Consider the following 57,671-nt stretch of genomic DNA (forward strand, 5'->3'; position numbering starts at 1 on the left):
CCATCCATAGTGTACGCAAATTCCGCATCAAAACGTTCAACATCGAATTTGTGAGGGCCACGACCGATTTCTTCATCTGGAGTAAAACCGACACGAATACGACCATGTTTAATTTCTGGATGTTCGATTAAGTATTGGAGCGCCTCCATAATTTCGACGACACCTGCTTTATCATCAGCGCCGAGTAATGAAGTCCCATCTGTTGTCATTAATGTATGGCCTTTAACTTTAAGAATATCTGGAAAGACTTCAGGATTAATTTCACGGCCAGAAGTACCTAAAGTAATGACACCGCCGTCATATAGATCTATGATTTGTGGATTAACATTTGCAGCATTGAAATCTGGTGATGTATCCACATGCGCTAAAAATCCAATCGTAGGTGCATCTGTTTCGATATTCGCTTCTAATGTGGCGAATAGATAACCGTGATGATCTAAATCTGTTTCGAGGCCCATCGCTTTTAATTCACTCTCTAAAAGATGAAGCAAATCCCATTGACGCTCAGTAGAAGGGGTTGTCTCGCTACTTGGGTCAGATTGTGTATTGATTTTAACGTAACGTGAAAGTCTTTCGATAATTTGTTCTTTCAAACTGAACACTCCTTTTTGATTTACTTAGATACGGTTATTCATATGATAACCTTTACGATAATGCTTTCCTTTAAGTTTACCATAGGCATGTTTAAGTCGTGTATAGATGTAGTAGAAGATTTCTGCACATAGAATCCCGAATGCAATGGCACCTGAAGTTAATGTCACTTCTAAAAATTGATTAACAGCAGGCGTATAAGCATTTGTAACAAGTAAACGGGTTGCTTCATATGCAGCACCACCAGGGACTAACGGAATGATACCAGGCACAATAAAAATAATAACAGGGCGTTTATAATGACGGCTCATTGTATGGCTCATGATTGCAAGGATAAAACTCCCTAAAAAAGCAGCTAGGACAATCCCGTAATTCATATCTACTGTGAATTTATAGATTGACCATCCCATTGCACCTACAAAGCCTGATGCAACTAAAAGGCGTTTCGGCGCATTGAATATGATTGAAAATAGCATCGTCGAAACAAAGCTGATTAAAAACTGAGCAATGTAATAAAAAATATAAGTCAATGTCCTCGCACCTTTCTAAAAAATAAGTAATACAATCGCAACACCTGCACCAATTGCAAATGCAGTGAGGGCGGCTTCTACACCCCGTGACATGCCTGCTAAAAGCTCACCAGCCATTAAATCACGAATGGCATTTGTAATTAAAATACCTGGTACAAGCGGCATGACACCAGCAATTGTAATAATATCTTGGTTCGTCGCCCATCCATTTTTAGTGAAAAATGCGGCGACTGCAATGACAACTGTGGCACTAATGAATTCTGAGAAAAATTTAATTTGAATAAAGCGTTGGACTAAGTCGAATGTTAAAAATGCAGCGCCACCTGCCATAACAGCGTAAATAAAATCATGTCGAACACCGCCGAACATAAATAAAAAGAAACCACATGCGATCGATGCAGCTAAAAACTTAATGATAAATGAATATTGTAATGAAGCGTGTTCTAAATGAATGAGTTCAGCTTTTGCTTCGTCTAATGTTAACGCATTACGCGAAATTTTTCTTGAAATATTGTTAGCGAGTGCAATCTTTTCTAAGTCCGTCGTTCGTTCACGCACACGAACAAGACGTGTATTCGTTCGGTCGTTCAGTGAAAAAATAATCGCTGTTGATGTGACAAAGGCGTATGTATCTTCTAAACCAAAGCTCGCTGCAATGCGGCCCATTGTATCTTCTACACGATATGTTTCTGCACCACTTTCTAATAAAACCTTACCCGCAAGTAGGACGACATCAATGACTTTATTTTCATCAATAATCGTGAGTGCTTCTGCCATGGTTGTGTCTCCTTTCATCTCAATTAATAGTCAGTCTACATGGGAATAATACCACTTGCAATAGTTAATACTCAGTTTTTATGAAACTTTCAAAAGTGTGATTTGTGAATGAGTAAGGTATGAAAAGTAATTTAACTTTAGTGTTAGGCATTTGGTGTATTGACCCGACAAGACTAACAAAATGATGGGCGGAAAATTTTGGGAAATCTGAATGGATATATCTATCAATGAAGGCGTAAATAAAAAGTCACCTCTCTCATGGAAGAAAGGTGACTTCACACTATTATTTTGGGTTGATAATCGGACTAAACATAACTTGATTACGTCCTTCGTTTTTCGCGACATGTAACATATCATCAGCGTCTTTAAATAATTTTCGTTGTGATTTGTGGCTCTCGCTCGTCATGTAACCGACACCAATAGAGACGGAGAGTTTAATGACAATTTTGTCCGGTAAATGGAAATTTGATTTTTCCACTGCTTTACGAATACTTTCAGCAAGTTTAACGCACTCGTCTAAAGAACAATCACGTAATACGATCGAAAATTCTTCGCCGCCATTTCGGAAAATGTGTGTTGTTTTAGGTACGTAATTTTGTAAAAGGTGTGACATTTGTTTTAATACGGCGTCACCCGCATGATGTGTATAGGCATCGTTCACATCTTTAAAACCATCAATGTCAATTAATAGTAACGCTAAACTTTGTTGCTCATCTTCGGCAACGCGTGCCATCTCGTTTAAATGACGGTCAAATTCTTTAACATTACCTAATCCTGTCAAGTAATCGACAGTATCTTCATTCTCATATCGTTCAATCAGTGAGAAGAATCTGAGCAAGTCTACGTAAAATACGGCTGTCACTAATGTCGCAATTATTGAAATTGGAATTAAATAGAACACTTCTACGATATCAAATGACGGCATAATCATTGCGATAATCGCTAAAATCATAATACTTAAAATGTTTAAGATTTGGATTGCAACGACATGATTTTGCTTGAGAAATGGGCCTATTGTGCTTACAATAGCTGCAATGACTAGCAACGACACGGCGTAAGTTAATGTTGTCGATAACACAAAATAACCGACTAAAGCGATGATGACTGCTGCGAATACTGTGTAAATAGAATTTGTATATCGACCTAAAAAGAGTAAAGGAACAAAAGAAAGTTGAATCATATAGTTTTCGATTGGAATAGGTTGAAATGCAAGTAACAACCCGACGATGGTCATCAATACGGTAATATAACTTTTTGAGAATCTAAAGTCATGAGATTCAGCGTATTGAAGACGATGAAATAAATATATTCCAGCGATTGTTACTGAAATATTATAAATAATAGCTTCAATCATAATTAAGCGACTCCTTTTCTTTACCATTAGTTATTGTATGTGAAATGTTACAATTTGTCATTATTTTTTATAACATGCAAAGTTTTACGTGTTTGAAAATGTTTTTATAGGAACTTGACCCCTAAGGTGTGATAAGATATACGTGTATTTTAACCTTATCAACGCTTTTAATTAATGAAATATACATGCCTCATTCAATTTGATTGATGGGTTTAATGTACTTTTGATTTAATGTAAAATAAATATATTGGCAAGACTGACATAATAAAAAGGATTATTTTATGATTGTGTATTGTCTTGTATTTAACTGATGTGTTGAAGTCGTTTGAAAATGTGCTTTGCCATTGTTGAACGATGAATGAAGAAAAATTCCGTGTAATGTAGGTGAACTGATGTATACTTTAACACTCATTGGCGTCTCGATGATAGTCAGTTTAATAATTACACCAATAGTAATAGCCGTTTCTAAAAAACTAGATATTGTTGATAGACCCAATTTTCGTAAAATACATACTAAACCCATTTCGATGCTTGGGGGAACAGCAATATTATTATCTTTTTTAATAGGGATTTGGCTTGGACATCCGATTGAACGTGAAATCAAGCCACTATTACTTGGTGCAATTGTTATGTATTTTGTTGGATTAATAGATGATTTATACGATTTAAAACCGATACTTAAATTAATAGGTCAAATTGCAGCGGCTTTGGTTGTTGTGTCGTATGGCGTGACGATCGATTTTATTTCGATTCCGATTGGGCCAACCATTTATTTCGGATGGTTGAGTATCCCCATTACTATATTTTGGATTGTAGCCATTACAAATGCGATTAACTTGATTGATGGCTTAGACGGACTTGCAGCAGGCGTCTCTGTGATTGCGCTTGTAACGATTGCATTCATTGCAATTTTACAAGGCAATATTTTTATTATCATGATTTGTAGTGTTCTCATTGGTTCGCTTTTTGGATTTCTTGCTTTCAATTTCCATCCAGCTAAAATCTTTTTGGGAGATAGTGGCGCGTTATGTATCGGTTTTATAATCGGTTTCGTATCACTACTCGGTTTTAAAAATATTACGTTTATTTCCTTGTTCTTCCCAATTGTTATTTTAGCGGTACCATTTATTGATACACTCTTTGCGATGATTCGCCGTGTTAAAAAGGGTCAACATATTATGCAAGCTGATAAATCTCACTTACATCACAAATTATTAGAGCTCGGATATACACATAGACAAACGGTGTTTTTAATATATTCTATTGCGTTTATGTTTAGTGTCGTGAGTATCATTTTATACATTTCACAACCGTGGGGCGTCTTTTTAATGATTATCCTCATTGTGATCACGATCGAATTGATTGTTGAATTCACTGGCTTAATAGATGATGATTATCGCCCATTACTTGACCTTATCGCGAGACAGAAGCGTTTGAGAAGCAAAAAATAGTGATTAAAAAATGATATAATTTATCCCTCGTCGTAATGATGAGGGATAAATTTTTAACAATTGAAGGTGTTTCATTTAAAGTCATAACCCATGCACACGTCACGCGTATGTGACTTTGAGTACACAACATGTGAAATACTTAAGTATCAATATTGTTCAGAATCGCTCATCTCAACAACGTTAATCAATATCAAATGGCAAACGCATCACTGGGTCAGCTTCTAAAGTATATTTGCCTTGGGTATGTTGATTTGCAAATTGAATGAATGCCTCATATTCTTCTTCAAGGACATCAATATGATACGTCACTTGCTCGGTATATGCGGTATCGCGAAGCATAAAAGTGGTTGATTGGAGTTCATATTCAAATTTTCCAGTTAAATCATAAGCCATCGAAATGCGGACAGGAACCGCTGGACGTAATGCAACGCGACCCACATCTTGAATCACATCGCGTACCGCACCACCATATGCACGTATGAGACCCCCTGTACCTAGTTTAATCCCACCGAAATAGCGCGTAACGACTACAGCGACATCATGAACATCCAACTTTTTTAACATTTCTAACATTGGAACGCCCGCCGTACCACTTGGTTCACCATCGTCATGTGCTTTTTGAATGAGCATTGTATCTCCAATCGTATAAGCCGAACAGTTATGTGTTGCTTCTCGATGTTCCTTTTTCTTCGCTTCAATAAATGCTTTTGCTTCATCCTCATTGTGGACGGGTTTAATATGGGCAATGAAACGAGATTTACTAATGACGTTTTCTATGATATGTTCATCTTTAATTGTAATAACTGAATCTGTCATATGGGTCACCCTTTATTGTAATAATTGCTTCACTTATTATACTATATTTGACGTTAACTTAAAGATGTGAAAGTATACGACATGACTTTGCAAAATATAGTATGATAGAAGCATATGTGGAAGTAAAGATTGTCACAATGACGAAGAAAACTTGAAAAAATAGCATTCCATGATTAATTTTGTTATATAATAAACTGTCGAAATACATTCATATCAATAAAAAGTACCGACAATGATGAATGATTTTGCACATCTAAGTGATTAAAATTAAGTGTTTGCTTTATTAGGAGGAAGAAAAAATGAAAATAGCTGTCATGACTGATTCAACAAGCTATATCCCTCAACATATATTGGAAAAAAATAACATTCGTATTGTGCCGTTGAGTATTACGCTAGAAAATGGTGAGAACTATAAAGAGAATATTTCAATCTTTGCAGACGAATTTTATGACATATTAAAAACATCCAAATCTATCCCTACAACAAGTCAACCTGCCATTGGTGAAATGATCAGTGCTTATGAAGCGTATAGAGATGAAGGGTACACAGATGTGATTGTTGTCCATCTTTCAAGTGGCATTAGCGGCGCATATCAAACAGCAATGCAAGCTTCAACAATGGTAGAGGGCATTCGTGTTCATCCAGTTGATTCCAAAATTGCATGTTTACCTGAAGGGTCACTTGTGTTGCGTGCTTTAGACTTAATTGAACAAGGATTAGATGTCGAAGCGATTTTGGCAGATTTAGATGATATGGTTCAACATGTCGGGGCGTTTTTAGTTGTAGATGACTTGAAAAACTTGCATAAAAGCGGTCGTATTACAGGTGCCCAAGCTTGGATAGGAAATTTATTAAAGATGAAGCCTGTATTGACATTTGAGGATGGTTTGATTGTCCCATATGAAAAAGTCCGTACGAAAAAGAGAGCATTAAAGTTAATTGAAGATAAAGCGGTTGAAATATCGAATCAATTTGAACAGTCGACAATTATGGTAATTGGTGGCGATGAAAGAGAAGAATCTCAAGGCGTTTACAAGGACCTTAAAGAAAAGCATCCGAATAAAAATATCGTCTTTTCAGAACTTGGCCCCGTTATCACATCGCATTTAGGATTAGGTGGATTTGGTATCGGTGTCGTCAACCGTCATATCGAAGTTCCTGATTCGGTCAATGTTGAGCGCTAAAAATGAAATAGTTCTAAAGCAGCTTCCTAGATAGGGGGCTGTTTTTATTTTGAAGAAATGTTCGTTTAATTGTATAGCGTCGGTAAAATAATTTGCATTAAAAAAAGTAAAATACCGTGCTGATACGTGTATGTTATTGAAAGGAGCTTCAAAATGTATTTAAATGGTCAACTTATCACAGATGCGACGCCTTACGATAAAAGTCAAATCATGCAAATAGAAAAAGGCGTAACTCGTACGTCAACAGGATGGCGATGTACACGATGCGCAACAGAGCTTCACCACCATTTTTATCAATTTGTTAGTCATATCATGAATGAAAAGATAACTTACTGTCGGCATTGCATTCAAATGGGGCGGATGGACAGTGTGACAGATGTTTATACATTGAAAAGTATGACTTGTTGTTCAGACGCAGTTTATGAGTTGCCGTTTCAATTATCGGTGCAACAGCAATTTGCCTCTGATCATATTGTTCAAGCTGTGCTGAATCATGAATCATTATTACTTCATGCGGTGACAGGTGCTGGAAAGACTGAGATGATGTTTGAAGCCATTGCACAGGCACGTCGTCAAGGATACAATGTCGCGGTCGTTTCACCAAGACTAGATGTTGTCATTGAAGTGAGTACGCGTATTCAACAAACTTTTTTAAATGAAGCCATTGATATTTTACATCAAGCAAGTCAACAGCAGTATGAAGCACATTTTGTCATTTCAACGGTACACCAACTGTATCGTTTTAAACGGCATTTTCATGTGATTTTTATTGATGAAGTCGATGCTTTTCCACTTGCGATGGATCCCTCTTTAATGCAATCGATTGAAAATGCAGCGAGAACGAAAAAAGCGCTCATATATATGACGGCAACGCCACCGACACATTTAAAAGCACAATTTGATGATGCACATACGATTACATTGCCAGCAAGGTTTCATCAACGTCCTCTAGTCATTCCTACTTTTAAATATTTCAAACTCCGAGTGGATAAGGTGCAGTTTTATTTATTCACACGCATGAAAGCCCAACAAAAACAACAACGGATAACATTAATTTTTTTCAGTGATATACAAGAAATGAAACGCTTTTTTGAAACATATGTGACGTTAGTAGACCGTTTAGGATTTGTATACAGTGAAGATCCCGAACGGTTAAAGAAAGTAGAAGCTTTGCGAAACGGTGCATACGACATCATGTTAACGACAACAATATTGGAAAGAGGGTTCACGATGGCCTATTTAGATGTGTGGGTTGTTGATAGTCATCGCTATACTTCAACAGCTTTAATCCAAATTGCAGGACGCGTAGGGCGTAAAGCAATTTGTCCGGATGGAGAAGTGTTATTTTTACATGAAGGACGCACAAGGGCGATGTATGATGCACGACATCAAATTGTTGAAATGAATCATTTAGCGATGAAACGAGGGTGGGTGACATGAAACGATGTCTGTATTGCATGAATATGATGCACGAAGATATCTTAATGGCGAACCTATATACACGAACGCACATTTTATGTCCAAAGTGCCACGAATTAATCAATCATTGTCGTTTTGATGAGACAAATCGATGTGCCTATTGTAAAGGTAAATTAGACACTTCAGGTGTATGTCATAATTGTCGAAATTTTGATGATATGGGTGTGCAATTTGAGCGTATTGTCCCACTTTTTCATTACGATCATTTTGTGAAGACGTTGTTGCATCAGTATAAATTTTTAAACGACGTTGCACTTGCTGAAGTTTTTGCACATTACATACGTATCGGCTATGTGAAAGGTGAAATCATTGTACCGATACCGTCTAGTCAGAATCACGATTTACAACGTATGTTCAACCCTGTTCAAACGATACTCGATCATTTGAAAATACCTTATGTCGCTTGTTTGAAAATGAAACCTCGCTCAAAGCAATTTGCATTATCGCGTTCGGAACGTTATGCAGTTAATAATCCCATTTATTTCGATAGTGATATTTCTCTGGAAAACAAAACTATTCTCCTTATTGATGATATTTACACGACCGGTCACACTGCCCACTGTGCTGGAAATGTATTATTACAACAAAAAGTCAGAAAATTAAGTATGTTAACGTTTGCGAGATAGCGTAAACATGTTAAAATATAAGTAAGGAATATATTATAAAAAGAGGTTGAAAGGAGCGAGCACTATGATTAATTTTGAAATTCATGGAGACAACCTCACAATCACAGATGCTATTAGAAATTATATTGAGGAGAAAATTGGTAAGTTAGAACGCTATTTCACTAATGTGCCAAATGCAACAGCCCATGTGAAAGTGAAAACGTATCAAAATTCTGGTACTAAGATCGAAGTGACAATTCCATTGAAAAATGTAACGCTTCGTGCAGAGGAACGTCATGACGACTTATATGCAGGTATCGATTTAATTAATAATAAACTTGAACGTCAAGTTCGTAAGTATAAAACACGTGTCAATCGTAAAAATAGAGACCGTGGTTATGAAGAGGATGTATTTACTGAAGTTGAAGCGACTGAACCAGAAGTGGAACAAGAAGCAACAGCGTCTGACATCGAAATCATTCGTTCTAAAACATTCAGCTTAAAACCAATGGACTCAGAAGAAGCGGTATTACAAATGAACCTATTAGGACATGACTTCTTCGTGTTTAACGATCGTGAAACAGATGGTACAAGTATTGTTTATCGTCGTAAAGATGGTAAATATGGCTTGATTGAAACTGAATAATCTCTCTTACAAATAAAGAGATGACGTTCATTATGCGGAACAATGCAATAACTGAAAAATCTTGATTGAACGCGTGATGATGCGTACCAAAAATGTGGGGCAAGTGGATGAATCTAATCAGATGTATTAGATTTTAAGCTTGTCCCTTCTTTTATCATATGGCAATGTGCTTTCGTATGGATTGTTTAAAAGGCAGATACAAGTTTTTAAGTTGATTTCTGAGCTGAATGTCATTTAAGTAGAAAGTTGATTTGAATATGTAATAATGGCGAGAAATATCATATATTGTTATTTGACGGTATGAAGTATTATAATAAATTTGTTAAATGATACGTATATATATAAGTGGTTTGAGTATAAATTTATACCGAAAAATGATATGATGGATAGTTGTAAGCGGCACAGTTTTATGGCTAAAGGAGCGAACAAAATGGGTTTGATAACTAAAATGATTGACGGTAATAAACGAGAAGTCAAACGTTTAAGTAAGTTAGCAGATAAAGTCATCGCATTAGAAGAAGATATGGCGTTGCTAACTGATGAAGAAATGAGAGCGAAAACGAAAGCTTTTCAAGAAGAAGTTCAACAAATTGAAGATATTAAAAAGCAAAATCATAAATTAGATGAAATTTTACCAGAAGCCTTTGCGCTCGTACGTGAAGCTTCTAAGCGTGTGTTTAATATGACACCATATAAAGTACAAATCATGGGTGGGATTGCCATTCATAAAGGTGATATTGCAGAGATGAGAACCGGTGAAGGTAAAACACTTACTGCAACGATGCCAACCTATTTAAATGCATTAGCTGGTCGCGGTGTCCACGTTATTACGGTAAACGAATATTTATCTAGTGTTCAAAGTGAAGAAATGGCAGAACTGTATAATTTCTTAGGTTTGTCAGTCGGTTTGAACCTTAATAGTCTAAGTACAGTAGAAAAGCGTGAAGCTTATAGTCAAGATATCACATACAGCACAAACAATGAACTTGGTTTTGACTATTTACGAGATAACATGGTGAATTACAAAGAAGACCGTGTCATGCGTCCGCTACATTTTGCGATTATTGATGAGGTTGACTCGATATTAATCGATGAAGCGCGTACACCGTTGATCATTTCAGGTGAAGCGGAGAAATCTACATCATTATACACACAAGCGAACGTTTTTTCGAAAATGCTTAAAGCTGAAGAAGATTATAACTATGATGTACAAACGAAAAGTATTCAATTGACGGAACAAGGTGTCGATAAAGCAGAACGCATGTTTAAAATCGAAAACTTATATGATGTGAAACATGTCGACGTGATTCACCATATTAACCTTGCTTTACGTGCACATTACACGATGCAACGAGACGTAGATTATATGGTAACCGGTGGCGAAATTCTGATTGTTGACCAATTTACAGGTCGTACGATGCCAGGCCGTCGTTTTTCAGAAGGTTTACATCAAGCAATTGAGGCAAAAGAAAATGTACAAATTCAAAACGAATCTAAAACAATGGCTTCTATTACATTCCAAAACTATTTCAGAATGTACAACAAGTTAGCTGGGATGACGGGTACGGCTAAAACTGAGGAAGAAGAGTTCCGTAATATTTACAACATGACTGTAACTCAAATTCCGACAAACCGACCTATCCAGCGTATTGATCATTCGGACTTAATTTATGTGAGCCAAAAAGGTAAATTTGATGCGGTTGTCGAAGAAGTGATTGAAAAGCATCGTAAAGGTCAGCCTGTATTGTTGGGGACTGTCGCAGTAGAAACTTCAGAATATATCTCGAATTTATTGAAAAAACGCGGTATCCGACACAGTGTCCTTAACGCCAAAAACCACGAACGAGAAGCGGAAATTGTATCAGGTGCAGGTCAAAAGGGTGCTGTTACGATTGCAACGAACATGGCCGGACGTGGTACAGACATTAAACTAGGCGAAGGTGTTGAAGAACTAGGAGGTCTTGCGGTCATTGGTACTGAACGTCACGAATCACGCCGTATTGATGATCAGTTGCGTGGTCGTTCAGGTCGTCAAGGTGATAAAGGGGACAGTCGTTTCTATTTATCATTACAAGATGATTTGATGGTACGTTTCGGTTCAGAACGTATGCAGGCAATGATGAGTCGTTTAGGTATGGACGATTCTACACCGATTGAATCTAAAATGGTATCTCGTGCCGTAGAATCTGCACAAAAACGAGTAGAAGGTAACAACTTTGATGCACGTAAACGTATTTTGGAATATGATGAAGTCTTACGTAAACAACGTGAAATCATGTATGAAGAACGTAATCAAATTATAGATGAAGATCAAAGTACAGATTTAGTGATGCAAATGATGCATTCTACATTAGATCGCGCATTGCTCCATTACGTGAATGAAGATGAAGAAAAGATGGACTATGAGCCACTGATCCACTATGTTGAAGACGTCTTTTTACATGAAGGTGACTTGACTGAAAGCGAAATCAACGGCAAAGATAGAGAAGATATGTTTGAAGTCATTTGGGCGAAAATTGAAGCGGCATACAATCGTCAAAAAGATCAACTGGGTGACCGTATGCCAGAGTTTGAACGCATGATTTTATTACGCTCTATTGATAATCATTGGACATCACATATCGATACGATGGATCAACTCCGTCAAGGGATTCATTTGCGCTCGTATGGACAACAAAATCCATTGCGTGACTATCAAAATGAAGGACATCAATTGTTCGATATCATGATGCAAAGTATTGAAGAGGATGTCAGCAAATATATTCTGAAATCTGTCATCACAGTGGAAGAAGATGTTGAACGTGAGAAAACGAAAGAATTAGAAGGTAAGCACGTTTCAGCTGAAGATGGCAAAGAAAAAGTGAAGCCACAACCTATTGTAAAGGAACATGAGGTCGGACGTAATGAGCCATGTCCATGTGGAAGCGGCAAAAAATATAAAAATTGTCACGGCAAATAGCGTGGCAATAGCTGATTATTTAAAAGGAGCGATACATGATGGAATTGTCCGAACTTAAACGTAACATGGATAGTTTTAGTGTAAAATTAGAACAACTTAGGGGGTCTCTTTGACTTAGAAAATAAAGAGACGAACATCCAAGAATATGAAGAAATGATGGCGGATCCACAGTTTTGGGATAATCAAGATTGTGCACAAACGATTATCGATCAAAACAACGCTTTAAAATCTGTTGTGAACAGTTACTATGACGTGGCTGAAACACTTGAAGAGATGGTTGCAACGCATGAATTGCTACAAGAAGAATACGATGAGGAAATGAAAGACGATTTAGAACAAGAAGTCCTCGGTTTCCAAGCGAAAGTAGATCAATTCGAATTGCAACTCTTGTTGGATGGCGAGCATGATGCCAATAATGCCATTCTCGAATTACATCCGGGTGCAGGTGGTACGGAATCACAAGACTGGACAAATATGTTGTTACGTATGTATCAACGTTATAGTGAACAGCAAGGTTTTAAAGTAGAAATTGTCGATTATCAAGCAGGTGATGAAGCGGGTGTTAAAAGTGTGACAATGCTCGTTAAAGGTCACAATGCTTACGGTTACTTAAAAGCTGAAAAAGGTGTTCACCGTCTCGTACGTATTTCGCCGTTTGATTCTTCGGGTCGTCGTCATACGTCATTTGCATCATGCGATGTGATTCCTGAATTTAACAACGAAAAAATCGAAGTTGAAATTAACCCAGATGATATTACTGTGGATACTTTCCGTGCGTCGGGTGCAGGTGGTCAGCATATTAACAAAACTGAATCGGCTATCCGTATTACACACCATCCGACGGGTATTGTGGTGAATAACCAAAATGAACGTTCACAAATTAAAAATAGAGAAGCAGCGATGAAAATGTTGAAAGCGAAACTTTATCAACTTGAGTTAGAGCAAAAAGAGCAAGAGTTAGCTGCTATTCGTGGTGAACAAAAAGAAATTGGTTGGGGAAGTCAGATTCGTTCTTACGTGTTCCACCCATATTCTATGGTGAAAGACCACCGTACAAATGAGGAAACGGGTAACGTTAACGCTGTCATGGACGGTGAAATCGGTCCGTTTATCGAAGCATACTTAAGACATCAAATGAAATAATTTAACAAAGCAGGGGCTAGGGCATTTAATTGTTCGAGCCCCTGAAATATATCATTTATTAAATACAATGATGATCTGGGCGAGAAACAAGTGATATTTCATGAATAAATGTGTTAATATAATCAACAAATGGACATCAAATGTAAATATGACAGGAGGAGGTTGATTATGGGAATTCATCAATATTTTAAAAGGTTATCAGATTTAGAAAAGCTCATTCGATTACCTGGGAAATTTAAATACTTCGAGCATAATGTAGCCGCACACTCTTTCAAAGTTACAAAAATTGCCCAGTATTTAGGCACGGTTGAAGAATATCACGGTAAAACAGTGGATTGGAAAAGTTTATATGAAAAGGCACTTAATCACGACTTTGCCGAAGTGTTTACGGGAGATATTAAAACCCCTGTAAAGTATGCGAGTGGTGAATTAAAAAAACTATTTTCACAAGTGGAAGAGGAAATGGTGGATACATTTATTAAAGAAGAAATACCAGAACAGTATCAAGATATATACCGCCGTCGCTTACAAGAAGGAAAAGATGACTCGTTAGAAGGACAGATTCTATCAGTTGCAGACAAAATTGATTTATTGTATGAAACATTTGGTGAAATACAAAAACGTAATCCTGAACCTCTATTTTTTGAAATCTATGAAATGAGTCTTGAAACGATTATGCAATTTGATCATTTGGCTTCTGTACAGGATTTTATTGAAAATATTATTCCAGAAATGTTAACTGAAAGATTTATACCACGTACTGAATTGAAAGAAATGACGATGCAAATCCTAAATAAAAGAAAGATGTGATAGGGGTGATTTGGTATATAGTGGCCGCTTTTTTCCCTTGTGTCCTAGTGGTTATTTTCAGCGCAATAACGAGAAGTAAATGGATGGGGACGCTCATCACATTAGTCGTCATTGGTGCTTCGGTTTATAAAGGTTTTTTTCATAATGAATGGATTATTTTCCTTGACGTTGTATCATTGTTAGCAGGGTATATTATTGTAGAAGAATTAAAAATTCATCGTATCGAACACGATAAAGAAGGCGGCATGTAATCTTTGCCCACACGCCTTCACATTTATAGCGGCAACAGGAGTGAATCTGACACAGTTTAGATGTTATCAGAAGCACTCCTCTTTGTGTTGGATTGCGAACAAATGTTTGTATTTTGTGCTTGTGTTCTGTTAAAATATGAGTACTAGGTAGATAGGAGGCGGACAGTGAATGGAGCATCATGACTTTAAAATTGCTTCAAATTTCGAACCACAAGGGGATCAACCCAAAGCAATCAAAGCATTGGTCAAAGGAATAGAAGAAGGGAAGCGTCATCAAACATTACTCGGTGCAACAGGAACGGGTAAAACATTTACGATGAGTAATGTCATTAAAGAAGTGGGCAAACCGACACTCATTATTGCACATAACAAAACGTTAGCAGGACAACTGTATAGTGAGTTCAAAACCTTCTTTCCTGAAAATAGGGTGGAATATTTTGTAAGTTACTACGATTATTACCAACCAGAAGCGTATGTTCCGTCTACTGATACGTTTATTGAAAAAGATGCATCGATTAATGATGAAATTGACCAACTCCGACATTCAGCAACGAGTGCGCTGTTTGAACGAGATGATGTTATTATTATCGCTAGTGTCAGCTGTATTTACGGTTTAGGTAATCCAGACGAATATCGTGACTTAGTTGTGAGCATTCGTGTAGGTATGGAAATGGACAGAAGCGAGTTACTGCGAAAACTCGTTGATGTACAATATACACGCAATGACATTGACTTTAGACGCGGAACATTTCGAGTACGCGGCGATGTTGTTGAGATTTTCCCAGCTTCACGTGAGGAGTTATGTATTCGTGTGGAATTTTTCGGTGATGAAGTGGACCGTATTAGTGAAATTAACTATTTAACTGGGGAAGTATTAAAAGAACGCGAACATTTTGCACTGTTCCCGGCTTCTCACTTCGTAACGCGTGAAGAAAAAATGAAGATTGCAATCGAGCGTATTGAAAAAGAATTGGAAGAACAACTTGAATATTTAAGAAGTGAAAATAAATTACTCGAAGCGCAACGTTTAGAACAAAGAACGAATTATGATTTAGAGATGATGCGTGAAATGGGCTTTACGTCAGGTATTGAAAACTATTCTGTCCACCTCACATTACGTCCCCCCGGCTCTACACCGTATACTTTGTTAGATTATTTTGGTGATGATTGGCTCATTATGATAGATGAGTCACATGTCACGTTACCACAAATTCGTGGGATGTATAATGGAGACCAAGCACGTAAGAAAGTATTAGTTGAGCATGGATTCCGTCTTCCGAGTGCATTAGACAACAGACCTTTGAAGTTTGAAGAGTTCGAACAAAAAGCAAATCAACTTGTCTACGTATCAGCGACACCAGGACCATACGAAATCGAGCATACAGACGAAATGGTTGAACAAATTATTCGTCCAACTGGCTTGTTAGATCCGGAAATCGAAGTCCGCCCTACGAAAAATCAGATCGACGACTTGCTCAGTGAGATTCAAGAACGAACAGAACAAGGCGAGCGCGTATTGATCACAACATTAACGAAAAAAATGAGTGAGGATTTAACGACCTATTTGAAAGAAGCGGGTGTGAAGGTCAATTACTTACATTCTGAAATTAAAACGTTAGAACGGATTGAAATTATTCGAGATTTACGGATGGGAACGTTTGATGTACTCATCGGTATTAACTTGCTTAGAGAGGGACTGGATATTCCAGAAGTTTCATTAGTGGTGATTCTGGATGCAGATAAAGAAGGCTTCCTACGTTCTGAACGTTCATTAATCCAAACGATGGGTCGCGCAGCACGTAATGATAAAGGTCATGTCATTATGTATGCGGATCGAATAACTGATTCAATGAAAGTCGCGATGGATGAAACTGAACGACGTCGTGAAATTCAAATGGCATACAATGAAAAACATGGCATTGTACCTAAAACAATTAACAAAGAAATTCATGATGTCATTAGTGCAACGGTTGAAACGGATGAAACAAATGAAGATCAGCGTAAAGAAGTACCGAAGAAAATGACGAAAAAAGAACGTGAAAAAACGATTGAAAATGTTGAAAAAGAAATGAAAGAAGCAGCAAAAGCGCTAGATTTCGAAAGAGCAACCGAATTAAGAGATTTATTATTTGAACTAAAATCAAAAGGGTGAATTGGATGAAAGAACCGTCAATCGTAGTGAAAGGGGCACGTGCCCACAATTTAAAAAATGTAGATATCGAATTGCCAAAAAATCAGTTGATTGTGATGACGGGACTGTCGGGTTCGGGTAAGTCTTCGTTAGCATTTGATACGATTTATGCTGAAGGACAACGGCGATATGTGGAATCTTTAAGCGCATATGCACGTCAGTTTTTAGGGCAAATGGATAAACCTGACGTCGATACTATTGAAGGTTTGTCTCCAGCGATATCGATTGATCAAAAGACAACGAGTAAAAATCCGCGTTCAACGGTGGCCACTGTAACAGAGATTTATGATTACATTCGTCTCCTTTATGCGCGAATCGGCAAACCATATTGTCCAAATCACGATATCGAGATCGAATCCCAAACGGTACAGCAAATGGTCGACCGTATTATGGAATTAGAAGAACGTACGAAAATTCAACTGTTAGCACCTGTTGTAAACCATCGAAAAGGCACGCATGAAAAATTATTGACGGACATCAGTAAAAAAGGTTATGTCCGTGTACGTGTGGATGGCGAGATTATGGATGTGACACAAGTACCAGAACTCGATAAAAACAAGAATCATACGATTGAAATTGTCGTGGACCGTTTAGTTGTGAAACCGGGTATTGAAACACGTTTAGCAGATTCTATCGAGACTGTACTTGAATTGGCAGATGGTCGACTCGTGGTGGATATTATTGATGGAGATAAACTAGAGTTTTCAGAAAAGCACGCGTGTCCCATTTGTGGCTTTTCAATTGGTGAACTAGAGCCGAGAATGTTCAGTTTTAACAGTCCGTTTGGTGCATGCCCAACGTGTGATGGTTTAGGTCAAAAGTTAACTGTAGACTTAGATTTAGTCGTTCCAGATAAGGACAAAACACTGAATGAAGGTGCGATATTACCGTGGGAGCCGACAAGTTCAGACTTCTATCCATCAATGTTAAAACGTGTTTGTGAAGTGTACAAAATCAATATGGACAAGCCATTTAAAAAGTTGACTGAACGTCAAAGAAATATCATTTTATTTGGTTCAGGTGATAAAGAAATTGAATTTACATTTAAGTCGAAATTCGGTCAAGAGCGTAAACGTACAATGCCGTTTGAAGGGGTTGTTCCCAATATTGAGCGTCGTTACCATGAGTCGCCTTCAGAATATGTACGTGAAATGATGCAAAAATATATGGGAGAACAGGTGTGTGAAACGTGTCATGGCCAACGTTTAAGTCGTGAAGCATTGTCAGTTTATGTGGCAGGCAAAAACGTCGGTGAAGTGGTCGAACAATCTATTAGTGAAGCATTGACATATTACGAAAATATCGAACTATCTGACCAGGATGCACAAATTGCCCGTTTAATCTTAAAAGAAATTACGTCACGATTAGCATTTTTAAATAATGTTGGGCTTGATTATTTAACACTTAACCGGGCATCTGGCACATTGTCAGGTGGTGAGGCGCAACGTATTCGACTGGCGACACAAATTGGTTCACGTTTATCAGGCGTCTTGTATGTCCTAGATGAGCCTTCTATTGGCTTACATCAACGCGATAACGACCGTTTGATTCACACATTACAAGAAATGCGTGATTTGGGGAACACATTAATCGTTGTAGAGCATGATGAAGACACGATGGTTGCGGCAGATTATCTGGTCGATATTGGTCCGGGTGCTGGTGAGCATGGTGGTGAAGTCGTAGCGAGTGGTACGCCAAAACAAGTGATGCGTAATAAAAAGTCACTGACAGGGCAATATTTGAGTGGTAAAAAATTCATCCCAGTCCCTGAACATCGACGTCCAGTGACTGATCGTAAAATTTCAGTTAAAGGTGCACGAAGTAATAACCTTAAAAATGTTGATGTGGATTTTCCACTTTCTGTAATGAATGTGGTGACAGGGGTGTCCGGATCTGGAAAGAGCTCACTCGTAAACGAAGTCCTATACAAATCACTTGCTAAGGCGATTAATAAGTCGAAAGTAAAACCTGGGGAGCACGACGAAATAACAGGCATGGATCAAATCGACAAAATTATTGATATTGATCAGTCACCGATTGGCCGTACACCGCGTTCTAACCCGGCAACCTATACAGGCGTATTTGATGATATTCGAGATGTCTTTGCCTCAACGAATGAAGCTAAGGTGCGTGGTTATCAAAAAGGACGCTTTAGCTTTAACGTTAAAGGTGGTCGTTGTGAAGCGTGTAAAGGTGATGGTATTATAAAAATAGAGATGCACTTTCTACCTGATGTCTATGTGCCTTGTGAAGTGTGCCATGGCAAACGTTACAATCGTGAGACGTTAGAAGTGACGTATAAAGGGAAAAATATTGCTGACGTATTAGCAATGACTGTTGAAGATGCAACTCAATTTTTTGAAAATATTCCTAAAATCAAGCGCAAACTACAAACTTTAGTTGATGTGGGATTAGGCTATGTAACACTGGGTCAACCTGCAACAACGCTGTCAGGTGGGGAAGCGCAACGTGTCAAACTCGCCTCAGAATTACACAAACGTGCAACAGGGCGCTCAATTTATATCCTCGACGAACCAACAACAGGATTACATGTGGATGATATTAGTCGCTTATTGAAGGTGCTTAACCGACTCGTTGAAAATGGTGATACAGTTGTCATCATTGAACATAATTTAGATGTCATCAAAACGGCAGATAACTTAATTGATTTAGGTCCTGAAGGTGGTGACGGTGGCGGTACGATTCTTGCGACGGGAACACCTGAAGCAATTGCCGCTATCCCAGAATCTTATACGGGTCGTTATCTTAAAACAGTATTAGCGCGCGATAAGGAACGAATGGAGGGCTAACTCATGGAAGAAGCTAAAGTCAAAGTACTTGAATTACTGAAAGATGGCAAGATTTCTGTAGACGAAGCAACGACATTATTGGACGCGATGACAAATGAAGAAAAAGTAGGCCATGCAGCAAAAGAAGATAAAAGTGAACGTTCTGAAAAGACGGCACGCGATTTTGAAGAAACGGTAGAAGGTTTCGTGAATAGCGCATTGGATAGTGTAGCGAGTCTTTTGAAACAAGGTCAAAAGTTTATTAATGTGAATCGTGATAAAGTGAAAGAGATGAGTGAAAGTGAACGTCAAGCGGCTTTGAAAAAAGTGGAAGAGACGTTGAATGAAGTAAGAGCAAAAATGAAGAAAGATTAATGTGTAGAGGAAGTGTGCTGTGAATGGTACACTTCCTTTTGTTTTTAGGACATGTGACTAACATAGAGTGGGTTGTCGTAATACATAGATTGCCTAACCGTGCTGCGCGTTCCAAGGGGCTGAACCTTCAACTAAATTCAGCTATATTGTAATTGAAGGAAGCTGAATTGGATTTTGGGAGCAGTACAGAAATCTTATGAGTAACAAAGATTTCGTCGTACTGCCCCCGCAATGCTGACTAGACTTCTCAAAAGCATGAGCATTGAGAAGTCAGACAGCTACTGCGATAAACAGTAGCCACTATCAGAGTTAAAAGACGACATTTTGTTTTTAACTCTATCCCTCAGGAGTCTTGCACGGCTTTGTCAATCAAGGTGGAGTGGCTTCACCTGTAATATGAGTCATGCAGAAAAATGAGCGTACCATTCACTATACGCTGTCTTTCGCGCATGCTTTCCTAATTGAATGAGAAGGTATAAAAGTTGACGACTTGTCTCAACTAGCCAATGCAAGATTGAGCTGAACATGGTTGAAGCGTTGGCGGGCTTTCGACTGCGTCTGATCGCTCAGGCGTCTCGAACGATTCATGAAAACAAAAATGACTACCTTAGCTTACGTGCTATTCGTACATGAAAAATGTGAGCTTAATTCTATGTAACCCACTGTTAACCATGTTTCGACTTAGTTTTTAAGAAGGGCATTTAAAGAGAACCTTGTATGATATTTTATTTGTGTTTCATACTAAAGTTGAGTATCTCTTGCGGCTTTTAAGTGGTATACTTTTAATCCTAAAATGATTTGATGTGTATTGCAATCATGCATGCACCATCTGATGTGAACAAGCAATTGTAGTCTTGATTTAGCCATTACACAATAAGGTTGATGATGTGGAACATTGAAAATTATGAGACGTGTTGAAATGTGTTTCAATTGTTGGGATTCATGTATAATGAAACAAGTAATGTGAATTCAAAAACGATGAATAATTAAAGTATGATTAAAATAAACAGTAAAACTGAGGTGATTAAATGCTAACGACGCAAGATTTAGTTAAGCGATTTAATATGAATGTGGTCGCTGGTGAGGCGGGGTTAAATCGTCCGATACATAATACAGATATTTCAAGACCTGGTTTGGAGATGGCAGGATATTTTTCACACTATGCTTCTAATCGTATTCAACTTTTGGGTACAACGGAGCTATCTTTCTATAATTTATTGCCAGATGCTGAACGTCAAGGGCGTATGCGTAAACTCTGTCGTCCTGAAACACCAGCAATTATTATTACACGTGGGCATGATGCGCCAGATGAGTTGTTGGATGCAGCACGGGAGCTTGACACACCGTTAATCTATGTTGAAGAAGCAACGACACGTGTCATGGGACGTTTAACGACGTATCTTGAGCATGAACTGGCTAATTCGACTTCGTTACACGGCGTCCTTGTCGATGTATATGGTGTCGGTGTGTTGATTACAGGTGATTCCGGGATTGGTAAAAGCGAAACAGCTTTGGAGCTTGTGAAACGTGGGCATCGTCTTGTTGCAGATGATAATGTAGAGATTAAAGAGATCACGAAAGATCAGCTGATTGGTAAGGCACCTAAAATCATTGAACATTTATTAGAAATTAGAGGTTTAGGTATCATTAATGTGATGACACTATTTGGTGCGGGTTCGATTTTAACGCAAAAACGTATAGGCTTAAACATTAACTTGGAAACTTGGCATCAAGATAAGCTGTATGATCGTGTCGGTTTAAATCAAGAAACGCTTAAAATTTTAGATACCGAAATTACGAAAAAAACGATTCCTGTACGTCCAGGGCGAAATGTGGCTGTCATCATTGAAGTCGCGGCCATGAACTATCGCTTGAATATTATGGGAATTAACACAGCAGAAGAGTTTAATGAACGTTTGAATGCTGAAATCTTAAAAAACGGTCAACAAAATAAAGGAGATACAGAGTCATGATAGGATACATTGATCCAGTCGCTTTTTCCTTGGGCGGCTTAGAAGTGAAATGGTACGGTATTATCATAGCTAGCGCGATATTGATTGGGTATTGGATAGCACAAAAAAGTGCACAGTCAATCGGATTTCGTGAAGATGATTTGGTCAATATTTTATTAATTTGCGTATTTGTTGCGATACTTAGTGCGCGTTTATACTTTGTGCTTTTCCAACTGGATTACTATATTCAAAATCCGATAGAAATTCCGATGATTTGGCATGGCGGTATTGCGATACACGGAGGCCTTATCGGTGCGTTTGCAATGGGGATTTACTACTGTTATCGCAAAAACTGGCATCCCTTTCAATTAGGTGATATTGTGGCGCCAAGTATTATTTTAGCGCAAGGTATTGGGCGTTGGGGTAATTTTATGAACCACGAAGCGCACGGCGGTCCAGTCAGTCGTTCGTTTTTGGAATCACTCCACTTACCGGAGTTTATTATCGACAATATGCGTATTAACGGCATCTATTACCAACCCACATTTTTATATGAATCGATTTGGGATGTGATTGGTTTTGTTATTTTAATCTCTATCCGTCGTCACTTGAAAATTGGCGAAACATTTTTCATCTATATCATTTGGTATTCAATCGGTCGTTTTTACATAGAAGGATTACGTACAGATAGTTTAATGTTAACGGAGACGATTCGCATCGCACAAGCAGTCTCAATCGTATGTATCATTATTGGAGTCTTCTTCATTGTATGGCGTCGACTTAAAAAAGATGTGCCATATTATCGTGAAGTGGGCGTGCTCAATTGGCCGTTTGACAAGAAAGGAAAACGTTAAATTGAAGCGACGACTCAAAGTTTATCCAACAGGCCGATACAATGCATTGCATGATTTGTATCGTTATATCCGTTTTGTAAAACTCTTTAAAAATACGTTAATCATTGAGATAACGAGATATGTCCCACATGTCGGAGCGAAACGATGGATGTACCGACATTTATTGAAAATGACAGTAGGTGAAAAGACAGCATTTGCTTTTAAAGCGATGCCTGATATATTATACCCAGAAAAAATAAAAATTGGTCGTAACGTGATCATCGGTTATAATACGATTTTATTAACACATGAATTTTTAACTGAATCGCTAAGGGTCGGTGAAGTTGAAATTGGAGACCATACGATGATTGGTGCCAATGTGACCGTATTGCCAGGTGTGAAAATTGGTAGCCATGTTCAAGTGGGTGCAGGGAGTGTTGTTTCTAAGGATATTCCTGATCATACACTCGCATATGGCAATCCGATACAGCTACACTCAAAACGATAGAAAAGAGAGGTGACAATGGATGACACAAAAGCGAAATATTATACAATTCAGCGATGATGTGGCTCTTTATGAACGTCTGGCCAACCAAAAAATGCAACAACAAGATTATGTGAAAGCACAACGCTATTTAGAAAAAGTGTTAGCGTTGTCACCAGATTGTTTTGAGGCGAAACAACAACTTGCGACATGTTTTATCAAGTTAAATGCACCGAAACGTGCTGAAGCTATCTATTATGAAGAAATTAGTAAAGGGAATGAATTGGAAGCATCTTATTATGAATTAAGTCAGCTGAATATTGATTTGAATGAGCCAAACAAAGCGTATCTGTTCGGTTTAAGTTATGCCTTTTTAGCAGATGACGAAGCATACCGAGAAGAGTTAGAAGACATGTTTGAAGTGGCTTTTAATGGAGAACATCCACTTGAAGAAGAAAGCCAACTGTTTGTCTCGCAAATCGTTTTTCAATATTTATTCGGTCAAGGGCGTTTGTTAGAAGCGCGTGAATATTTATTGAGACAGGATGAAGCAATCCAAGACAATCGAATCATCCGTAATCTACTTGCGATGTGTTATCTTTATTTGAATGAAAACAAAATCGCTCAAGAGATGTTTGAACGTTTGTTGAAAGAGGATCCTTCCGATGTGCATGCGCTATGTCATTACACGTTGTTACTCTATAATATGAATCAACAAGCTCGATTCCAAAATTATGTGAAAATATTAAATAAAATTCGCCCGATGAATGACGAGGAGTCTTTTAAGCTTGGAATTGTGCTCAGCTATTTAAAGCAGTATCCAGCCTCTCAACAGTTGTTAGTCCCACTTCATCGCAAAGGAAAGTTTCAGACGTTTCAGCTGTTTCATGCGCTCTCATTCAATTATTATTACCTAGGAAATATCGAACAAAGCCGTCACTTTTGGCAAGTGTTAACACAATTTTCAAAGGCAAATCGTGGTTTTCCACCATGGGTCATTGAGGAAAGTGCGCAATATTTTAATCAACATGTAGAGCCCTTATTGTTGAGTGACGACCAACATGAACGTTTGTACGGACTCTTTTTGTTAAATCAACTTAACGGTAAAGAAATTTTGATGACGAAAGAAGTTTGGACCATTTTAGAATCAATGGGAGATTATGAAAAATTGTATCTCTCTTATCTTATTCAAAATCTTCAACTCACGAAACTGCATTTTATTCATCGTGGCATGGAGGTACTTTATCGTCTACCAGAGACAAAGCCTTATGGGTCTCTTTTCTTAAGTTGGATGAGTTATGCAGAAAGTCTTTTAGCCGAACGCGTTGACCATGAACAAGTGGAAGCCTATGTTGCTGCAGTGGCATATCTTTTTTTCAATCAAAAAGAGGATCAAGACATGACGCGATCAAAAATAGGCGAACTTTTTGATGTCACAACGGATGCATTTGAACAAGCACTACAGCACCTGTTGAGCATTTAAATTTGAGTCCATGAATTAAATGTTGTAAAATGCGTATGATGAAATTAAAGGAGGAACAGATCATGTCAGAACAAGTAAGATATGATGTTGCGATTATTGGTGCAGGACCAGCAGGCATGACAGCTGCTGTTTATGCCTCACGTGCGAATTTAAATACAGTAATGATTGAACGCGGTATGCCTGGTGGACAAATGGCGAACACTGAAGAAGTCGAAAACTTCCCAGGTTTCGAAATGATTTCAGGACCTGACCTTTCAAATAAGATGTTTGATCACGCTAAAAAATTCGGCGCTGAGTACAAATATGGCGATATTAAAGGCATCGAAGATAAAGGCGATTATAAAGTCATTGATTTAGGTTCTAGCACAGTTGAAGCGACAGCTGTCATTATTGCGACAGGTGCAGAATACAAAAAAGTTGGCGTACCTGGAGAAGAACAGCTCGGAGGTCGCGGTGTCAGCTATTGTGCTGTATGTGATGGTGCTTTCTTTAAAAATAAAAATATCTATGTTATCGGTGGTGGCGATTCAGCAGTAGAAGAAGGGACATTCTTAACTAAATTCGCTAGCAAAGTGACAATCGTACACCGTCGCGATCAATTAAGAGCACAAAAAATCTTGCAAGATCGCGCCTTTAAAAACGATAAAATTGATTTTATTTGGAACCATACACTTAAATCTGTCAATGAAAAAGACGGTAAAGTCGGTTCATTAACACTTGTTTCGACGGTGGATGGTACGGAACAAACTGTTGAAGCAGACGGGTTGTTCGTCTATGTAGGTATGAAGCCTCTGACACAACCATTTGAAAACTTAGGTATTACGAATGAAGCAGGATACATTGTGGCAAACGATGATATGAGTACTGCCATTAAAGGTATCTTTGTAGCAGGAGACGTTCGTGAAAAAGGTTTACGTCAAATCGTTACAGCAACAAGTGACGGTAGTATCGCGGCGCAAAGTGCACAAGAATATATCGAAAGTTTACACGACTAATTTTTAATATAAGTCATTCAATCAACAGGAGCTGGAACACATTTCCAGTTCCTTTTTTATAGCATTTAAAAGCGTAACTGTACTGGTCACAAAATCGGCTGTCGCCCCAATAAGGCAAACAGTTTAATGAAACGCGAGTGTGTTGAAAGGCCAGTCCTTTGTAAACGTGAAGCCATGATGACAATTAAAAGCTACAAATCATAGGGACTGTATGCTTAACAAAATACTGTAGCAATAGCATCAAAAAATTTTTGTCCCAACGCCATTCCTCTATAACTTTAGACTGATTTCATGTAAACTAATAGAGAATATGATTGGATGGTGGTTAATAATGCAACATGAAGAAAATAATGAAATCGTAAAAAGTGAACTCCTTGTTGTCACAGGTCTCTCTGGTGCGGGGAAATCGTTAGTCATTCAAAGTTTAGAAGACTTAGGCTATTTTTGTGTCGACAATTTACCGCCGATTTTGCTTCCGAAATTTGTAGAATTGATGGAACAAGGTAACCCATCGATGCAAAAAGTTGCGATAGGCATTGACTTGAGAGGACGCGAGTTTTTCCAATATTTAGTACGTGAAATTGATGCGGTTCAAAGCCGTAAAGATGTGATTGTTGATGTGCTATTCGTTGATGCGGATACGGAAAAACTCATTTCACGCTACAAAGAAACACGACGTAAGCATCCTTTACAAGAACATACGGAGTTACCACTCGTTAAAGCCATCAATGAGGAGCGTAAATTATTATCTGAAGTAAGAAGCCTAGCTAATTACACTTTAGATACCACAACCTTATCACCTAAAGCTTTGAGAAAACGTGTGTATGAATATTTCAATAAAGAAAATAAAGCAACATTTACAATTAATGTCTCTAGTTTTGGGTTTAAACATGGGATTCAAATTGATGCCGACTTAGTTTTTGATGTACGCTTTTTACCGAATCCATACTATGTAGCTGAATTGCGTCCGCTTACTGGCATGGATGAAGAGGTTTATAAGTATGTCATGAAGTGGAAAGAAACAAATACATTTTATGAAAAATTATTGGACTTGTTGTTATTTATGATTCCGGGTTATAAAAAAGAAGGTAAATCCCAACTCGTAATCGCAATTGGATGTACTGGTGGTCAACACCGCTCAGTTGCACTAGCACAACGTTTAGCTGAGGAATTAAAGCAAATTTATGATTATAATATATATGTACATCATCGTGATGCGCATATAGAAAGTGGCGAGTAAAATGAAACAACTTAAATTAGTACTGATTGGTGGAGGTACTGGTTTATCCGTTTTGGCAAGAGGATTAAAAACTTTTCCGATAGATATTACAGCAATTGTGACAGTAGCAGATGACGGTGGCAGCACAGGGAAAATAAGAGATGAGATGGATATTCCGGCACCAGGAGACGTACGTAACGTATTGGCTGCTTTGAGTGATGTAGAACCAACGCTTGAGCAACTGTTTCAATATCGATTTGAAAAAGATCAAATTAGCGGGCACTCACTAGGAAACCTTTTGATTGCGGCTTTAACGAATATTACACATGATTTCGGTCATGCTGTGAAAGAATTAAGCAAAATTTTAAATATTAAAGGTCGTGTCATTCCCTCGACGATTTCAAGTGTTTCCTTAAATGCAGAGATGGAAGATGGCGAAATTGTCACAGGGGAGTCTAATATTCCAAGAAAGCAAAAGAAGATTAAGCGCGTGTTTTTAGAACCTGCTGATGTACAGCCGATGGACGAGGCGATTGATGCATTGCGTGAAGCGGATCTAATTGTGTTAGGGCCGGGCTCTTTATACACGAGTGTCATTTCAAACTTATGTGTGAAAGGTATTGCCGATGCGATCGTAGAAAGTCACGCAAAAAAATTATATGTTTCTAACATTATGACACAACCGGGCGAAACAGATCACTACACAGTCATGGATCATATCGATGCCATTCACCAACAATTGGGTGATCCTGTGATAGATTTTGTGATTGCGAATCAACTCGAATTTTCACCTCAGATTATTGAAAAGTATGAATCGAAGGGCGCAAAGCCTGTGTATTATGATAAGGATGAATTGAATCAACTTGGTGTGCAACTCGTGACAGGACAGCATCTTGTAGAAGTTTCAGAGCATGATTATGTGCGACATCGTACAGAAGTATTGGCAGAAATGATTTATGAAATTGCCTTACAAGAAATTAGCACAATTCAGTTTGACCCAGATCAATTCAAATCCTAACCGTAGCCATTTTGAACCATAGCAAATAGAAAGGGAAAGATTCAATATGAGCTTTGCATCTGAAATGAAAAATGAACTGACACGAATTGAAGTTGACCATGAGAACGCTAAAGCAGAACTGAGTGCGCTGATTCGGATGAACGGCGCCTTGAGCTTGTCTAATCAACAATTTGTGATTAATATCCAAACGGAAAACGCAACGACGGCACGACGTATTTATTCGCTTATTAAGTTTGTATTTAAAGTCGAAGTTGAAATATTAGTGCGCAAAAAAATGAAGTTGAAGAAAAATAATATCTATATTTGTCGAATCAAAATGAAGGCGAAAGAAATTTTAGATGAACTCGGTATTTTGAAAAATGGGATGTTCAGTCATGAAATTGATCCAGAAATGGTGAAAGATGACGAAATGAGACGAAGCTATTTACGTGGTGCGTTTTTAGCGGGTGGCTCCGTGAACAATCCGGAAACGTCGTCGTACCATTTAGAAATTTTCTCGCTTTACGAAGGGCATTCAGCAGGCTTGACGCAATTGATGAATACGTATGAGTTAAATGCGAAAAGTTTGGAACGCAAAAAGGGATGGATTACATATCTCAAAGAAGCTGAACGTATTGCCGAATTTTTAAGTTTAATTGGTGGGTATCAAGCGCTATTAAAGTTTGAAGATGTGAGAATTGTGAGAGATATGCGTAACTCGGTGAATCGTCTCGTCAATTGTGAGACAGCGAACTTGAATAAGACAGTGAGTGCAGCGATGAAACAAGTGGAAAGCATTCAATTGATTGATCAAGAAATTGGCATTGATAACTTGCCAGATCGCTTAAGAGAAGTAGCGAGATTGCGTATTGAGCATCAAGATGTCTCGTTAAAAGAACTCGGTGAAATGGTCAGTACAGGTACAATTTCCAAATCAGGTATTAACCATCGTTTGAGAAAATTGAACGAAATGGCTGATAAAATTAGAAGTGGGGAACGATTTGAAGTTTAAAAGTAGCCCTATTTAAAATAAGCATCTTAGACCTCTAAAAAGGTTTAAAGATGCTTATTTTAATGCGGAAATTGATGATTTGTTAAACGAATGGAATTTTATTGACCAGGGGATATAAAAAGATTATTATAAATCTACTTTATATCTTCAGAAAGATGAGGATACAGTTTGAAAATTAAGATTGTAGGATATCATGGTACGACTCAAGAATCAGCCAATTCAATAATCAAGGAATCCTCGTTCAAAAAATCAACTAAAAGCAATGAATGGTTAGGTCATGGTGTTTATTTCTATGAATTACTTGAAAAAGCTCAATGGTGGTGTAAAGGTAAAGTCAATCCAACCATTATTGAAACGCTCATATTAGTAGATGAAGACAAATTAATAAATTTAGATAGACCATCAGAGGAAGATAAATTAGGGGAATTCATTAGCGTTATGGATAAAGAAGGACGCTTTGTTTTCGATAAAGATAAAGCAAAACGAAGATGTCAAATCATGAATATGTACATGTTATATGTTGAAGCTCAAGTTATCACCGCAACACTTATTTCGACTAATAAAAAATTTAAAGATATGTTTATGGACATGGGCTATGTAAGAACAGTGAAACAAATTTGTGTATTTGATACAAATTGTATAGTGTATAATGAATTAAGAATTGTTGAGTAAGGAGGAATCTTCCATGTTTGATATCAATAAAATTAAAAGAATTGCTAAAGAAATAGGTGTTGAAGTTAATCCTTTAGATGCAACGGGAAAAAGCGGCTTATATTTTAGAAATGAAAGTGGACAATTGCAAAAATGGGATGCCATAGCTGAATTTGGTTTAAATAAAATGACTGCTCAACGCTCAAATCAATCCAACAATTTTTTTGATAAAGATTTCTATATTACCAAAAACAGTGATCTTGTTAAAACGCCTTATAACAATAAAGCGCGTTACTATTTAACACAGATAAAATCTCATAAAGCAACCATTATAACGGAGGCAGCATAATGGCGGGAATTAGTTTTATTAATTATGTAGTAGATGCTATGTATTACAAAACAAATCCTCATTTCGATGCTGAAAATAATAAGGAAATTTTTATTAATGAGGAAATATTTGCTGATATTGATATAGATAACGAAAAGAATGTGGCAATTGTCACACTAAAAGCTGAACTTGTTGAAACAAATGAGGTTCCTTTTTCTTTTGAAGCGAGTATAGTTGGATATTTTGAATTCAATTTAGAAGAGTCAGACGGCAATAGTTTTAAGGACTTTTTGGAAACAAATGCAATTGCAATATTATTTCCTTATTTGAGGTCTATTGTAAGTGAACTCACTGGCAAGTCGAATAGGTTTCCTAGCTATAATATGCCAGTAAGAAATATTGCTCATGAACTTTCTAGTAAAGGAAATATTAGTATTAAAGAAAATTAATTATATTCACAATTATTTTATTGCTATCATAGAGTACGCAAAATTTACAATGCTTTGAGAAAACCTTTGTAGCCTAAATTCACACGACTGTATCTATATTGATGCGATCGTGTGAATGTTGATCTTAAGGAGTATTAGCTCGTAAAAGTTATAATCAAATTGAAAGTTTAAGTGACAATTTAATTAGGAATAAAATGTTAGAATCCCTTAAGAGTCCCTAAAAATTAGTTTGATATGGTATGTTATTGATAAGCAAAATAAAAAGAACCCCGCCGTTATAGGATTCTTAATTTTAAAAAGTGTGTTATGGAGTGGTATGAACCCCCTCGAGAGGAATCGAACCTCTATCGTAAGAACCGGAATCTTATGTGTTATCCATTACACTACGAGGGGTTAATTGCGTAAGTCTATTCACCATTGTACCGTTCGGGCATGCAAGGGTCAACTCCTAACGCAAATTCGATTGTGAGTGCGTTGTTTTTGACCATTTTTGACTTTTGCGTTAGAATAAACATAAATTAAACAATTTAGGAGGAATCACCCAATGAATTTAATTCCTACAGTTATTGAAACGACAAACCGCGGTGAACGCGCATACGATATTTATTCACGTTTATTGAAAGACCGTATCATTATGTTAGGTTCAGCGATTGATGATAACGTGGCAAACTCAATCGTATCACAATTGTTATTCTTACAAGCACAAGACGCGGAGAAAGATATTTATTTATATATCAATTCACCTGGTGGTAGTGTAACAGCTGGTTTTGCAATTTATGATACGATTCAACACATTAAACCAGATGTACAAACAATCTGTATCGGTATGGCAGCATCAATGGGATCATTCTTATTAGCTGCTGGTGCTAAAGGGAAACGTTTCGCATTACCAAACGCAGAAGTGATGATTCACCAACCACTTGGCGGTGCGCAAGGTCAAGCGACTGAAATTGAAATCGCAGCGAAACACATTTTAAGAACACGTGAAAGATTAAACAAAATTTTATCAGAACGTACAGGTCAACCAATTGAAAAAATCGAACAAGATACAGACCGTGACAACTTCTTAACTGCGGAACAAGCAAAAGAATATGGTTTAATCGATGAAGTGATGGAACCAGAAAAAGCATAATAAAGTTGTGTGGAAAATGAGGGGTGAGACAATCGTTTCATCCCTTTTTTCGTATATTGGGAGAGATTGAAAAGATGTATTTAGGGGGAATCACGATGAATTCACATATCAGATTAGCAACGTTTGATGATTTAGAGGCAATTATGGAAATTTATAATCATGCCATATTGCATACGACAGCAGTTTATACATACGAACCCACGCATATAGAAGAGCGGCGTCAATGGCTGGCACAAAAGCAACGTGAGGGCTATCCGGTTTTTGTGTATGAAAGTGAAGGGGAAGTGTTAGGCTTTGCGACTTATGGTCCTTTTAGAAGTTGGCCCGCTTATCAATATACCATTGAACATTCCATCTATGTCAGTCCTAGCGCAAGGAGACAGGGTGTTGCTTCTCAGTTATTAAGTATAGTGATTGAAGATGCTAAGGTGAGTGGCTATCAAACGATTGTAGCTGGAATTGATGCGAGTAATGAAGGAAGTATAAAACTGCATGAAAAAATGGACTTTAAACATATGGGAACGTTAGAAAAAGTCGGTTATAAATTTGAACGCTGGTTAAATTTGGCGTTTTATCAAAAACAGTTAAAGTCATAAGAAAATTGAAAGTCACGCTTTTAAAAGTGACTGTAGACCACTAAAAAGATGACTCCGAGTATAAAAGTTGTAGCATCAACAACTGCTCGAGTCATCCATAGTGGTTTTTACTTTGAATATAAATCTTTTAAAGCTGATGAAAGTGTCGGATATTCAAATTGAAAGCCTAAGTCTACTATTTTTTGTGGCAACATGTATTGTGTATCGAGTACGAGTGTTGACATTTTACCGAGTACAAATCGTAGAAACCATGCAGGGACCCAAGTGTAATGCGGTCGGTGCATAACGTTACCCAAAACTTTTCCGAATTGCTGTTGGGTTTCGGGCGCCGGTGCTGATAAGTTAAATGGTCCTGAAGCTTCAGGAGATTGGATGAGAAATTGAATTGCATGGACTAAGTCTGACACGTGAATCCAAGAATACCATTGACGTCCGTTGCCGATGCGTCCACCTACAAAGAAACGATAGGGCAGTGACATCATTGGAAGTGCGCCGCCATTACGAGATAGGATCAGTCCAAAGCGCCCGCAAATGACCCGCGTACCAAGTTGTTGGAATCGTGTAGCTTGTCTTTCCCATTGATACACGATTTCTGACAATAAATCGTGCGGTGTGGTCTGATACGTTTCAGTGTATACAGTGTTTTCTGATGGTGGATAATACCCCATAGCACTTGCATTAAACAGTACATCAGGTTTTTGTTCGCGTTGTTCAAAAAAATCAAATAATGCCCGTGTCGCTTGAATGCGGCTTGTCATCATCAGCTGTTGATGTTTCGGTGTCCAACGTTGATTTAACGTCGCGCCTGCCAAATTAATGACAATATCAATGTGTGGAACTTCTGCTTCCCAACCGTCATTATTCCAATTAATATAATGCACATTTTCCTGTTGTGATGTTTTATCGCTTCTTGTCAGGATATGGATGATGTTTTCATTAGAGCGTGTGAGCTGTTCAACTAATGCACTTCCGACCATGCCAGTTCCACCTGTGATTAAATAATGTTTCATGGTACGCACCCCTTTAACAAATATGTGTTCATAGTATTGTCAATAAATGGTCATCAATTCTTCACTTACAACGTCTTGTATCTGTTTATTTTTTCACAAAGTACGTTATAATAGAGATACCTTCGATAATTAATACATCTCTTAATTAAATTCAGTATACCCCTTAAATATATACGACGAAGGTATTTTTGACTCCCTTTAGTAGAGATCTGGATGATGCAGCATTCAGATCTCTTTATTGATTTTAGGAAGTCATTATTGTCTCCGTATTCTACATCAAAATTGTTCCTGAAAATGCCTCGCGAAATAAAATTATTTATTTTTACGTTGACGGTCATTCATTTTTTGATTAATGAATTTACCAATCACACGATAAACAACCAAACGAATGAGCATGTTTACAATTCTTTTCATTTCAAGTCTCCTTTACATTTGCCGTAGTACATACATTCCTTTATTTTTTTAAATTAAACTTATAGTGGGTCAACCTTTAAAAAGAAAGCAAAATAAAAAGCTGTCCCTGATAATGATTTTAAGATTTATAAATGGGTAAAATAAGAGAAGAGCGTGTGAAGTTGAAAAGCACTATATCATCTTTAAAAGGATGTTGTTGAACGCAATGACTGAAAGAGAGACGAATCGATGTTAAGATGATATGATAGTGTCATTTACTTTCATTGAAATTACAGTATACTAATAGCTAGCACATTTTAGTAATTGCAATAAAGCATGTGCGTTATGTTTTGAATTTACAATGAAATATGATTGAATCAAATACATTGTTATTAATTTATAAAGAGAGGGAATCCAATGTCATCACCAAAACAAAATGAGCAAGGCACCCATGATATGAAACCTAATAAAAAAAAGAGACGGCTAGTGGGCTTTTTAAGTACCATCGTCATTTTACTGTTACTTGGGGGATTAGTCTTTGCCATTTTTTCGTTTGTCGATCAATCGCATAGAGGGAATGAACGTTTACAAGAAAAGTCAATTGAAGAGCAAAAAGAAAAGCGTGAAGCAGAAATAAAGAAAGAAAAAGAGCGAAAAGCACGTGAAGAACGAGAAAAAGAACAAAGTATAGAAGCGGCACAAGCCGAACAACAGCGGTCTATAGAAGCGGCACGACAAGCTGAAATAGAAGCCGAACGTCAAGCACAACTCCAAATGCAACGTCAACAGCAACAACAGAGAGAAAAAGCAGCAGAAGCTCGAAAATCAAAGTCGAAAACGGAAGAAGAGAAAGACGACAGCGATAGTGAAGCGACGAAAGAGGAACCAAAAACAAAAGAAGAACGTACAACAGAAGAGGCATCAACTGAAGAACCGAAAACAACACAACCCCAACCTTCAACTGAGCAACGTTCAACTCAAGAAGCACAAACAAGTCAATCACAGACTAACGAACGCTCAACGACTGAAAGAAGTGTCGCACCTACGCAAAGCTCAGAATCGCCATCAAAAGAGAGTGACAGCAACGCATCGTAAGTTGTTAGGGTAATCAACAAAATAAATAATGCAAAAAAGGGCAGTTGAGACATATAGATTATCTCAGTAGCCCTTTTTTAATGGTCCAATGCAGATTTAGAAAATGAGGTTAAGAAGTAAAGTTAAGAGAATCGATATGATCAATGAGAAAAGACATCCAGGCAAACATCCTACTGGTGTACAGCCTATTGTGCGCACATATGTACGTTGAAATGGTGCATTCTCATTTTGAAACGTTTCGTCTTGGCGACGATGGATATCATCAGGATGTCGATAACGTGGGTCAGATGGATCAATCACTTCAGGTTGGTCAGATTGTTTAGACATGGTTTTCACCTCTTTCATTCAATGTAAATTATCTTGACTGTGATTGCAATGATTAGCGTAACGATGTTTATTTTTAGTGGAAAATGTGAATAGTAACCTCAAAGTAGTCATTAAATTGTGTATTGGTGGTCGTTAATTGTCCAGCGCTTTTGAAAATCGGGATGCTTTTTGACTTGCATTTGTTGTGCACTAATAGTATGATGAGTTTGTAAACATGATAACTTTTTATTGTATTAGGGACTAAAAATGTCACGGCATGGCTTGAATATGGCCATCTTGTCACTATTAAGGAGGCCTTTATCATGGAACGTATGATTCATGTTCAACAAAAAATTGTGCCTGACTTGATAGACAAAATGCGTCGACGTTTTTCTATTCTAACAACGATTCAAAAATATCAACCAGTTGGGCGACGGACTTTAAGTGAGTTGCTAAACTTAACTGAGCGTGTGTTGCGTTCAGAGACAGATTTATTGAAACAACAAGAATTGATATCTGTTAAATCGACGGGTATGACATTGACTTCTCAAGGTTTAGACGTCGTTTCGCAACTGAGTGAATATTTCGATCAGTACACGGACTACCATCGCCTTGCGCAATCCATCAAATCAACATATGGATTAGATGAAGTTCATGTGATTCCTGGTGATAGTGATAAAGATTCAAACGTTAAAGTAGAATTAGGACGTATTGCTGGACAGCTTCTTGAAAAGCAACTGTATGACCATGCGATTGTGTCAGTCACAGGTGGCTCTACTATGGCATCAGTAAGTGACGCAATGTCACCTTTACCGTTCCAAGTACTCTTTGTGCCGGCACGTGGTGGTCTCGGTCAAAATGTCATCTTTCAAGCGAACACAATTTGTTCTCGTATGGCTCAAAGGACAGGCGGCAGTTACACAACGTTATATGTGCCTGAACAAGTGAGTGAATTGACTTATCAAAATTTAATGAAAGAACCTTCAGTGATTCAGACGCTTGATAAAATTCGTGAATCTCAATTTACAATACATGGCATAGGTGATGCGCTGAAAATGGCGAAGAGAAGACAATCGCCACCAGAAGTCATAGAAAAACTTCAACATCATTCTGCTGTGGGTGAAGCGTTTGGTTATTATTTTGATCAACAAGGCCAAATTATTCACAGGGTTAAAACGATTGGCATTCAACTAGAAGAAGCGCAATCAAAAGCACATATTTTTGCTGTAGCTGGTGGAAAATCTAAAGGGCTAGCGGTTCAAGCTTATCTTAAGATGGCGACACCTAATACGGTGTTGATCACAGATGAAGCTGCGGCGAAAGTAATCTCAAGGGAAAAAGTTTGTTGAAAATAAAAAGTGAGTGAATGGTTTAAGTACTGAATTGATCCACTTTTTAAATATCATTTAAAGGAGGCCATTAACATGGCAGTAAAAGTAGCAATTAACGGATTTGGTAGAATTGGTCGTTTAGCATTTAGAAGAATTCAAGATGTGGAAAATATCGAAGTTGTAGCAGTAAACGATTTAACAGACGACGATATGCTTGCACACTTATTAAAATATGATTCAACTCAAGGTCGTTTTACTGAAGAAGTAGAAGTAATTGACGGCGGTTTCCGTGTAAATGGTAAAGAAGTAAAATCATTCTCTGAACCAGAACCTAAAAACTTACCATGGGGCGACTTAGACATCGACGTAGTATTAGAATGTACTGGTTTCTTCACTGACAAAGATAAAGCTGAAGCACACATCGAAGCGGGTGCTAAAAAAGTATTAATTTCTGCACCAGCTAAAGGTGACCTTAAAACAATCGTATACAACGTTAACCACGAACTTTTAGATGGTAGCGAAACAGTTGTATCTGGTGCTTCTTGTACAACTAACTCATTAGCACCTGTTGCTAAAACTTTACAAGACAACTTCGGTATCGTTGAAGGTTTAATGACAACAATTCACGCATACACTGGTGACCAAAACACATTAGACGCACCTCACAGAAAAGGTGACAAACGTCGTGCGCGTGCAGCTGCTGAAAACATCATTCCTAACTCAACTGGTGCTGCTAAAGCAATCGGTTTAGTTATTCCTGAAATCGATGGTAAATTAGACGGTGGTGCACAACGTGTTCCTGTAGCAACTGGTTCATTAACTGAATTAACAGTTGTATTAGAAAAAGAAGTTTCTGTTGAAGAAGTTAATAAAGTGATGAAAGAAGCAACTAACGAATCATTCGGTTACACTGAAGACGAAATCGTTTCTTCTGACGTTATCGGTATGACTTTCGGTGCTTTATTCGACGCAACTCAAACACGTGTGATGACTGTTGGCGACCGTCAATTAGTTAAAGTTGCATCTTGGTACGACAATGAAATGTCATACACTGCTCAATTAGTTCGTACTTTAGAATATTTAGCAAGTCAATCTAAATAATATAAATTAAAATAGCTTTGTAAGTACTTCAATATGTGCTTCTAACTATTTTGTAGCTGATAGTAGGCGGGGGAGCACAAACGCTTCTCCGCTTATTTTAAAATTGAGAGTGATCATGAGGAGGATGCTTTATGGCAAAAAAGGATGTCACAAATGTTGAATTAAAGGATAAGGTTGTATTAGTACGTGCGGATTTCAATGTTCCTATGAAAGACGGAGAGATCACAAATGACAATCGTATCGTTCAAGCATTGCCAACTTTAAAATACATCATCGAGCAAGGTGGGAAAGTCGTTGTATTCTCACATTTAGGCAAAGTGAAAGAAGAAAGTGACAAAGAAAAGCTTTCATTAGCACCTGTAGCCAAACGTTTATCAGAAAAATTAGGTCAAGATGTCCAATTTATTCCTGAAACACGTGGCGAAAAATTAGAATCTGCTATCAAAGCATTAAATTCAGGCGACGTACTCATGTTTGAAAATACGCGCTTTGAAGATGTAGATGGTAAAAAAGAATCTAAAAACGACAGCGAATTAGGTCGCTACTGGGCATCACTGGGCGATATTTTCGTTAATGATGCATTCGGTACAGCACACCGTGAACACGCATCAAACGTTGGTATTTCAACACATTTAGAAACAGTTGCTGGATTTTTAATGGAAAAAGAAATTAAATTTATCGGCGGTGTTGTTGAAAATCCTAATAAACCTGTTGTTGCCATTCTTGGTGGTGCAAAGGTTTCTGATAAGATCGGTGTCATCGAAAACTTATTAAATATTGCTGACAAAGTACTCATCGGTGGCGGTATGGCTTACACGTTCTTAAAAGCACAAGGCAAAGAGATTGGACTGTCATTACTTGAAGCAGATAAAATTGACTTTGCGAAAGACTTGTTAGAACGCGCGAGTGACCAAATCGTCTTACCAGTTGATGCGAAAGTGGCAAAAGAATTCTCAAACGAAGCACAAATTACAACAGTATCAATCGACGACATTCCTGAAGATCAAGAAGCGATGGATATCGGTCCAGAAACAGTCGCACTCTTCAAAGAACAATTAAAAGGTGCGCACACAGTGGTATGGAACGGTCCAATGGGTGTATTTGAATTCAGTAATTTTGCACAAGGTACAATTGGTGTTTGTGAGGCAATTGCTGAATTGCAAGATGCGACAACTATTATCGGTGGTGGCGATTCTGCAGCAGCAGCAATGCAACTCGGCTTTGAAGATGACTTCACGCACATTTCTACAGGTGGCGGTGCGTCATTAGAATACTTAGAAGGTAAAGAATTACCAGGCATTAAAGCCATTGCAAATCAATAATGCTATAAAATAGATCGAATTGAACAATAGAGGGAGTGTTTATAGTGAGAAAACCAATCATCGCAGGTAACTGGAAAATGAACAAAACTGTACAAGAAGCGAAAGATTTTGTACAAGCGTTACCAGCATTACCAGATACAAATGAAGTAGAGGCAGTAATCTGTGCGCCTACAATTCAACTTGATGCATTAATTTCATTAACAAAAGAAAATGTTGCACCAGGCCTTAAAATCGGTGCGCAAAACACTTATTTTGAAGACAGTGGTGCCTTCACAGGAGAAACATCTCCAGTTGCTTTAGAAGCTTTAGGCGTAAGCTACGTTGTTATTGGTCACTCTGAACGTCGTGATTTATTCCACGAAACAGATGAAGATATCAATAAAAAAGCACACGCTGTATTCAACCACAACATGACACCAATCATTTGTGTGGGTGAATCAGATGAAGAACGTGAAAGTGGCAAAGCAAATGAAATCGTTGAAGCACAAGTAGAAAAAGCACTTAAAGGTTTATCAGATGAACAAATTAAACAAGTTGTCATCGCATACGAACCGATTTGGGCAATTGGTACAGGCAAATCTTCAACAGCGAAAGATGCCAACGAAATGTGTGCAGCGGTACGTCAAAAAATCGCTCAATTGACAAGTGATGAAGTGGCACAAGCAACACGTATCCAATACGGTGGTAGTGTGAAACCAAATAACATTAAAGAATACATGGCTGAAACGGACATTGATGGCGCATTAGTTGGTGGCGCATCACTTAAAGTGGAAGACTTTACACAATTGTTAGAAGGTGCAAAATAATTATGGCAAAAAAACCTACAGCGCTTATCATTCTTGATGGTTTTGCGAATCGCGAAGAAGTACACGGGAATGCTGTAAAACAAGCGTATAAACCCAATTTTGATCGCTACTATGAGAAGTATCCTACGACTCAAATTGAAGCAAGTGGTTTAGATGTGGGACTTCCAGAAGGCCAAATGGGTAACTCGGAAGTAGGCCATATGAACATTGGTGCTGGACGTATCGTATACCAAAGCTTAACGCGTATCAATAAGTCTATTGAAGATGGCGATTTTTACGAAAATGACGTCTTAAACAAAGCGATGGACCATGCATTAAACAACAATAGTGCATTACACGTTTTTGGTTTGCTTTCTGATGGTGGCGTACACAGTCATTACAAACATTTATTTGCGTTATTAGAATTAGCGAATCGTAAAAACTTAACGAAAGTATATGTGCATGCATTTTTAGATGGTCGTGACGTGGATCAAAAATCAGCTTTAAAATATATCGACGAAACAGAAGCGAAATTTAAAGCATTAGGTGTGGGTCAATTTGCATCAGTATCGGGCCGTTACTATGCGATGGACCGTGATAAACGTTGGGATCGTGAACAAAAAGCATACGATGCGATTCGCGGATTCAGTGATGTGACATATGCATCAGCACGTGAAGGTGTTCAAGCCAATTACGACAACAATTTGACAGACGAATTTGTTGAACCATTTGTAGTTGAAAATCAAAACAATGGTGTGAACGACGGCGATGCAGTGATTTTCTACAATTTCAGACCAGACCGTGCAGGCCAATTGTCTGAAATCTTTACAAGTAAAGCTTTTGATGGTTTTGCAGTTGAACGCGTGAATGACTTGTTCTATGCGACATTCACAAAATATAATGATCAAGTAGACGCAGCAGTTGTATTTGAAAAAGTAGACTTAAAAAACACAATTGGTGAAGTGGCACAAGACAACGGTTTAGTTCAATTACGTATTGCTGAGACTGAAAAATATCCACACGTGACATATTTCATGAACGGTGGACAAAATGAAGAGTTCAAAGGTGAACGTCGTATTTTGATTAATTCACCTAAAGTAGCAACGTATGACTTAAAACCTGAAATGAGTGCTTACGAAGTCCGTGATGCATTGCTTGCAGAGTTGGACAAAGGCGAGTTAGACTTGGTCATCCTTAACTTTGCCAACCCTGACATGGTAGGACATAGTGGGATGTTAGAGCCAACAATCAAAGCGATTGAGGCAGTGGATGAATGTTTAGGTGACGTCGTTGATAAAATCTTAGACATGGACGGTTATGCTATTATTACAGCGGACCATGGTAACTCAGATGAAGTATTAACTGATGACGATCAACCGATGACAACACATACAACAAACCCAGTGCCAGTCATTGTGACAAAAGAAGGTATCACATTACGTGAAACGGGTCGTCTAGGCGATTTGGCACCAACATTATTGGACTTATTAAACCTTAAACAACCTGAAGATATGACAGGTGAATCATTAATTCAACATTAAATGATTTGAGAAACACAGATGAATCGCTATAATAGCATTAAGTAGTCAAATAAAAAACGGAATAAAGTATGTTCAAATTCTATTGAATGTATATTTATAAATTGATTGAAAAAGGAGATTTAACATTATGCCAATTATTACTGATGTATACGCTCGCGAAGTATTAGACTCACGCGGTAACCCTACAGTTGAGGTGGAAGTATTAACAGAAAGTGGTGCGTTCGGTCGCGCATTAGTGCCATCAGGTGCATCAACTGGTGAACACGAGGCAGTAGAATTACGTGACGGCGATGCGGATCGTTACTTAGGTAAAGGTGTAGAAAAAGCGGTTGAAAACGTAAATGAAATTATTGCACCAGAATTAATCGAAGGCGAGTTCTCAGTATTAGAACAAGTTTCAATCGATAAAATGATGATTCAATTAGATGGTACTGCAAACAAAGGTAAATTAGGTGCCAATGCTATTTTAGGCGTTTCTATTGCAGTTGCACGTGCAGCAGCAGACTTCTTAGGTCAACCTTTATACAAATATTTAGGTGGATTCAATGCAACAGTATTACCAACACCAATGATGAACATTGTTAACGGTGGTTCTCACTCAGACGCACCAATCGCATTCCAAGAGTTCATGATTTTACCAGTAGGTGCTGAGTCATTCAAAGAAGCTTTACGTTGGGGTGCTGAAGTATTCCACGCATTAGCTAAAATCTTGAAAAAACGTGGCTTAGTCACTGCAGTAGGTGATGAAGGTGGATTCGCGCCTAAATTCGAAGGTACTGAAGACGGCGTAGAAACTATTCTCGAAGCGATCAAAGCAGCTGGTTTAGAGCCAGGTAAAGACGTATTCTTAGGTTTTGACTGTGCATCTTCTGAGTTCTATGAAAACGGTGTATATGACTACACTAAATTCGAAGGTGAAAATGCAGCGAAATTGACTGCTGAAGAGCAAGTAGACTACTTAGAACAACTTGTTAACAAATACCCAATCATCACAATTGAAGATGGTATGGACGAAAATGACTGGGAAGGTTGGAAGTTATTAACTGAACGTATCGGTGACCGTGTTCAATTAGTAGGTGACGACTTATTCGTAACAAACACTGAAATCTTATCTAAAGGTATCGAACAAGGTATCGGTAACTCAATCTTAATCAAAGTGAACCAAATCGGTACTTTAACAGAAACATTTGAAGCAATCGAAATGGCACAAAAAGCAGGTTACACTGCAGTTGTATCACACCGTTCAGGTGAAACAGAAGATACAACAATTGCTGACATCGCAGTTGCGACAAATGCTGGACAAATTAAAACAGGTTCATTATCACGTACAGACCGTATTGCGAAATACAACCAATTGTTACGTATTGAAGATGACCTTTACGAAACAGCTAAATATGAAGGCTTAAAATCATTCTACAACTTAAGCAAATAAGTAGATGAGGTCATAGTGAGGGCCTGGGACATTAAGATGTCCCAGGCCCTTTTTCCTTTTTATGGACATATATCGATGAATGATGATATAACAACTAAAATGCGGGTGACTGGGACGTCATCATTGGATGTTATAGGATTGTCTCCATTTCATAAACTTGCTCTCAGTGACTGCATTTGATGTAAGATTGCCCAGAAGGCTGAGACTCCCGAGGGATGAAGTTGAAAACAAGATAACGTCACTTGACTTTGATAGTGGCTACTGTTTATCGCAGTAGCTGTCTGACTTCTCAATGTTTTACTTTTGAGAAGTCTAGTCAGCCTTGCGGGGGCAGTACGACGAAATCTTTGTTCCACATGAGATTTCTGTACTGCTCCCGAAAATCCAATTCGGCTTCCAACTCATGTGCACTTCAATAAAGCCGAATTTAGTTGAAGGGCCAGCCCCTGGGAACGCGAAGCCATAAGGGCAATCCAATACTACAAATCATAGGGAAAGTTAGTTAAACTAATTACTGCTTCCATAGCATCAAAAATGATGATGTCCATCCTTTTTAATGTTTAGTATTGATTTTCTTTCATCGTTTTAAACTGTTATAATAGTCATAAATGATGAAGAAGGAGCAAAGCAATGCCACAATTACAAGACACGGAGTTACGTGCCCAACATACAGGAAAGTTAATTGCCTATCTGTCGTTTTTATTCGCCGTTTGTTTAGTAATCCATCAAGTCTTAATCGTGGATGGTCAAGTGGTGACTTATATGCTTGAACATTCGGGAAATAAAGCGACTGAAAATAGTATCAATGCGATCAACAACAGTCTGCGCTATATCGGCATTCTATACATACTTGCGAATGCAGCGGGCGTCGTGGCGTTAAAAAATCAACACCCGTATTTATGGTGGTTTATGTTAGCAGTATTCGTTTCGCAAATGTTCAACGCATTACTGAACCCACCCGTCCTTTACTCAGCAATATTTCATGTGAAAGGATTCTTCGGTTTAATCCCATACGCGGTAGTGATTATTGGATCACTTGTACTGACAGTGATGATGATTCGGGTGAGTATCAAACGCAAGTCCACGTTTAATCGATAAAGCTTGTTGTGAATCGTGTGAATATATGATAAAATAGCTTTCGTATATGATGAATGGAGGACAGTCTGATGCATAGTTTTTTTGTAGTATTACTCATTATTGACTGTATCGCGCTCATCACTGTTGTTTTATTGCAAGAAGGTAAAAGCAACGGTTTATCAGGTGCCATTAGTGGTGGTGCTGAACAATTATTTGGTAAACAAAAACAACGTGGTGTAGATTTATTTTTGCATAGATTGACAATTGTACTTTCGATTATTTTCTTTGTATTAATGTTAGGTATCAGTTACTTCAATATGTAGAGTCCGGCCGTTGAAAAGTCGGACTTTTTTGTTTGTGTACGCCGTATCAAACCGATAGAATAGAAAGTATGAGTTATTGAAAGGACGAGAGTTTACCGATGAAGATTCAATTACCGAAACCTTTCTTTTTTGAGGAAGGCAAACGCGCAGTATTATTATTACATGGATTTACTGGCAACAGTTCAGATGTGAGACAATTAGGGCGTTTTTTACAGAAGAAAGGATATACGTCATATGCACCTCATTATGAAGGGCATGCCGCACCACCTGAAGAGATTTTACAGTCGAGTCCCCACGTATGGTATAAAGATGTGCTCGATGGTTATGAATTTTTAGTGGAACAAGGCTATGACGAAATTGCCGTTGCGGGTCTATCATTAGGTGGCGTTTTTGCATTAAAACTAAGCTTAAATCGTACTGTAAAGGGTATTATAACGATGTGTTCACCTATGTACATTAAAACTGAAGGGACAATGTATGAAGGTGTGTTAGAGTATGCCCGTCAATTTAAAAAATATGAAGGTAAGGATGACGAAACGATTGAACGTGAGATGGCAGCGTTTCATCCGACTGACACGTTGAAAGAGTTGCAAGGAACAATTCAAGAAGTGCGTGACAGTGTGGATGAAGTCATTGATCCGATTTTAGTCATTCAAGCTGAACATGATGAAATGATCAATCCAGATTCTGCTAATGTCATATATGATGAAGTGATGTCAGATGAAAAACGAATTTCTTGGTACAAAGAGTCGGGTCATGTCATTACTATCGATAAAGAAAAAGAAGCAGTATTTGAAGATGTTTATCAATTTTTAGAGTCATTAGATTGGTCTGAATAAATAGGCATTAGAACGTCTATAGTAACTATTTTATAAAAAGAAAGGAGGAGCAAAATGAATTTAAAAGAAGAGATTACAAAAATTATCAAAAGTGCAGACTATGAACCGATGTCTGTTTCTGACTTCCAAGATGCATTAGGACTCAGTAGTGCGGATTCATTTCGTGACCTTATCAAGATTTTGGTAGAGTTAGAACAAACAGGAATGGTGACGCGTACGAAACAAGACCGTTATCAAAAGCAGCAACAACAGAAGACAAATTCAGGTTTAGTGAGAGGGACGTTAAGCCAAAATAAAAAGGGATTTGCCTTTTTACGCCCAGAAAATGAAGAAATGGAAGATATCTTTATCCCACCAACGAAAATTAACCGTGCGATGGATGGCGATGTGGTATTAGTCGAAGTGAAAAAGTCTCGTGGTGATTTTCGTAAAGGGAAATTTGAAGGTGAAGTAAAAGCAATCGAATCCCACTCCATTAAACAAGTGGTCGGTACTTATTCTGAAGCGCGTCACTTCGGTTTCGTTGTGCCGGATGATAAACGCATTATGCAAGATATCTTCGTCCCTAAAGGTCAAGAATTGGGTGCTGTTGATGGACATAAAGTATTGGTACAGATTACGCAATACTCAGATGGTACAAACAGTCCAGAGGGTCAAGTTTCAGCGATTTTAGGTCATAAAAATGATCCGGGTGTTGATATTTTATCCATCATCTACCAACACGGCATTGAAATTGAATTTCCAGATGATGTATTGAAAGAAGCAGAAGACGTGCCTGAAACGATTCAACCCGATGAACTTAAAGGGCGTCGTGACTTAAGAGATGAACTGACAATTACCATCGATGGTGCAGATGCGAAAGATTTAGATGATGCCATCGCCGTGAAAAAGTTAGACAATGGCAACACGGAATTAACGGTCAGTATTGCGGACGTGAGCTATTATGTCACAGAAGGGTCAGCGCTAGACCGTGAAGCATATGACCGAGCAACAAGTGTCTATTTAGTTGACCGTGTTATTCCAATGATTCCACATCGACTCAGTAATGGCATCTGTTCGTTAAATCCTGAAGTGGACCGATTAGCGATGAGCTGTCGCATGGAAATTAATGCACAAGGTCAAGTCGTGAAACATGAGATTTTTGAAAGTGTCATTCATTCTAACGCACGTATGACATATGACGCTGTGAATCGTATCATTACGGACCAAGATGCTGAGACAAGAGCACAATATCCAGAAATCGTGCCAATGTTAGATTTAGCACAAACGTTGTCACAGCAATTGATTGCGATGCGTAAAAAACGTGGTGAAATTGACTTTGACATTAAAGAAGCGAAAGTGATCGTGAACGAAGAAGGTATTCCGAAAGAGGTCGTCACGCGTGAACGTGGTGAAGGTGAACGTTTAATCGAATCATTTATGTTGATTGCAAACGAAACAGTCGCTGAACATTTCAATAAAATGGAAGTGCCGTTCATCTATCGTATTCATGAACAGCCGAAGTCAGAACGTCTCCGCCAATTTTTCGATTTTATTACGAATTTTGGTATTATGGTCAAAGGAACAGGCGAAGATATTCATCCAAGTACGTTGCAACACATTAACGAAGAAATTGCAGGACGTCCAGAAGACATGGTCATTTCTACGATGATGTTACGTTCTATGCAACAAGCACGCTATGATGCTGACAATTTAGGTCATTTCGGTTTAGCGGCAGATTATTATACGCATTTTACGTCACCGATTCGTCGTTACCCTGATTTGATTGTTCATCGTTTAGTGCGTAAATATTTAATTGAAAAGTCAATGGATGGCCGTGCAATGCATGAATGGGAAGAAAAGTTGCCACAAATTGCTGAGCACACGTCTAATCGTGAACGTCGCGCGATTGATGCAGAACGTGATACAGATGAACTGAAAAAAGCAGAGTTTATGATTCAGCATATTGGTGATGAATTTGAAGGAGTCATTAGTTCTGTTGCGAATTTCGGTATGTTTGTAGAATTGCCAAACACGATTGAAGGTATGGTCAATATGCAAAATATGTCAGATGACTATTACCATTTTGATGAGCGTCAAATGGCATTGATTGGTGAACGTAAAGCAAAAGTTTACCGCATTGGTGATGTCGTGAATGTCAAAGTGATTCACGTTGATGTGGATGAACGTCAAATTGATTTCCAAATTGTTGGGATGCCTATTGATGTGAGCTCGAAACGTGAAAGAGAGCCACGTGGCAAAACGATTCAAGCCAAGACAAAAGGCGATCAATTTGAGAAAAAAGATAAAAAGAAAAAGCGTCAATCACGTAAAGGCAAAAACGCAAGACAGCGCGAAAAATCAGGTAACACACAACATAAGCCATTTTACAAAGGCAAAAAAGTGAAGAAAAAGGCACGTAAAAAGAAAAAATAATTTGAGGTGAAACCAATGCCAAAAAAATCAGGAAAAGGCACATTAGCAGAAAATCGTAAAGCACGCCATGACTATAACATCGAGGATACGATTGAAGCGGGCATTGCGTTACAAGGGACTGAAATCAAATCGATTCGTCGTGGAAGTGCCAACTTAAAAGATAGTTATGCACAAGTAAAGCATGGCGAAATCTTTTTGCACAATATGCATATTGCACCTTATGAAGAGGGCAACCGATTTAATCATGATCCGCTACGTGTGCGTAAACTATTACTACACAAACGTGAGATTTTGAAGTTAGGTGAGCGTACGCGTGAGATTGGTTATTCGATTGTTCCGCTTAAATTGTACTTAAAGCAAGGTAACTGTAAAGTATTGCTAGGTGTTGCACGCGGTAAGAAAAAATACGATAAACGCCAATCTCTAAAAGAAAAAGCGGTCAAACGCGATATGGATCGTGCAATGAAACAAAAATATTAATGATTTGCGAAAAATGTAAATTTTTGATATGATATAATGTGCTTTCATATCACGGAAGCACATTTAATACTACGGGGATGTTTATGGATTCGACAGGGGTCCCCCGAGCTCATGAAGCGTGTCGGAGGGTTGTCTTCGTCATCAACACATCAGTTTATAATAACTGGCAAAACTAACAATAACTTCGCAGTAGCTGCCTAAGCGCACTCTGCATCACCTAACAGCATCGCCTATGTGCTGTTAACGTGATTCAACTTGAGTAGGATACGCTCGTCACTGCCGTTTGAAGTCTGACGAGAAGAGATGAATCAAACTAGCATCATGTTGGCTGTCTATCGCCTTGCATGATGTGAATTTTAACGATAGACTACACACGTAGAAACATTTGTATCAGGACCTTTGGACGCGGGTTCAAATCCCGCCATCTCCATTTTTTAGAGAATATTCATGTTTAATAAATTCCTGTAAGCGTTGATATTTCAATGTTTACAGGAATTTTTCTTGTTTTTCGTTAATATTTGTTTACTGCTATTTTGGTCATTTTATGGTCAAAAAAATATACGTTGACCAAAGTGTTGACCCTCTCTATTATATTGGGATTAAATCATTGATATAACAACGTTTCTTATAAGCAAGTGTCAAATATGTGTCAAGAGTATATCACTCTAACACATCGGCCTTGCTTTTTTGTTTGTGTAAATCATTGTCTTCTATTTTAAAGATTAAGATTTAATTTTGTGAATATGACCAATGATGCGAAAATGTAACATGTATGTCTAGAAACGGTGTCAAGCCAATGTAGTAGGCGGCGAACGGGATGAGTGTAAGGGAGTTAGATATTTACTTCTCCATATTCGGGAATAGATTGTCGATTGTTTATATAATTTTATTATTATACTATAAGTGTATATAGCTATTCTTGGGGCGTTTGGATGGAGGAGAAAAGTATGAACAAGAAACAATTGGTCATCAGTTTATTGTGTAGCATTATAATCTTATGCATGATTTCATGTTCTACCGCTTTAGCAATTCATATGCCAGACCCAACACCAGATCAACTGAATAAATCAAGCAAATTCACAGGATTAATGGAAAATATGAAATTTTTGTATGAAGGTCACTCTATATCAGTACAAAATGTTAAATCCGTCGATAGCTTTTTAGGACATGATTTAATTTTTGATATAAAAGATACGCAATCGCAAAATCAGGAACAAGTCAAAACAGAATTGATAAATAAAAAATTAGCTGAAAAATACAAAAATCAACGCGTAGATATATTTGGTACGAATTATTATGCGAACTGTTATTTCTCAGGAACAGCAAAAGAGGACGCGGCAAATAGAGGTAAAACGTGCATGTATGGTGGCCTAACAGCATATCAAGGTAACCATCTTGGTAAAGGTCATTCACAGACGATTTATATACGAGTTTTCGAAAATGGTCAACATACCATCACCTTTAATGTACAAACCGACAAGAAAATTGTAACCGCACAAGAACTTGACGTAAAAGCGAGACAATTTTTAGTTAGTAAGCTCAAACTCTATGAATTTGGAGGATCACCGTATGAAACAGCCTATATTAAGTTCGTTGAATATGGTGGCGATACGTTCTGGTATGATATGATGCCGCCACCTGGTGATAAGTTTGATCAATCTAAGTATTTATTAATGTATCGTGATAACAAAACTGTTGATTCTAGATGTGTAAAAATAGAAGTACACTTAACGAAAAACAGATAGCAATGAAACCTCATCTAAATATGTGAATTTTGAGAGCAGGCATTTCGGTGCTTGCTTTTTAATTGAATAATGCCATTTCTTTTGTTAAAAATCAAAAAAATAAAAAGGATACAATGATGTACCCTTTTATACAGTGCTAAACTTTCGTACCAATTCTTCTTTATGATTGAATGACAATACCCTCACATTATATTGAGATAACATGGTCGACACAGCATCACTCATATCATCTTCATTTTCAATAATGATATTGAGCCTCGCGTTTGCATCATAAGTTTGGTTTCTATATGCTTCGACATCGTCCCAATCAAAAAGCGCGTTTTTAGCAGTATTCGTGTTAATATGTTTAATCGCTTTAACATACTCAGTGGTAGGACCTGGAAATACTGCATCAAAGTTATGCATTAACTTAGACTTTCCTTCTATTTTGAATTTAGGAAAAATGTTGGGATAGAGGTCACGATTTTTTAAAAAATATCCTATGACTTCATCTCTAAACATCGACTTGATATTTTCTTTTTTTAAAATAGCTAAATTACTAATTTCTGATATCGTTAAAATATATTCGTGTATGGCTTGAGGTAAATTTTTTCTGCTTGTGTACAGAGTTAATGTGTCGTTTTCTAAAACCAAACCATTATTGTCCATAATATTTTTTAGGAATTGATACTTTTTTTGTTGTTTATGACGGATTAAATCTATACCGAATTGTTCCATGTTCCATAATGTTTCCCCATGATCTGTTAATTTATACTGACTTCCAGTAAATGATATGTTTACAGATATAGAATCTCCAAAAAAATCAACTATAGGCGAATAAAATTCGATTGTTTCATTTTCTAAAGGCAGAAACCTTGATTCCTTCTTTAAATAGTTGAAATATTCTTCGCTAATAGATTTAATTTCATTTTCAAACATAGTATCACCACCTTAAAAATAGATTCGTTTCAATGTTAATATTATCATTGTGTTGTGTTTTTGTATATTCTAGTAATGTAAACAATTGCTTAACAAAATCGTAATTATCTTCAAAAATTTTATAAGGTAGGGCATAAGCTCTCATGTAAGTAGAGCCATCATTTTTCTTTATGTATTCTTCCTCAGAAAAAATGTTTATTCTGTTTCCTCTGACTATTTCATTATTTGAGTTTTTATGAAATCCATCATTTAAGTTAATACGTATCAAGCATAGATTGGATTCCGTCTCTCTAAAGTTTAATGTGATTTTCCCTGGTCTAACAAAATAGTTTAAGATAAATGATTTTTCTAAATTTGTGGATGTAATCTTTATAGAGCCCTTACATGTTTCTTCCAATTGAATATTATATTGCTGTAAAACTTCTTTACATAAAGCTAATAAATAATCAACATCATTATCAGTTAATTTTATTTCCATCACATCTACTCCTTTATTAAATGATTATGATAGTTTATCTCATGATATTGCTTTCTGAATTAACATTAAAAATGCTCTAATGAATTATGCTTAAAGAAAATGAATGTACGACTGATCATTATGATATGGATAAAGGGTTTTAAAAAGTAGTAAAGGGAGATGAATGACATAAGTGAAATACAGAATTATTAAAGGGAAGACAAAATGGATTTAGATATTTATATAAATCATATAGTGCGCTTTGTTAATTTGCAAGTCGTAACGTGACAACTTTTAATGTGATCGGTATACGTTAAGTCGTCCCATATTAGAGCAGTTATCCTTATATTTCATTTTTACAATGTCGAGATGTTTAGTAATCTTTAGCATGATATTGAAATGTTAACAAGTGTTCGTGATTGATGATTCAAATATAGAACTTGAATTAATGTTAGGGCACAAAAAAGTTGTCTTGTAGAAACCCAATCTGTCAATGTATTGCTTAAATGATGATGGTATGTCTGAATTGGTAGGATGAATGATTGATCATATAACATCATAAGTTTATATTTTCACAATAGCATGACACAATAAAACGATAATATCATTTTTAAAATGGATATATTTCATGGTACACTTTATACAATACAATTGCGCAAATGTGTCACTGTAAAGACAAAACATGAAGCAGCGAAGTATTATATTAACACTTCAATTCTCCTAATTTGATGATACCTTTAGTCGTTAATGTTTAAGTTAATGGATAGGTAAAGGTGGAGAATGATAGAGGAGTAGAACAAATGTGAAGAAAAGAAAAACATCACGACTTACTTATTTCATCATAAGTGTCACTATTATTGTCATTTTCGTTAGTGGTTTTTATTTATATCATCAGTTTAAACTTTTGAGTGAAGAGGATCAATTCACGCTACAGGATCGGGCTGAGCATCAAAAGCAACATACGCCTGAGAAAACAGAGGAGATTCAACCGCTTAAGACGGTGGTTGATCAACAAAATCCTGTATACCAATCGATTGATCAATACTTAGAAAGTGTGCAATTCAATGGAACGATAGCCGTGTTTGAAGATGGCAAGTTAAAAATGGATAAAGGCTATGGTTATCAAGATTTTGAAAATAAAAAGAAAAATAGTCCGAATACAGTTTATTTAATCGGCTCTGCGCAAAAATTTTTAACAGGGATGATGGTTAAAAAGTTAGAACTTGAAAATAAAATCCATGTAGAAGATTCGGTAACCAAATACATTCCTGATTTTCAATTACCGCAAGAGATTACAATTCGAGATTTACTGAGACATCAAAGTGGTTTGTATAAATACACAGGTTTAGATGATGTTTCAGATTTAGATAGTGCGGTTAAAGCGATTGAAACACGAGGGATCGACCCTCAATTTTATCATAAACATTTATACAATGACGCCAATTATCTGGTGCTCGCAAAGGTTATCGAAAATGTAACAGGGCAATCTTATACACAGAATTACTATCATTATATTGCGAATCCGTTTCGACTGATGCATTCAGCGTTTTTCGATGACGAACGGTATCAAGGCGATATGGCAAAAGGGTATCGATTTGATAATAAAACACAAAATGTAGTTTATCGTAAACCAAAATATTTGAGTCAGTATTATGGTGCGGGGAATTTGTATATGTCAGCGCATGATATGGGCGTGTTAGTAAGAAAGTTGCAGACGAATCGTGTGTTTCCTGAAAAAGTCACTGTACCCTATTTACACGAGTTATTGACGGTGCGTTATCCTGAAAAATATCGTTACGGTTTTTATGTCTATAATGATTTTAACCGTATTAATGGTATCTTCTTCGGTCATATATTTACGACGTATTACAATGACAAATATATTATTGTATTAGGTACCAATTACGATCAACCTAAACCGAACAACAATGAAGAACGCATTAAACATATTTATTTTGACATTTTAAAGCAGCACAAAATCATCAACATCCTGGTGTGACAGTGACTGCGCCGAAAGCACCATAAAGCAACTGTATCCAAACGCAATGAACCTCAACATCAAAGGTTCGTTGCGTTTTTTGTTAATCAGCCATGATAGCACTTTGTAGTAAATAAGGTTGTTCATATTTCAGAGTGAGCTGCTGGATCAATTGAATGCATGTGTCGTATGAAATGGTTTGATTGTCGAGTTGCTTGAGTAAGGTAATATATCTTTCTTTTTCTGATGATGTAGCGATTTTTTTGAAATAACCCCATAAATGTTGGAACGTATTGATAAATGCGGAATGTTCAATTGGCCTTATTAATATTTCTTGAATGGCTGATTCAATCATTTTGTAAGAGGCGCCTTGTTTGATCAATGTTTGGACGGCTTGATAGTCTTTATAGTTGCGCATCATGACGTTGTATTTTTGATAGCGCCAAGCAAGTTGAATTTTTGTCGTTTCTTTCATTTGGCACCTCTTATGTATGATATATGAGCCAATGATCCCCAATATAGTGACCATTTACTTTACGCGCGTTTTCTTCTAAAGCTAAAAATTCGAAGCCAAAGTTATCGTAAAAAATTTTTGCAGCAATGTTGTTTGATGCGACAGAAATGAAGAGGATTTCAACACCATTCTCTTTAGCGTGGGGAACGAGGCACTCTAATAATTGTTGGTCAATGCCATCATTTCTATATTGAGGTACGACATATAAATATTCGATTAATGCTTTATGGCGTTTCGTAAGTTGTAAATTGTAGTTGAGTTGTATAAAGCCTACTAATTGATCAGCTTGAAATGCCCCGAATAGTGTTGCACGGTCTTCATTATCAGGGTGAAATAATAAATCGATATCTTGAGGTGTCAGTTCAATTTCATAATTGTTAGGATTTGTTTCGACCAGTTGAACGTTATCGATGAATTGTTTAAATTGGCTCAAATCGTTACGCGTCAATATTTTTATCATGGGGTCACCTCCGTTATCGTTTGATTCGATATCTCATTATTAATCATAAACAAATAAATTTGTGAATTCAACTTTATTTAAGAATTTTCTGAATTCAAAAAATACATTTATAAAAATTATGCTTTTTATCACTATTGAAATAAAGAGATATATGATAGGCGTGTAGGTCTTTTTATATGTTCATAAGTAAGTGAAATTAACGATTCGACCTAGTTGCGCGAACTATATTTGATATGGCATCAACAAAAGGAGGATACAACGTGCTTGATCATTCAGTAGATAAAAAAGCGCCGTACCACTATAAAAGTAGCATGGCGCTTTGAATTGTTGACCGAGCCTCAATGTTCAAAAACATTCATGTCTCGTAAAAATAGACATAGGGCAACAACCATTTATGAATAGATAAACAAATGAATTAATCTTCAACTGTGACATTCATACTAAATTCAATATTACCTTGAGTTGCTTTTGAATACGGACAAAATGCATGCGCTTCCTCTAAACACTTCTCTGCATCTTCTTGAGACATATTTTTAACTGTTGCTTGAATATCGACACCTAACATAGGACTTTCAGAGTTAGGGTCGTCCATTAATTTCACTGTTAAGTCAACAACGGGTTCGGCTTTACGAAAACCATTACGTTTTAATATTAAATCAAATGCTCCATTAAAGCATGACGCATAACCTGTCGCAAAGAGTTGCTCAGGATTTGTTTCATCTGCTTTAGCATTATCTGGTGGCGCTAGTTTAAACTCTAATTTATTGTCATCTGTTTGAACGTGTCCTTTACGTCCGCCCGTGTTAGTTGCAGTTGTTTGATAAATGATACCCATCTTGAATGCCTCCTTGTTTTTATCATTGTTACTATCATTTACCCGATGCCATCATTTTTAATCATCACACCTTTTCAAGATAAACAGAATAAGCTATAGTTATTTTATTCAGAATTAACTGATATTTATAGTGGGAGGAATCAATCATGACAAAAATTTTAGTGTTTGATGTAAGGGAAGATGAGTTACCAGCTTTAGAACAATGGAAAACAGCACATCAAGATGAAGTTGAGGTCGAACTGATTGAATCGCAGTTAGATGCGTCACATTTGGAGCAATTGGCGGATGTAGATGGTATTACTATTTCACAAACGACCCAATTCGACAGCGGATTTTATAAAGTACTAGCAGAAAATGGAATCTTTCATATTGCGCAACGTTCAGCGGGGTATGATCAGTTTGATTTAGAGGCGGCAAATCTTGAAAATGTTAAAATTAGTAATGTACCTAGTTATTCACCTCAATCGATTGCTGAATTCGCTGTGACACGTACGTTAGAACTCGTGAGACATACAGAACAAATCGACCGAAATATGGCTCAAAATGATTTTACGTGGAATTTGAATTTACAAGGACGTACGGTGGAATCATTAAAAATTGGTGTGTTAGGCACAGGACGAATTGGAAGGCGTGCAGCTAAAATATTTAAAGGGTTTGGTTCAGAAGTTTTAGCTTATGATATTGCACCGAATGAAGCATTAAAAGATGTCGTGACATATGTGGATAGTCTTGAAACACTCATTTCACAAGTGGATGTGTTGACACTCCATATTCCTGGTTCTAAAGAAAATCAATATTTAATTAATGAGGCCATTTTAAATCAAGCGAAACCGGGATTGTTATTGATTAATGCCGCACGAGGAAGTGTCGTGGATACGAAAGCGTTAATCCGTAGTTTAGAAACGGGTCATGTAGCAGGCGCAGCGATTGATACGTATGAAAATGAAGGGGCATATTTTAGACATGATTGGAATGGACGCGAATTAGAAGATGAGACTTTAAAAACACTTTTGAATCATGAAAAAGTATTGCTCTCACCACATGTCGCATTTTATACTGATGAGGCTGTCAAAAACTTAGTCGACATTCCATTAGATGATGTTTTATCGTTTATTCGTACTCGACAAGCTGAAAATATTGTTAATCCATAAAGAGAAAAGGTGAAACAGAATTGAAAACACAAATCGTTGCGAGTTTAATGCCTTCAAATGATACATTAACGTCTGAAGAGTTGCATCATATCGAACGTTACGCGAATGATTTCGATATTCTAGAGTTACGCATTGATGGTTTACCCCAATGTGAAATGACTACGATTAAAGAGATGGTTGAACAAATTGTCGCACTTCCGGTTACATTTGAGTTGCTTGTGACGTATCGAACATCTCAACAAGGAGGAAAGGGTGCATTGTCGCCGGATGACTATTTACAGTTATTGCGTCAGCTCGCTACATTAGACAAAGTTGATTTTATTGATATTGAATGGGAACCCAATCAAGAGGAACGTCGTCAAGTCGTTGAAGCGATTCATCAAGGTGGAAAAGTGTCCATTGCTTCTTATCATAATTTTGAAATGACACCTACCATAGAGGTGCTGAAGAAGACGTACTATCATATGTCGAAACTGGGTGCCAATCATTTAAAAATTGCGGTGATGCCTCACACGCAGCAGGACGTTTTAACATTGTTACAAGCATTAAGTGAGGCAAATGAAGCATTACAACAATGGGTGACAGGTATTTCAATGGGACAACTCGGACTGATATCTAGAACAGCACAAAACACTTTCGGTGGCGCGTTGTCCTATGGTGCTTTATCTGACAGTGTCGCACCAGGTCAACTCCATGTCCAAACGTTAGCACAAGTGATGCCGCTATACAGTATATTTGAAAGTTAAAATACTGTCGTTTATAATTGATAATGGTTATCAATGATAGAGGGGTAGATAGGATGGAACTTCAAGAAGCGATTAAATCAAGAAGAAGTATTAAGAAGTTCAAAAGAGATATGCAAATAGATGAGTCGGCTTTAAAAGAAGCGATTTATGAAGCGGCAGACGCACCGAATCACGGTATGCGAGAACCTTGGCGTGTGGTTTATGTTCCTAAGCATAAACTTGGTGAGATGAGTCGTGAAATATCACGTTACGCCTTTCCAAGAGATCAAGAAAAACAACAAAGTCATTACGATGCGGTAACGAATTTAGGTGGGTTTTTAGCAATTGTGATGAAGTGCGATGCAAGACAACGCGAAGAAAATGAAAACTATCTTGCAGTCGGAGCATTTGCGCAAAATCTGCTCCTATTGCTGTATGAAAAAGGTATTGGCACATGTTGGAAAACACCAGAATATATTTTCAAACCTAAAGTGCGTACGGCATTTGGCGTTGGACCAGACGAAAAGTTAATCGGCTTTTTGTATTTAACAGATTTAGAGGATGAAGAAGACTTTCGTAAAGTGCCGCGTAAAAATACTGCGATGATCACAGAGTTTTAAAGGGGATTGTATCACTATATAGGGTTGAAGCTGCATCTTCAATCAGAGTCATGCGTTTAATACTAAAAAGGAAGAGGGCCAGGACAATTGAGTTTCCCAGGCCTCTTCCTTTTTATGGACTTATAGCGATCATCTGAAACTTAGCCTAAACTTTCAGCCAAATAACTTTCAACTTGTTCAGGTGATTTGGCATTTGCAGAATGTAAATGATGCAGTTTCTCACCATTTTGGAAAATTAATAGACTTGGAATGCCCATCACTTCATATTGTGTTGCCGCATCTTCTAATTCATCACGATTGACTGCATACCATTTGTATTGGTTGTATTTTTCAACGATAGGGTCAATCCACATATCCATCGCTCTACAGTCAGGGCACCAACCTGCTTCGAATTTAATAATGACAGGTTCGTTACTTTGAATCACTTGATTGAATGAATCCATAGTTGTAATACTTTGCATGTTAGACCTCTCCTTTTAATTCATAAGTAACGATATTATAACGAATTTTATACAAGAAGTCACCCGTGCAAATTGTTGAATAGATTTTGGAAGTTACTAAAAAAAGTAATCGTAGTCATGTAAATCGATTTGTCGCTATTTAATTGTTATAGTGCAAAAGTTGTATATGTTGAAGTTTGCATGCAAAAAAACAAGCATTTTAAATAATAATTTGTTATATTTATATTAATTTGAACGAGGAGGTTGAACCATGATTAAATTTTATCAATATCCAA

56 protein-coding genes, 1 tRNA gene and 1 other RNA gene (2 of these 58 running past the window's edge) are annotated in these 57,671 nt (G+C 37.4%); 44 read left to right on the plus strand and 14 right to left on the minus strand.

The annotated features are described in order from the left end of the window. The 4 genes from pepT to gdpS form a co-directional block, all read right to left on the minus strand. Positions 1–593 carry the 5' portion of a peptidase T gene (pepT, locus tag CD138_RS02825; protein ID WP_019168515.1) on the minus strand. The gene continues 631 nt to the left of window position 1, outside the view, so only the first 593 of its 1,224 coding nucleotides appear in the window; the start codon lies at positions 591–593; its stop codon lies off the left edge, out of view. A 24-nt stretch (positions 594–617) separates the two neighbouring features. Then, on the minus strand, positions 618–1,121 hold the full coding sequence (locus tag CD138_RS02830) for a threonine/serine exporter family protein (protein WP_019168514.1): 504 nt from the start codon (positions 1,119–1,121) through the stop codon (positions 618–620). Positions 1,122–1,136: 15 nt separating this feature from the next. Beyond that, on the minus strand, positions 1,137–1,898 hold the full coding sequence (locus CD138_RS02835) for a threonine/serine exporter family protein (protein WP_019168513.1): 762 nt from the start codon (positions 1,896–1,898) through the stop codon (positions 1,137–1,139). Between the two features lie 283 nt (positions 1,899–2,181). After that, entirely contained in the window at positions 2,182–3,252 is a 1,071-nt protein-coding gene (gene gdpS / locus CD138_RS02840; protein ID WP_019168512.1) for a GGDEF domain-containing protein GdpS, read from the minus strand. Positions 3,253–3,644: 392 nt separating this feature from the next. Between gdpS and CD138_RS02845 the strand changes: the two genes are divergently transcribed. After that, on the plus strand, positions 3,645–4,703 hold the full coding sequence (locus tag CD138_RS02845) for a glycosyltransferase family 4 protein (RefSeq protein WP_019168511.1): 1,059 nt from the start codon (positions 3,645–3,647) through the stop codon (positions 4,701–4,703). Between the two features lie 180 nt (positions 4,704–4,883). Here the strand turns inward: CD138_RS02845 and CD138_RS02850 are convergent, their stop codons facing one another. Continuing rightward, positions 4,884–5,519: a YigZ family protein gene (locus CD138_RS02850; RefSeq protein WP_019168510.1), complete on the minus strand. Its 636-nt coding sequence runs from the start codon at positions 5,517–5,519 to the stop codon at positions 4,884–4,886. Positions 5,520–5,818: 299 nt separating this feature from the next. Here CD138_RS02850 and fakB1 point away from each other — a divergent pair, with 299 nt between their 5' ends. The 22 genes from fakB1 (at position 5,819) to CD138_RS02960 (ending at position 30,354) form a co-directional block, all read left to right on the plus strand. Beyond that, positions 5,819–6,703: a fatty acid kinase binding subunit FakB1 gene (fakB1, locus tag CD138_RS02855; RefSeq protein ID WP_019168509.1), complete on the plus strand. Its 885-nt coding sequence runs from the start codon at positions 5,819–5,821 to the stop codon at positions 6,701–6,703. A gap of 153 nt (positions 6,704–6,856) precedes the next feature. Continuing rightward, a complete protein-coding gene (locus CD138_RS02860) occupies positions 6,857–8,143 on the plus strand; it encodes a DEAD/DEAH box helicase family protein (RefSeq protein ID WP_019168508.1) in 1,287 nt (428 codons plus the stop codon). Positions 8,144–8,166: 23 nt separating this feature from the next. Next, positions 8,167–8,808 (plus strand): ComF family protein, encoded by a 642-nt coding sequence (locus CD138_RS02865; RefSeq protein ID WP_244913378.1) that lies wholly within the window; start codon positions 8,167–8,169, stop codon positions 8,806–8,808. Between the two features lie 64 nt (positions 8,809–8,872). Beyond that, positions 8,873–9,433 (plus strand): ribosome hibernation-promoting factor, HPF/YfiA family, encoded by a 561-nt coding sequence (hpf, locus tag CD138_RS02870; protein ID WP_019168506.1) that lies wholly within the window; start codon positions 8,873–8,875, stop codon positions 9,431–9,433. Between the two features lie 430 nt (positions 9,434–9,863). Next, the gene (gene secA, locus CD138_RS02875; protein WP_019168505.1) at positions 9,864–12,392 is read left to right on the plus strand and encodes a preprotein translocase subunit SecA; all 2,529 of its coding nucleotides are present in this window, start codon (positions 9,864–9,866) and stop codon (positions 12,390–12,392) included. A gap of 38 nt (positions 12,393–12,430) precedes the next feature. Continuing rightward, a protein-coding gene (prfB, locus tag CD138_RS02880; protein ID WP_096559908.1) for a peptide chain release factor 2 occupies positions 12,431–13,535 on the plus strand; the annotation gives its coding sequence in 2 pieces (ribosomal slippage) (positions 12,431–12,502 and positions 12,504–13,535; 1,104 coding nt in all). Positions 13,536–13,703: 168 nt separating this feature from the next. Further along, on the plus strand, positions 13,704–14,345 hold the full coding sequence (locus CD138_RS02885) for a YfbR-like 5'-deoxynucleotidase (RefSeq protein ID WP_019168503.1): 642 nt from the start codon (positions 13,704–13,706) through the stop codon (positions 14,343–14,345). Positions 14,346–14,350: 5 nt separating this feature from the next. Then, positions 14,351–14,596 (plus strand): CsbA family protein, encoded by a 246-nt coding sequence (locus CD138_RS02890; RefSeq protein WP_026066847.1) that lies wholly within the window; start codon positions 14,351–14,353, stop codon positions 14,594–14,596. A gap of 169 nt (positions 14,597–14,765) precedes the next feature. After that, positions 14,766–16,748: an excinuclease ABC subunit UvrB gene (gene uvrB, locus CD138_RS02895; protein ID WP_019168501.1), complete on the plus strand. Its 1,983-nt coding sequence runs from the start codon at positions 14,766–14,768 to the stop codon at positions 16,746–16,748. A gap of 5 nt (positions 16,749–16,753) precedes the next feature. After that, complete coding sequence (uvrA, locus tag CD138_RS02900; protein WP_019168500.1) at positions 16,754–19,597, plus strand: excinuclease ABC subunit UvrA; 2,844 nt, start codon at positions 16,754–16,756, stop codon at positions 19,595–19,597. Positions 19,598–19,600: 3 nt separating this feature from the next. Then, positions 19,601–19,951, plus strand: coding sequence for an SHOCT-like domain-containing protein (locus CD138_RS02905; RefSeq protein WP_019168499.1), 351 nt, complete (start codon positions 19,601–19,603; stop codon positions 19,949–19,951). 1,028 nt (positions 19,952–20,979) lie between these two features. Beyond that, positions 20,980–21,924 (plus strand): HPr(Ser) kinase/phosphatase, encoded by a 945-nt coding sequence (gene hprK, locus CD138_RS02910; RefSeq protein ID WP_019168498.1) that lies wholly within the window; start codon positions 20,980–20,982, stop codon positions 21,922–21,924. Further along, on the plus strand, positions 21,921–22,757 hold the full coding sequence (gene lgt / locus CD138_RS02915; RefSeq protein ID WP_019168497.1) for a prolipoprotein diacylglyceryl transferase: 837 nt from the start codon (positions 21,921–21,923) through the stop codon (positions 22,755–22,757). Before hprK ends, lgt begins: the two co-directional genes overlap by 4 nt. Position 22,758: 1 nt before the next feature. Continuing rightward, a complete protein-coding gene (locus CD138_RS02920) occupies positions 22,759–23,244 on the plus strand; it encodes an acyltransferase (protein ID WP_019168496.1) in 486 nt (161 codons plus the stop codon). A 19-nt stretch (positions 23,245–23,263) separates the two neighbouring features. Beyond that, entirely contained in the window at positions 23,264–24,703 is a 1,440-nt protein-coding gene (locus tag CD138_RS02925; protein ID WP_019168495.1) for a tetratricopeptide repeat protein, read from the plus strand. A gap of 62 nt (positions 24,704–24,765) precedes the next feature. Further along, positions 24,766–25,698 carry a thioredoxin-disulfide reductase gene (gene trxB / locus CD138_RS02930; RefSeq protein WP_019168494.1) on the plus strand — a complete coding sequence of 311 codons (933 nt, stop codon included), beginning with the start codon at positions 24,766–24,768 and terminating at the stop codon, positions 25,696–25,698. A 331-nt stretch (positions 25,699–26,029) separates the two neighbouring features. Next, on the plus strand, positions 26,030–26,938 hold the full coding sequence (gene rapZ / locus CD138_RS02935) for an RNase adapter RapZ (RefSeq protein WP_019168493.1): 909 nt from the start codon (positions 26,030–26,032) through the stop codon (positions 26,936–26,938). 1 nt (position 26,939) lies between these two features. Beyond that, positions 26,940–27,935 carry a gluconeogenesis morphogenetic factor MgfK gene (gene mgfK / locus CD138_RS02940; RefSeq protein ID WP_019168492.1) on the plus strand — a complete coding sequence of 332 codons (996 nt, stop codon included), beginning with the start codon at positions 26,940–26,942 and terminating at the stop codon, positions 27,933–27,935. A 46-nt stretch (positions 27,936–27,981) separates the two neighbouring features. After that, positions 27,982–28,926: a DNA-binding protein WhiA gene (whiA, locus tag CD138_RS02945; RefSeq protein ID WP_019168491.1), complete on the plus strand. Its 945-nt coding sequence runs from the start codon at positions 27,982–27,984 to the stop codon at positions 28,924–28,926. A gap of 168 nt (positions 28,927–29,094) precedes the next feature. Beyond that, complete coding sequence (locus CD138_RS02950; protein WP_019168490.1) at positions 29,095–29,598, plus strand: hypothetical protein; 504 nt, start codon at positions 29,095–29,097, stop codon at positions 29,596–29,598. A 13-nt stretch (positions 29,599–29,611) separates the two neighbouring features. Next, entirely contained in the window at positions 29,612–29,926 is a 315-nt protein-coding gene (locus CD138_RS02955; protein WP_019168489.1) for a hypothetical protein, read from the plus strand. Continuing rightward, positions 29,926–30,354 carry a protein-export chaperone SecB gene (locus tag CD138_RS02960; RefSeq protein WP_019168488.1) on the plus strand — a complete coding sequence of 143 codons (429 nt, stop codon included), beginning with the start codon at positions 29,926–29,928 and terminating at the stop codon, positions 30,352–30,354. Before CD138_RS02955 ends, CD138_RS02960 begins: the two co-directional genes overlap by 1 nt. Before the next feature lie 321 nt (positions 30,355–30,675). Here the strand turns inward: CD138_RS02960 and CD138_RS02965 are convergent. After that, a tRNA-Arg gene (locus tag CD138_RS02965) sits at positions 30,676–30,747 on the minus strand. A gap of 151 nt (positions 30,748–30,898) precedes the next feature. Here CD138_RS02965 and clpP point away from each other — a divergent pair. Next, positions 30,899–31,486, plus strand: coding sequence for an ATP-dependent Clp endopeptidase proteolytic subunit ClpP (clpP, locus tag CD138_RS02970; protein ID WP_019168487.1), 588 nt, complete (start codon positions 30,899–30,901; stop codon positions 31,484–31,486). A gap of 95 nt (positions 31,487–31,581) precedes the next feature. Beyond that, positions 31,582–32,082 (plus strand): GNAT family N-acetyltransferase, encoded by a 501-nt coding sequence (locus tag CD138_RS02975; protein ID WP_019168486.1) that lies wholly within the window; start codon positions 31,582–31,584, stop codon positions 32,080–32,082. Between the two features lie 107 nt (positions 32,083–32,189). Here CD138_RS02975 and CD138_RS02980 read toward each other — a convergent pair whose 3' ends face one another. Then, complete coding sequence (locus tag CD138_RS02980; protein WP_019168485.1) at positions 32,190–33,092, minus strand: TIGR01777 family oxidoreductase; 903 nt, start codon at positions 33,090–33,092, stop codon at positions 32,190–32,192. Between the two features lie 810 nt (positions 33,093–33,902). On the opposite strand from CD138_RS02980, the gene CD138_RS02990 reads away from it, so the two are divergent. Then, complete coding sequence (locus CD138_RS02990) at positions 33,903–34,580, plus strand: DUF4887 domain-containing protein (RefSeq protein ID WP_019168484.1); 678 nt, start codon at positions 33,903–33,905, stop codon at positions 34,578–34,580. Positions 34,581–34,676: 96 nt separating this feature from the next. On the opposite strand, the gene CD138_RS02995 is transcribed toward CD138_RS02990, so the two are convergent. Next, positions 34,677–34,907 carry a hypothetical protein gene (locus tag CD138_RS02995; RefSeq protein ID WP_019168483.1) on the minus strand — a complete coding sequence of 77 codons (231 nt, stop codon included), beginning with the start codon at positions 34,905–34,907 and terminating at the stop codon, positions 34,677–34,679. A gap of 302 nt (positions 34,908–35,209) precedes the next feature. Between CD138_RS02995 and CD138_RS03000 the strand changes: the two genes are divergently transcribed. The 13 genes from CD138_RS03000 (at position 35,210) to CD138_RS03060 (ending at position 49,277) form a co-directional block, all read left to right on the plus strand. Further along, on the plus strand, positions 35,210–36,235 hold the full coding sequence (locus CD138_RS03000) for a sugar-binding transcriptional regulator (RefSeq protein ID WP_026066846.1): 1,026 nt from the start codon (positions 35,210–35,212) through the stop codon (positions 36,233–36,235). Positions 36,236–36,310: 75 nt separating this feature from the next. Further along, complete coding sequence (gene gap, locus CD138_RS03005) at positions 36,311–37,318, plus strand: type I glyceraldehyde-3-phosphate dehydrogenase (RefSeq protein ID WP_019168482.1); 1,008 nt, start codon at positions 36,311–36,313, stop codon at positions 37,316–37,318. Positions 37,319–37,449: 131 nt separating this feature from the next. Next, positions 37,450–38,640: a phosphoglycerate kinase gene (locus CD138_RS03010; protein ID WP_019168481.1), complete on the plus strand. Its 1,191-nt coding sequence runs from the start codon at positions 37,450–37,452 to the stop codon at positions 38,638–38,640. A 44-nt stretch (positions 38,641–38,684) separates the two neighbouring features. Next, a complete protein-coding gene (gene tpiA, locus CD138_RS03015) occupies positions 38,685–39,446 on the plus strand; it encodes a triose-phosphate isomerase (RefSeq protein WP_019168480.1) in 762 nt (253 codons plus the stop codon). Positions 39,447–39,448: 2 nt separating this feature from the next. Further along, positions 39,449–40,966, plus strand: a complete 1,518-nt coding sequence (gene gpmI, locus CD138_RS03020) for a 2,3-bisphosphoglycerate-independent phosphoglycerate mutase (RefSeq protein ID WP_019168479.1) — start codon at positions 39,449–39,451, stop codon at positions 40,964–40,966. A 127-nt stretch (positions 40,967–41,093) separates the two neighbouring features. Further along, positions 41,094–42,398, plus strand: a complete 1,305-nt coding sequence (gene eno / locus CD138_RS03025) for a surface-displayed alpha-enolase (protein WP_014614479.1) — start codon at positions 41,094–41,096, stop codon at positions 42,396–42,398. Positions 42,399–43,028: 630 nt separating this feature from the next. Next, complete coding sequence (locus CD138_RS03030) at positions 43,029–43,496, plus strand: hypothetical protein (RefSeq protein WP_019168960.1); 468 nt, start codon at positions 43,029–43,031, stop codon at positions 43,494–43,496. A 68-nt stretch (positions 43,497–43,564) separates the two neighbouring features. Continuing rightward, positions 43,565–43,798, plus strand: a complete 234-nt coding sequence (secG, locus tag CD138_RS03035; RefSeq protein WP_014614477.1) for a preprotein translocase subunit SecG — start codon at positions 43,565–43,567, stop codon at positions 43,796–43,798. A 98-nt stretch (positions 43,799–43,896) separates the two neighbouring features. Continuing rightward, positions 43,897–44,637, plus strand: a complete 741-nt coding sequence (locus tag CD138_RS03040) for an alpha/beta hydrolase (protein WP_019168959.1) — start codon at positions 43,897–43,899, stop codon at positions 44,635–44,637. Between the two features lie 54 nt (positions 44,638–44,691). Continuing rightward, the gene (gene rnr, locus CD138_RS03045) at positions 44,692–47,052 is read left to right on the plus strand and encodes a ribonuclease R (RefSeq protein ID WP_019168958.1); all 2,361 of its coding nucleotides are present in this window, start codon (positions 44,692–44,694) and stop codon (positions 47,050–47,052) included. A 15-nt stretch (positions 47,053–47,067) separates the two neighbouring features. Beyond that, on the plus strand, positions 47,068–47,532 hold the full coding sequence (gene smpB, locus CD138_RS03050; protein WP_019168957.1) for an SsrA-binding protein SmpB: 465 nt from the start codon (positions 47,068–47,070) through the stop codon (positions 47,530–47,532). A gap of 73 nt (positions 47,533–47,605) precedes the next feature. Beyond that, positions 47,606–47,965, plus strand: a transfer-messenger RNA (tmRNA) gene (ssrA, locus tag CD138_RS03055). 514 nt (positions 47,966–48,479) lie between these two features. Further along, positions 48,480–49,277 carry an exotoxin gene (locus tag CD138_RS03060; protein WP_019168956.1) on the plus strand — a complete coding sequence of 266 codons (798 nt, stop codon included), beginning with the start codon at positions 48,480–48,482 and terminating at the stop codon, positions 49,275–49,277. Positions 49,278–49,403: 126 nt separating this feature from the next. Here CD138_RS03060 and CD138_RS03065 read toward each other — a convergent pair whose 3' ends face one another. Continuing rightward, a complete protein-coding gene (locus CD138_RS03065) occupies positions 49,404–50,195 on the minus strand; it encodes a DUF1828 domain-containing protein (protein WP_019168955.1) in 792 nt (263 codons plus the stop codon). Between the two features lie 4 nt (positions 50,196–50,199). Continuing rightward, positions 50,200–50,673 carry a DUF6978 family protein gene (locus tag CD138_RS03070; RefSeq protein ID WP_019168954.1) on the minus strand — a complete coding sequence of 158 codons (474 nt, stop codon included), beginning with the start codon at positions 50,671–50,673 and terminating at the stop codon, positions 50,200–50,202. A gap of 781 nt (positions 50,674–51,454) precedes the next feature. Between CD138_RS03070 and CD138_RS03075 the strand changes: the two genes are divergently transcribed. After that, positions 51,455–52,651: a serine hydrolase domain-containing protein gene (locus tag CD138_RS03075; RefSeq protein ID WP_026066882.1), complete on the plus strand. Its 1,197-nt coding sequence runs from the start codon at positions 51,455–51,457 to the stop codon at positions 52,649–52,651. 82 nt (positions 52,652–52,733) lie between these two features. On the opposite strand, the gene CD138_RS03080 is transcribed toward CD138_RS03075, so the two are convergent. The 3 genes from CD138_RS03080 to CD138_RS03090 all read right to left on the minus strand — a co-directional run bounded on the left by CD138_RS03080 (position 52,734) and on the right by CD138_RS03090 (position 54,439). Beyond that, the gene (locus CD138_RS03080) at positions 52,734–53,105 is read right to left on the minus strand and encodes a DUF1722 domain-containing protein (protein ID WP_019168953.1); all 372 of its coding nucleotides are present in this window, start codon (positions 53,103–53,105) and stop codon (positions 52,734–52,736) included. A 10-nt stretch (positions 53,106–53,115) separates the two neighbouring features. Then, positions 53,116–53,604, minus strand: a complete 489-nt coding sequence (locus CD138_RS03085; protein ID WP_019168952.1) for a GNAT family N-acetyltransferase — start codon at positions 53,602–53,604, stop codon at positions 53,116–53,118. A 415-nt stretch (positions 53,605–54,019) separates the two neighbouring features. Further along, positions 54,020–54,439, minus strand: coding sequence for an Ohr family peroxiredoxin (locus tag CD138_RS03090; protein WP_019168951.1), 420 nt, complete (start codon positions 54,437–54,439; stop codon positions 54,020–54,022). 146 nt (positions 54,440–54,585) lie between these two features. Between CD138_RS03090 and CD138_RS03095 the strand changes: the two genes are divergently transcribed. From CD138_RS03095 to CD138_RS03105, 3 genes are read left to right on the plus strand one after another with little or no spacing between them, the layout of a single operon-like run. Then, on the plus strand, positions 54,586–55,590 hold the full coding sequence (locus tag CD138_RS03095) for a D-2-hydroxyacid dehydrogenase (protein ID WP_019168950.1): 1,005 nt from the start codon (positions 54,586–54,588) through the stop codon (positions 55,588–55,590). A gap of 20 nt (positions 55,591–55,610) precedes the next feature. After that, positions 55,611–56,336 carry a type I 3-dehydroquinate dehydratase gene (aroD, locus tag CD138_RS03100; RefSeq protein ID WP_019168949.1) on the plus strand — a complete coding sequence of 242 codons (726 nt, stop codon included), beginning with the start codon at positions 55,611–55,613 and terminating at the stop codon, positions 56,334–56,336. 53 nt (positions 56,337–56,389) lie between these two features. After that, positions 56,390–56,935, plus strand: a complete 546-nt coding sequence (locus tag CD138_RS03105) for a nitroreductase family protein (protein ID WP_019168948.1) — start codon at positions 56,390–56,392, stop codon at positions 56,933–56,935. A 140-nt stretch (positions 56,936–57,075) separates the two neighbouring features. Here the strand turns inward: CD138_RS03105 and CD138_RS03110 are convergent, their stop codons facing one another. After that, on the minus strand, positions 57,076–57,396 hold the full coding sequence (locus CD138_RS03110; RefSeq protein ID WP_019168947.1) for a thioredoxin family protein: 321 nt from the start codon (positions 57,394–57,396) through the stop codon (positions 57,076–57,078). A gap of 250 nt (positions 57,397–57,646) precedes the next feature. Between CD138_RS03110 and CD138_RS03115 the strand changes: the two genes are divergently transcribed. Then, positions 57,647–57,671, plus strand: partial view of an arsenate reductase family protein gene (locus CD138_RS03115; RefSeq protein ID WP_019168946.1) — the start only. 332 nt of this gene lie beyond the right edge of the window; only the first 25 of its 357 coding nucleotides appear in the window; the start codon lies at positions 57,647–57,649; its stop codon lies off the right edge, out of view.

The sequence above is a fragment of the Staphylococcus intermedius NCTC 11048 genome, assembly GCF_002902385.1.
In the GTDB taxonomy this organism is placed as follows: Bacteria; Bacillota; Bacilli; order Staphylococcales; family Staphylococcaceae; genus Staphylococcus; species Staphylococcus intermedius.

Coding starts and splice junctions, on each gene's coding strand:
- CD138_RS02835 (WP_019168513.1), bottom strand. CDS start 1,898: ATGGCAGAAGCACTCACGATTATTGATGAAAATAAAGTCATTGATGTC.
- gdpS (WP_019168512.1), bottom strand. CDS start 3,252: ATGATTGAAGCTATTATTTATAATATTTCAGTAACAATCGCTGGAATA.
- CD138_RS02845 (WP_019168511.1), top strand. CDS start 3,645: ATGTATACTTTAACACTCATTGGCGTCTCGATGATAGTCAGTTTAATA.
- CD138_RS02850 (WP_019168510.1), bottom strand. CDS start 5,519: ATGACAGATTCAGTTATTACAATTAAAGATGAACATATCATAGAAAAC.
- fakB1 (WP_019168509.1), top strand. CDS start 5,819: ATGAAAATAGCTGTCATGACTGATTCAACAAGCTATATCCCTCAACAT.
- CD138_RS02860 (WP_019168508.1), top strand. CDS start 6,857: ATGTATTTAAATGGTCAACTTATCACAGATGCGACGCCTTACGATAAA.
- CD138_RS02865 (WP_244913378.1), top strand. CDS start 8,167: ATGATGCACGAAGATATCTTAATGGCGAACCTATATACACGAACGCAC.
- hpf (WP_019168506.1), top strand. CDS start 8,873: ATGATTAATTTTGAAATTCATGGAGACAACCTCACAATCACAGATGCT.
- secA (WP_019168505.1), top strand. CDS start 9,864: ATGGGTTTGATAACTAAAATGATTGACGGTAATAAACGAGAAGTCAAA.
- CD138_RS02885 (WP_019168503.1), top strand. CDS start 13,704: ATGGGAATTCATCAATATTTTAAAAGGTTATCAGATTTAGAAAAGCTC.
- uvrB (WP_019168501.1), top strand. CDS start 14,766: ATGGAGCATCATGACTTTAAAATTGCTTCAAATTTCGAACCACAAGGG.
- uvrA (WP_019168500.1), top strand. CDS start 16,754: ATGAAAGAACCGTCAATCGTAGTGAAAGGGGCACGTGCCCACAATTTA.
- CD138_RS02905 (WP_019168499.1), top strand. CDS start 19,601: ATGGAAGAAGCTAAAGTCAAAGTACTTGAATTACTGAAAGATGGCAAG.
- hprK (WP_019168498.1), top strand. CDS start 20,980: ATGCTAACGACGCAAGATTTAGTTAAGCGATTTAATATGAATGTGGTC.
- lgt (WP_019168497.1), top strand. CDS start 21,921: ATGATAGGATACATTGATCCAGTCGCTTTTTCCTTGGGCGGCTTAGAA.
- CD138_RS02925 (WP_019168495.1), top strand. CDS start 23,264: ATGACACAAAAGCGAAATATTATACAATTCAGCGATGATGTGGCTCTT.
- trxB (WP_019168494.1), top strand. CDS start 24,766: ATGTCAGAACAAGTAAGATATGATGTTGCGATTATTGGTGCAGGACCA.
- rapZ (WP_019168493.1), top strand. CDS start 26,030: ATGCAACATGAAGAAAATAATGAAATCGTAAAAAGTGAACTCCTTGTT.
- mgfK (WP_019168492.1), top strand. CDS start 26,940: ATGAAACAACTTAAATTAGTACTGATTGGTGGAGGTACTGGTTTATCC.
- whiA (WP_019168491.1), top strand. CDS start 27,982: ATGAGCTTTGCATCTGAAATGAAAAATGAACTGACACGAATTGAAGTT.
- CD138_RS02955 (WP_019168489.1), top strand. CDS start 29,612: ATGTTTGATATCAATAAAATTAAAAGAATTGCTAAAGAAATAGGTGTT.
- CD138_RS02960 (WP_019168488.1), top strand. CDS start 29,926: ATGGCGGGAATTAGTTTTATTAATTATGTAGTAGATGCTATGTATTAC.
- clpP (WP_019168487.1), top strand. CDS start 30,899: ATGAATTTAATTCCTACAGTTATTGAAACGACAAACCGCGGTGAACGC.
- CD138_RS02975 (WP_019168486.1), top strand. CDS start 31,582: ATGAATTCACATATCAGATTAGCAACGTTTGATGATTTAGAGGCAATT.
- CD138_RS02980 (WP_019168485.1), bottom strand. CDS start 33,092: ATGAAACATTATTTAATCACAGGTGGAACTGGCATGGTCGGAAGTGCA.
- CD138_RS02990 (WP_019168484.1), top strand. CDS start 33,903: ATGTCATCACCAAAACAAAATGAGCAAGGCACCCATGATATGAAACCT.
- CD138_RS02995 (WP_019168483.1), bottom strand. CDS start 34,907: ATGTCTAAACAATCTGACCAACCTGAAGTGATTGATCCATCTGACCCA.
- CD138_RS03000 (WP_026066846.1), top strand. CDS start 35,210: ATGGAACGTATGATTCATGTTCAACAAAAAATTGTGCCTGACTTGATA.
- gap (WP_019168482.1), top strand. CDS start 36,311: ATGGCAGTAAAAGTAGCAATTAACGGATTTGGTAGAATTGGTCGTTTA.
- CD138_RS03010 (WP_019168481.1), top strand. CDS start 37,450: ATGGCAAAAAAGGATGTCACAAATGTTGAATTAAAGGATAAGGTTGTA.
- gpmI (WP_019168479.1), top strand. CDS start 39,449: ATGGCAAAAAAACCTACAGCGCTTATCATTCTTGATGGTTTTGCGAAT.
- eno (WP_014614479.1), top strand. CDS start 41,094: ATGCCAATTATTACTGATGTATACGCTCGCGAAGTATTAGACTCACGC.
- CD138_RS03030 (WP_019168960.1), top strand. CDS start 43,029: ATGCCACAATTACAAGACACGGAGTTACGTGCCCAACATACAGGAAAG.
- secG (WP_014614477.1), top strand. CDS start 43,565: ATGCATAGTTTTTTTGTAGTATTACTCATTATTGACTGTATCGCGCTC.
- CD138_RS03040 (WP_019168959.1), top strand. CDS start 43,897: ATGAAGATTCAATTACCGAAACCTTTCTTTTTTGAGGAAGGCAAACGC.
- rnr (WP_019168958.1), top strand. CDS start 44,692: ATGAATTTAAAAGAAGAGATTACAAAAATTATCAAAAGTGCAGACTAT.
- smpB (WP_019168957.1), top strand. CDS start 47,068: ATGCCAAAAAAATCAGGAAAAGGCACATTAGCAGAAAATCGTAAAGCA.
- CD138_RS03060 (WP_019168956.1), top strand. CDS start 48,480: ATGAACAAGAAACAATTGGTCATCAGTTTATTGTGTAGCATTATAATC.
- CD138_RS03065 (WP_019168955.1), bottom strand. CDS start 50,195: ATGTTTGAAAATGAAATTAAATCTATTAGCGAAGAATATTTCAACTAT.
- CD138_RS03070 (WP_019168954.1), bottom strand. CDS start 50,673: ATGGAAATAAAATTAACTGATAATGATGTTGATTATTTATTAGCTTTA.
- CD138_RS03080 (WP_019168953.1), bottom strand. CDS start 53,105: ATGAAAGAAACGACAAAAATTCAACTTGCTTGGCGCTATCAAAAATAC.
- CD138_RS03085 (WP_019168952.1), bottom strand. CDS start 53,604: ATGATAAAAATATTGACGCGTAACGATTTGAGCCAATTTAAACAATTC.
- CD138_RS03090 (WP_019168951.1), bottom strand. CDS start 54,439: ATGGGTATCATTTATCAAACAACTGCAACTAACACGGGCGGACGTAAA.
- CD138_RS03095 (WP_019168950.1), top strand. CDS start 54,586: ATGACAAAAATTTTAGTGTTTGATGTAAGGGAAGATGAGTTACCAGCT.
- CD138_RS03105 (WP_019168948.1), top strand. CDS start 56,390: ATGGAACTTCAAGAAGCGATTAAATCAAGAAGAAGTATTAAGAAGTTC.
- CD138_RS03110 (WP_019168947.1), bottom strand. CDS start 57,396: ATGCAAAGTATTACAACTATGGATTCATTCAATCAAGTGATTCAAAGT.